Origin of the sequence: Enterobacter soli, from assembly GCF_964208575.1 — a bacterium.
Lineage (GTDB): Bacteria > Pseudomonadota > Gammaproteobacteria > Enterobacterales > Enterobacteriaceae > Enterobacter > Enterobacter soli_A.
The window spans coordinates 1-55,799 of the sequence record NZ_CAXOFU010000021.1 but is presented as its reverse complement, the minus strand read 5'-3'; the positions used below and the strand labels follow the sequence as shown (position 1 = coordinate 55,799).

Sequence of the window (55,799 nt, the reverse complement as noted above, 5' to 3'; positions counted from 1 at the left end):
CGGTGTCCAGGGTGGCGACGATGCCGGTGAATCCGCCTTCGAACGCGCTCAGCCATTTTTCAGGCGCGCCCTGCGCACGGGCGCGGGCGAACGCACTGGCCAGCGTGGCGTCGTCCGGCAGCCCCATCCGGCTTTCGGCATCAACCACATCGCGGCCCATCGCCAGCGCGTAGCCCAGGCCGTCCAGGATCTCCGCGACTTTCGCCGCGGTGCGAAACTCTACCCAGCCAGATTCAGCAAACTGATGAAAATCGCGACGCCAGGCGGTCAGCTGCGGGGTTAAGGTTTGGATGTCTTGCGCCAGTAAATCCATATCGTGTCCTGTCATTATTAAAATATGTGAACTGCTTCACGCTGTGATAGTTTTTACTTATCACTAACCGATTTTTCACAGTTTTAACCGTTCAGGAATTACCCTCGCACATCCCTTTCCATTAAAGTAGATGCCAATTTCTTTACTCTGATAAACAACGGTTATCGTTCGGGCTATGTCATTTCAGGTTAAATTTCATCAAATCCGGGCGTTTGTCGAAGTGGCGCGTCAGGGGAGCATTCGCGGCGCCAGCAGAGCGCTCAATCTTTCGCAGCCCGCGCTGACGAAGTCGATCAAAGAGCTGGAGGAGGGCGTGGCGGCACAGCTTTTTGTGCGCCGCAGCAAGGGCGTGGCGCTGACCGAGTGCGGTGAAAGCTTCTATCAGCATGCGAACCTGATCCTGGAAGAGCTGCGCGCGGCGCAGGACGACATCCGTCAGCGGCAGGGGCAGCTGGCGGGGCAGATCAATATCGGGATGGGGGCGAGCATTTCGCGCACCTTAATGCCCGCGGTCATCACCCGTTTTCACGCGCAGCACCCGCTGGTTAAAGTCCGCATTATGGAAGGTCAGCTGGTGTCGATGATTAATGAGCTACGCCAGGGCGAGCTGGACTTCACCATTAACACCTATTTTCAGGGGCCTTACGATCATGAATTTACGTTCGAAAAGCTGTTTGAAAAACCCTTTGCGATATTTTGCCGGGAAGGGCATCCGGCAATAGGGGCAAAGTCCATTAACGATCTTCTGAATTATAACTGGACAATGCCAACGCCGCGGGGGAGTTATTATAAGCAATTACAGGATATATTTAATCATCGCTCGCAAATACCGCAGATTGGCATTGTTTGCGAAACGTTCTCCTCCTGTATTAGCCTGGTGGCGCAAAGCGATTTTCTCAGCATCCTCCCGCAGGAGCTGGGCTGCGACCCGCTTCTGGCGCACAGGCTGGTGATGCTGCCGGTTGCCGAATCTTTACCTAAAGCTGCTTATTATTTAATTCAGCGCCGGGATTCTCGCCAGACGCCCCTTACCGAATCGTTAATTACGCAGTTCAGAAGGGAAGCGCGGAAAATAATTTCCGAATAAAAGAGGATAATAAAAAAACAGAGTCTGCCGACATCAGACAGACCCTATAGTACACACAGCAGTGCATCCCGTTGCGAATCCCGCATGTTTTATCCGTAAGGCGGGTTTAATTAGTTATAACACCTTTCCCTTAAAAAGATAGTATTCCCGATGATTGTTTTTACGAATTTTTAACTTAAATTTTTCATTTAATCGATGCTGAAATTTTAGTTAAGTTGAGTTTAATGTTTTTCGTTAATATTATTTAATATATTCACCCGGTAATTATTCGGGCGCCACCCGCAGTCGGGGAGCGTTGAGAGAGCAGGCGGGCAGAGGTATAGTACAGCCTCGGATGTAGCCGGAGAATTCCCATGAACCCTGACGACAAATCACTCTTTCTTGACGCCATGGAGGATGTCCAGCCCCTGAAGCGCTGCGCGGATATTCACTGGCAGCCGAGCCGCAACGCCCGCGCCCGGCAGGCGATCGACACGGAGCAGCTCGACAATTTCCTCACCCTGGGTTTTCTTGAGCTACTCCCGCTGGCAGAGCCGCTGGCTTTCCAGCGCGAAGGTCTGCAGCAGGGGGTTATTGATAAGCTCCGCTCAGGTAAATATACCCGCCAGGCCAGCCTGAATTTGTTACGCCAGCCTGCCGAACAGTGTCGTCAGATGCTGTTTTCGTTTATTCGCCAGGCCGAGCGCGACGGGCTACGCAATCTGATTATCATCCACGGCAAGGGGCGCGAAGAGAAGTCGCACGCCAACGTTGTGCGAAGCTATCTGGCGCGCTGGCTCACCGAGTTCGATTCGGTACAGGCCTTTTGCGTGGCGCTGCCGCACCACGGCGGCAGCGGGGCCTGCTACGTTGCCCTGCGAAAATCGGACGAAGCCCGACAGGAAAACTGGGAGCGGCACGCCAAGCGCAGCCGCTAGAAGGATGCGCAGCGTCCGAAAACGCTGCGCGCTTCTCAGAAGGTTTCCCAGTTCCCGTCCGCCGCGGTTGCCGACGCGGCCGCCGGGCGTAACAGCTGCGGCGTTTTGAGGTGGGTCGCACGCGGCGCCTGCGTCTGGTCCTGGCTGTTCAGGCGAAACGCCGCCACGGCCTGACGAAGCTGTTCGGACTGATCCTCCAGCGCCGCCGCCGCGGTGGCGGACTCCTGCACCAGCGCGGCGTTTTGCTGCGTCACGCTGTCCATCTGCGATACCGCCAGGCTGACCTGCTCAATGCCCCGGCTTTGCTCATCCGAAGCCGACGATATCTCGCCCATAATGTCGGTCACCCGGGTGACGGCGGCGACGATCTCTTTCATCGTATCACCCGCTTCGCTCACCTGACCGGAGCCGGTATTCACCCGGCTGACCGAATTTTCGATCAGCCCTTTGATCTCTTTTGCAGCCTGCGCGCTGCGGCTCGCCAGGGTACGCACTTCCCCGGCCACCACCGCAAATCCGCGGCCCTGCTCGCCGGCGCGGGCGGCTTCAACGGCGGCGTTCAGCGCCAGAATGTTGGTCTGGAAGGCGATGCTGTCGATAACGCTGGTAATGTGGGCAATTTGCTGCGAACTGTCGGCAATTTCACTCATGGTGCGGACAACGTTATCCACCACGCGACCGCCGCGGGCTGCGGTTTCGGAGGCGTTTTTCGCCAGCAGCGTCGCCTGGCGGGCGTTATCGGAGTTCTGCTTCACCGTTGCCGTGAGCTCTTCCATGCTGGCGGCGGTCTCTTCCAGGGACGAGGCCTGCTGTTCGGTGCGGGCAGACAGGTCGTTGCTCCCGGCGGCGATTTCCCCCGCGCCGGTGTAGATAGAGTCGGTGCTGCCGCGCACGGCGCTCACCGTTCTCACCAGCGACTGCTGCATTTCGTGCAGGCCCGCGGCGAGTTGCCCCATCTCGTTGCGGCTGCCCAGCGTAATGCTGTGGGTCAGATCGCCGCCTGCGATGGTGCGAATATGGTTCATAATGGTTTTAAGCGGTTTTAACAGCAGGTGCTGCAAGCCCTGCCAGATCACCACCAGCACCGCAATCACGGCGAGGAAAATGCCCGCCAGCGTCCACTGCATATGGGTAAAGCTGCTCTGGTTCTCTTCGGTGGCGGCCTTCAGCAGGGCGTTGTTTTCGCTGCGCCAGTGGGTGTAAACCGCTTCCATATCGTCCTGCGCCTGCTGTGCGTCCAGGTCGCCGTAGGCCTGATAGTTATCCGCACGCAGATACTCAATCGACAGGCGCAGCACCTCATGCATCTGGCTCCAGGACTTCTGCATCTCTTCGGTGAGCGCGGCATTTTGCCCCTTAACCTGCGGCATTTTCTGCCAGGCGCTGTTATAGGCTTCCGCTTTGCCGAGGGAGTCTGCGGCGGTGCCCAGAAGTTTATTAATGGCGGCCAGAGAAGCGGGGTCGCGCTGATTTTTCAGGTAGCGGATCGCCACGCGGGTGACGGTCACGCGCGTTTTCACCAGCGTATTCACGCTGTCGCTCAGGCTCTCCTGCTGGGCGTTGAGCACCCCGGAGTTCTGGAAGTTATGACGATCGTTGCTCACGGCTGAGTAGAACAGGCCTCCCGTGACAACTTGCAGCAGACAGAATATGGTGAGGGCAAAGATAATACCGGTAATCACGTGCAGATTTTTCAGCATGGCGGTCGTCCGTTATAGGTGCAGGGTTACTCAAATACTATCGACGTAGCGAAATTAAACTTTAATTTAACTATTGCTTAACTAATTGTTCCATCCCGGAACCTGTTGTAAATCCGGATCATTTTTATGAGGAAGGTCGACATGAGCAGCATTGAGAAAAGCGGCAATTTTGCTTTAGGCACGCGTACCGTTAAGCGCCTCGGCTATGGGGCGATGCAGCTGGCCGGGCCGGGCGTTTTTGGCCCGCCAAAGGACAAAGAGGCTGCGCTGGCGGTGCTGCGCGAAGCCGTGGCGTCCGGTGTGGATCACATTGATACCAGTGATTTTTACGGCCCCCACGTCACCAACCAGCTGATTAGCGAGGCGCTGCATCCGTACCGGGACAACCTCACCATCGTGACCAAAATCGGCGCGCGGCGCGGCAGTGATGCCTCCTGGCTTCCGGCGTTTTCCGCCCAGGAGCTGACGCAGGCGGTGCACGATAACCTGCGTAACCTGAAGCTGGACGTGCTCGACGTGGTAAACCTGCGCGCGATGTTCAGCACCCACGGCCCGGCGGAAGGGGATCTCACCGGGCCGCTGACCACGCTGGCGGAATTACAGCAGCAGGGGCTGGTGCGCCATATCGGGCTGAGCAACGTGACGGCGAAGCAGGTCGCCGACGCGCAGAAAATCGTGCCCGTGGTCTGCGTGCAGAACATGTACAACATTGTGAATCGCGGTGATGACGCGATGATCGACGCGCTTGCCGCGCAGGGGATTGCCTACGTGCCGTTCTTCCCGCTGGGCGGCTTTACGCCGCTGCAGTCTTCCGGGTTACAGACGGTGGCGGATTCGCTCGGGGCAACGGCGATGCAGGTGGCGCTGGCCTGGCTGCTGCAGCGTTCGCCGAATATTCTGCTGATCCCCGGCACCTCTTCCGTGGCGCATTTGCAGCAAAACCTGGCGGCAGGGGATCTGGCGTTGCCCGCCGAAGCGCTGGAGAAGCTCAATTCGCTGGTGGATTAAGCGCAAGCACCCAGGCCCGGATGTCTCTCATTCGGGCCGTTAGCGTTTTACCGGGCCTCGTCGCCTGCGGCCTCTGCCCGACGGTTTTTTCGGTGAAGTGCCAGCGCTTCCGCCACGATCTCCTGCTTGCTTTTGCGTGTTTCATACGCGGTCGCTCTGACATACTCCATTAAGTCTTCGTCTACTCTGGCGCTTAACATCTTCAGGTCAGCCTCCTTTGCTAAACCGCGAGCAGCACGCTTGTCAGGATAATCACGGGATGGCATAGAAAACACTCTCCAAAAATTGTCTTGTTATTTCGTGCTGTGAAATATGCGCCTGCGCCATTTTTAAGTCAATACGTAGTGTGTTGAGAGTGAATTTTTTAGTTTCATTTCTTTTGATTTAAGTCATTAATAAGTGACTCGCATAATAACTTGCCAATGACTACTTTCACCTGAAACCGTTAGCCTCCTTTCAACGTATCCTTTAAGGTGACAGAAACTTAAAACGTGAGGTTAACGACATGGATTTTCGCACGCTTCAGCTTCAGCCCACGGCCGCGCCGCCGCAGTTTACGGATGTGGCCCCCGTTCCTCTCAGCGACGCGACGCTTCGGGCGCGTAAAGAAAAGATCCTCGAGCGCATGGCTGCCGAAGGATTTGACGCCCTGATCGTTTACGCCGACAAGGAGCACGGCAGTAACTTTGAGTATCTGACCGGGTTTATTCCCCGCTTTGAAGAGGGGCTGCTGGTGCTGGAGAAAAGCGGGGCCGCCAGCGTTATTCTCGGCAATGAAAACCTGAAGATAGCCGCGCATTCCCGCATTCCGGTCACGCTTAAGCACTGCCCGTATTTCTCGCTGCCCAATCAGCCGATGGATAACGATAAGCCGCTGGAGGCGCTATTCGCTGAGATCGGCCTCGGCAACCTGCGCCGCGTCGGGCTGGTGGGCTGGAAGATGTTTACCTCCGCGCGGACGGACAGCCGTCAGCTCTTCGATTTACCCTGGTTTATCGTGGAGGCCGTCAAAAACAGCCTTTCTGACGATGCGGTTCTGGAAAACGCGGCGCACCTGTTTATCGGCGGGGATAACGGCGCGCGCGTTACCAACAATGCGAATGAAATCGCGCACTACGAGTACGGCGCGAATCTGGCGTCAAACTGCATCCTGAACGCCATGAATGCGGTGGAGCCGGGTATCCGTGAGGTCGACCTGGGCCAGTATCTGACGGCGGAAGGGCAGTACAACACGGTGGTGACCATTGCGGCGTCCGGCCAGCGTTTTGAAAAAGCGAATCTCTATCCTACCCACAGGCCGGTGCAGCGCGGTCAGCCGCTTTCGATGACCACCGGCTTTAAAGGCGGCCTCTCGAGCCGAACCGGATTTGTGATTGCCGACGAAAGCGAGCTGCCGGAAAACCAGAAAGCGTATCTTGAGCGCGTGGCGAAACCCTATTTTGGCGCGGTGGTCACCTGGCTTGAAAATATAAAAATCGGCATGCAGGGCGGGGAGCTCTATGCCCTGATTGAATCCGTTTTGCCGAAAGAGAAATATGGCTGGCATCTGAATCCGGGGCATCTCAGCGCCGATGAAGAGTGGATGTCTTCCCCCATTTATCCTGACTCCACGGAAACCCTGAAAAGCGGGATGATTTTGCAGATTGATATTATTCCGTCCGTACCGGGCTATACCGGCGCCAGCGCGGAAGAGAGCATTGCGCTGGCCGGGCGGGCGCTGCGGGAGGAGATCGAACGCACCTGTCCGGCGCTGTGGGCGCGCATCGACGCCCGTAAGCGCTATCTCACGGAGGTGCTCAACATTAAGCTCAGTGAGGACGTCATTCCGCTCTCCAGCGCGGTCGCCTATTTGCGTCCTTTCTTCCTCGCGAAGGATAACGCCTTCACCTGCTAAACCGCTCTTGCAGAACTTGTTGCAGGGAGCATGGTTATTTTCGCTTTTGTCGACCATGCTCTTTGTAACTACAACACCAGGCGCCGTAAATGCCGTCAGCGTAATCGTACTTACTCATGCTCAGGATACGTTATGCGCAATGCACTTATTCCTGTTATCGCAGCCGTGGCTCTCCTTATTGCAGGCGTTTTTATTCTGAATATTCAGCTCTGGTATTCCGCGCGCGCCGACAGCCTCGCGGGAGCCCGATATGCCGTGAAAAATATGGATACGATCCTTGCCGAGGCGCGCCATGCGACCCGGGTTGCAAAGGCGATTGCGGATAAAGGATGTGGCCTGGAAGGGCAGTATCAGCTGGCGACCGAAGCGGCCCTGCAGCCGCACCTCAGAACCATCCTCATCACCAGACAGGGTAAAATCGACTGCTCGTCCCTGCCGGGCAACCGAATGCTGCTCCTGGACGTGGCGACCTTACCGGACGATCCGCTGCTGCTGCTGCCGGCAAAAAGCACGGTGAACGGGCTGCCGGTGCTGATTTATCAGATTCACTTTGCGCAAAGCCGGGTGGTGGTGACCATGAGCGACCGCCACATTCGGGACGCGCTGGGCATTCCGCTTAAGGGCGTGACCTATTCATTAAGGGTCGGGAATAGCGTGCTTGCGACCGCCGGGGACGTCACGGCCCCCGCGCGGGAGCGCCTCGGGCGGGTTCGCGCCGGCGATTATCCCTACAGCATTGAATACCGCTACCCGCCGCTGTTTAGCCTGACCAGGCTGGTGGAGCAGGGCGGCGGTATGCTGCTGTTTTTACTGTTTATTGCCTGCCTTGCCGCCTACGCGCTGTACAAGTACCTTAACAAAAGCACGCTGCCGGAAGAGTCCCTGCGCGGCGCCATCGCGAAGGGGGAGATTGTGCCGTTTTACCAGCCGGTGGTTAACGGCCGGGAAGGCACGCTGCGCGGCGTCGAAGTGCTGGCCAGGTGGAAACACCCCGGCGGCGGGTATATCTCTCCGGCCTCGTTTATCCCGATTGCGGAAAAATCCGGGCTGATTGTTCCCCTGACGCGCAGCCTGATGGCGCAGGTCGCGAAGCAGATGAACGACATATCCAGCAAGCTGCCGGAAGGCTTTCACATCGGCATTAACTTCAGCGCCTCCCACATCGCCATGCCCACCTTTGTGGAGGAGTGCCTGAAATATAAGGGCAGCTTTACCCGCAGGGATTTGAACCTGGTGCTGGAGGTGACCGAGCGGGAGCCGCTGGACGTCGACGAACGCCTGGTGCAGACCCTGAACGTGCTGCATGAAAACGGGTTTGCGATTGCGCTGGACGACTTCGGCACCGGCTATTCCGGGCTGTCCTACCTTCAGGATCTGCATATCGACTACATCAAGATTGACCAGAGCTTCGTCAGCCGGGTGGATGAGCATCCCGACTCCACCCGGCTCCTCGACTGCGTGCTGGATCTGGCGCGCAGGCTGTCGATAAGCATCGTCGCGGAAGGCGTCGAAACGAAGGCGCAGCTTGATTACCTCAACCGCAACGACATCACCTTCCAGCAGGGATATTATTTCTTTAAGCCCGTACCCTTTATCGAGCTGATTAAAATCCTGCTGTCGAAGCCGAAAGTAAAGGTGAGGGTGGAGTAAAGCCGGCTGAAATAAATCCTCTTGCATCAAGGCGTTTCGACGATCCTCCGTAAAGCGCCTTGATCCTTGCCCGCAATCCGTAATACTGTATTTATATACAGTAGATGGCAGGCAAAACAATTATGAGCACTCTTTTTTCTTACGATCCACGGCAATGCATTGAATTACCCTTGTTTCTGGAGCGGGTCGCCTGTGGCTTTCCAAGCCCCGCGCAGGATTACGTCGAAGATCGTATCGATCTGAACAAGCTGGCGATAAAACACCCCAGCGCCACCTACTTTGTTAAGGTCAGCGGAGATTCCATGAAGGGCGCCGGGATCGGCGACGGCGATTTGCTGGTGGTTGACCGCTCCCTCACCGCCGGACACGGGGATATCGTTGTTGCCGCCGTGGCCGGGGAGTTTACGGTGAAAGAGCTCCAGACCCATCCGGTGCTCAGGCTGCTTCCCCACAACCCCCGCTATCAGCCTATTACCTTTGAGTCCGAAGAGGAGCTGCAAATCTTCGGCGTCGTCACCCATACGCTGAAAACGCATAAACATGTTCGCACTGGTTGATGTAAACAGCTTTTACGCCTCCTGCGAGACCGTTTTCCGCCCGGATTTGCGGGGGAAGCCCATCGTGGTGGTGTCGAACAACGACGGCTGCATTATTTCCCTTTCGCGAGAGGCCAAACGGTTCGGCATCAAAATGGGCGAGCCCTACTTCAAGTTCAAGGAGAAGGGCTACCCGTCGCGGGTGTACGTGTTTAGCTCGAACTATGCGCTGTATGCCGATCTCAGCAGCCGGGTGATGCAAACCCTGACCGATCTCGCCCCGGCGATAGAGATCTACTCCATTGATGAGGCGTTCGTGAACGTGTCGGGCATTGACGGCTGCATGTCGCTGGAAAGCTTCGGTCACCAGATGCGCGACCAGGTGTTTAAAAACACCGGGCTGACGGTGGGCGTGGGGATCGCGCAGACCAAAACGCTGGCAAAGCTGGCGAACTACGCGGCGAAAAAATGGCCCGGCACCGGCGGCGTGGTGGATTTATCGAACGCGGAACGGCAGCGCAAGTTGCTCGCCGTTGTCCCCGTGGACGAGGTGTGGGGCGTGGGGCGGCGCATCACCAAAAAGCTCAACGCGATGGGCGTGACCACGGCGCTGGATCTGGCCAACAGCTCATCCTGGGTAATCAGAAAGCACTTTAACGTGGTGCTGGAGCGCACGGTGCGCGAGCTGCGCGGCGAGCGCTGTCTCGATCTCGAAGAATTTACCCCGACCAAACAGCAGATTATCTGCAGCCGCTCGTTCGGTCACCGCATTACGGAGTACGTCGAGATGCACCAGGCGATTTGCGCCTACGCGGAGCGCGCCGCCGAAAAGCTGCGCGGCGAGCATCAGTACTGCCGCTTTATCAGCGTATTTGTCCGCACCAGCCCTCATGCGGACAACGAGGTTTACTACGGCAATCAGGCCTCTGTCACCCTGAGCACCCCGACCAACGATTCCCGCGATATCATCCGCGCCGCCACGGAGGCGCTGGGGCGAATATGGCTGGACGGACACCGCTACATGAAAGCGGGGGTGATGCTGGCGGACTTTTTCAGCAGCGGCGTGGCGCAGCTGAATTTGTTCGATGAAAACCGCCCGCAGGCCAACAGCACGGCGCTGATGGAGGCGATAGATAGCCTGAATCACTCGGGCACGGGCAAGGTGTGGTTTGCCGGGCAGGGGATCGAAAAGGCGTGGTCGATGAAGCGCGAAATGCTGTCGCCGTCCTATACGACAAAGTATGCGGATTTGCCGGTGGCGCGGTAATGAGAGATAAAACCAACGCAGCCGCCCGGCACGTATGCCGGGCAGCAAAACTCAAGCCGCCAGCCAGCGCCGTGCATCCGCCTTCATGTTGCTTTCCAGCTCGCTGCCGCGCGTAGCAAACACCCGTCCGAGCGGGAACCCGCTCTGCTCCAGCAAATACGCCAGCGCGGCATATTCCCGGGGATATCTGGCCACGATGCTTCGGTCAATCTCAACCGGGCCCAGCGGGAACGTAAACGTCCCCATGTCATAAACGCTCTGGCGGTGGAACAGCTTCCAGACGCCCTCTCGCTTCTCTGCCAGATCGTAAAAACGGTTGTGGCATTCGCAGCCGATATTCAGTTTGACGTTTTCAGCAATGATGATGGCATTGGTTTCAAGAATGGCCTTGTCGCCGCGCGCGTTGAACGCGACGGCGGGCGAAGCGATAAGGTGTTTGGTGCGTAAATCTGATGCTCCCATCCGCATGGAGCCGTCCACGAAATCGCTGGCCAGCCCTTCGAACCAGGTAATTTCAATCGTGCCGTCGGGGTGAAACAGCTCGCGCAGCCGATCCCATTCACTGAGATCCCGGTGCATCCAGCCGTTCATAAGGTCGTTAAGCTGCTGTCGATCGTTCTGTTGAGTAGGCATGGTCATCGCTCCTGTTGTTTGACGGGGTTCAGTTTGCCGCGCGGAGAAGCTAAAATGAAATATATAGATTTTACAGATCAATCAATTTTAATTATCAGTAAGGGTCGGTATGGAGCTGCGCCACCTGCGCTATTTTCTCGCGGTCGCCGAAGAGGGGCATTTCGGGCGCGCCGCTGAAAAACTGAATATCGTCCAGCCAGCCTTAAGTATGCAGATAAAAGCGCTGGAGGCCGAGCTGGGCGGCGCGCTTTTTATCCGTACCAGCCGTCGGGTTGAGCTGACGGAGGCAGGCGTATTGCTGCTGACCGAAGCGCGGCGGACGCTTGAGCAGGCTGAACATACCCGGCAGACCGTGGAGCGCGCGATGCGGGGCGAAACGGGGCGCGTCAGAGTCGGGTTTGCCGGAAACGCGATCTTTAGCGGGAAGCTGATAGCGGATCTGCGCCTTTTCCGTCAACGCTTTCCGGATGCCGAGCTAATGATTCAGGAAGTCGGCCCGCAGGAGCAGGTCGAGGCTATCCTTGCCGGTCAGATGGACATTGGCTACACCCCGGCGCACAGCAACCTTTCCGCGCCGGATATTTCCGTCAGGCGCATTGGCGACTGGGATATTCTGGTTGCGATGACCGACGATCACCCCCTTGCGCAGCACGAAGACTTAACGATGGACATGCTCGCCGGACAGCCGCTGGTGCTGTACGACGCCCACGACGTGCATGAACATCTCTACATCACGCTGATGCAAAAGCTGGGCGAGCGGTGTCATATCGCGTATCGCTCCGGCAGCACGCTGAGTATTCTGGCGATGGCGGCGACGGGTCTGGGGCTGGCGCCGATCCCGGCACCGCTACAGCAGGTCGCTATTCCGGGGCTGGTTTATCGCCGCCTGAATGAGCCTGATTTGACCGCGAATCTGGTGATCGTGAGCCGAAAACACGAACCCAGCGAAGCGGTAAAAGCGTACCTAAGCCTGGCGGATAACCCTTGTTCAGTGAGAACCTCATGAATAACCTCGCGCTCTGGTATCGCCGCTTTGGCGAGCCCGCTGCCGTTTTGCAGCCTGAAAACGCGCCGCTTGCCCCGCTCGGACCGGGCGACCTGCGGGTGAGAATGCTGTACGCCCCGGTGAATGCCTCCGATCTTATCCCCCTTACCGGCGCGTACCGCCACCGCACGCCGCTGCCTGCCGTGGCGGGCTACGAAGGCGTCGGCGTGGTGACGCAGGCCTCCGAGGCGTTCGCGCATTTGATCGGCAGGCGCGTGCTGCCGCTACGCGGGCACGGCACCTGGCAGCAGTACGTGGACTGCCCGGCGGAATACGCGATCCCCGTGCCGGACGGTATCGACTCACTGCTTGCGGCGCGGGCCTACATTAACCCGTTGGCGGCGCAGATGATGCTCGAGCGCTATTCGCCGCGCGGAAAGCGGGTGCTGTTAACGGCGGCGGGATCGGATTGCGCCATTTTGCTCGGGCAGTGGGCGCGCGGCGCGGGGGCGGAGGCGGTCTACGGCATTCACCGCTCGCCGGTTCACGCCGGGCGGCTATCGTCGATGGGGATTATCCCTGTCGATCAGCAGGATACCGCCGCGATAAGCGCCATCGCGGCGGGCGCGGACGTGGTTTACGACGCCACGGGCGGCGGCCTGGCGGAGGCGATTCTGGCCGCGATGCCGCAAACGGGCATTTTTGTCTGCTACGGGCTGCTCTCCGGACAAACGTTCCGCCAGCAGCGCGCCTTGCCGCGCGTCGAATGGTTCCATATCCGCAACTATCTGGATGCGCTAAGCGTCGAGATGTGGCAGGCGCAGTTCCGGCAGATCTGGCAGACGCTATCTGCGAGTCAGTACAGCAGCGCCACGCTCTACCCGCTGACGGAGTGGCAGGTGGCGCTGCGGAACTACCAGCAGGCCGGAAGGCTGAGCAAGCCCGTGCTGGCGATGGAGGAATAAGCCCGCATTACTTATGACTCATGTCCCCCAGCAAAATGGCGATGCTTTGCCCGCCTGCGGTTTGCTCAAGGCCAATTTTCACGATGATGGTCAGCGGAACCGAGAGCAGCATCCCGACGGGGCCGAGCAGCCAGCCCCAGAATATCAGGGATAGAAACACCACCAGCGTCGACAGACCCAGCCCGCGCCCCATCATCCTCGGCTCCAGAATGTTGCCGAACACCAGGTTAATGATCAGATAACCCGCCAGCAGGATCAGCGCATCGTAGAAGCCGCTGAACACCAGCACCTGAAGAATAGGGGGGATCGCCGCCAGCACCGAGCCGATGTTGGGAATATAGTTAAGCGCGAAGGCCAGCAGCCCCCACACAAACGCGAAGCGAACGTCCAGCGCGGCGAGCATCCCCCAGACCACGAGCCCCGTCACCAGGCTGATGGCCGTTTTCAGCACCAGATAGCGCGAAACGCTGTCGAGCGCGCGCTGAATGGCGCCCATACCTTCCACCGGGCGGGACATGATCTGCTCCAGCTTCGCCGGAAGCTGCGGCACCTCAAGGAGCATAAACACCACCGTCAGGAACAGCAGGAAGATAGAGGTCATGGCGTTGGAAAGCTGCGTCAGCAGGCTGGTGACCAGCGTCATCGCGGCGTTGGGATCGATATAGCGCAGCAGCTCCTCGACGGAAACCTCAATGCCCGCGCGCTGCAGCCAGGGCTCGATTTGCAGCAGCGGAACCGCCAGCGACGAGCGGTATTTGGGCAGCGTGCGCGCCAGCTCGTTCAGGGAAGTGCCCAGATACGCCACCAGCAGCACCATCGCCACAATGATAATGCCGATCAGCAGGGAGATGGCCAGCACCCGGGGCACGCGCAGACGCACCATGCGCTGAACCAGCGGGTTGAGGATCACGGCGATGAACAGCGCGAGAATAAAAGGCACGATGATATCGGCCGCAAAACGCACGCCGGTCAGAATGATCACCAACATGCCCAGCATGATGACGATTTTAAGCCCGTTCAGGGTAATGATGGGTTTAGCCATGAAGAGTCCTGGAATAATGCTTTTATTTATAATAAAGGCGAATGCCGATCCAATAAACTAACCAAGGTCAAACGAGATGGGTAAAGAATTGAAAAGACTTTGAGTAAATTCCTGGCTTATGGTACAAATCAGGCGTGTTCAACTACCGAGGACAATTTTCATCCGCAAAGACGAGAAGCAACACCGCGGATAATTGTAATTTTATGGACAATTTGTTCAGGACGTATTTTTCAAAAAACACCGCTGTATATTCAACCTCCCTCTGCCTTCTGTCTGGTGAGCAACACTGGCGTTCCGCGCTATAGTCACGTCTTCTGCCTGAGCTGGCGCCATGCGCTTAGCTGTCTGATTTAATTTCATATTTTTTGGTTTGCTGCCCGCAGCGAGCCTCGATGGATTATATTCTCAAGCAGGAGAAAAAAGATGTTCTACTGGATTTTATTAGCTCTGGCTATCGTCGCTGAAATTACCGGCACGTTGTCTATGAAATGGGCAAGTGTCAGTGATGGCAACACTGGCTTTATTTTAATGCTGGTGATGATTTCACTTTCCTATATTTTCCTGTCCTTTGCGGTGAAGAAAATCGCACTGGGTGTGGCGTACGCTTTATGGGAAGGTATTGGTATTTTGTTGATCACGCTGTTTAGCGTCATGATATTTGACGAAGTGCTTTCAACAATGAAAATTGCCGGTCTGACGACGCTGGTAGCAGGTATTGTGCTGATTAAATCGGGTACCCGTAAACCGACAAAACAGCCGAAGGAGCAGACCCATGCAGCAGTTTGAATGGATCCACGCGGCCTGGCTGGCGTTCGCAATCGTTCTGGAAATTATTGCTAACGTCTTTCTGAAGTTTTCCGATGGTTTTCGCCGTAAGTTTTACGGCCTGATGTCCATCGCCGCCGTGCTCGGGGCGTTTAGCGCCCTGTCGCAGGCGGTAAAAGGCATCGATTTATCCGTGGCCTACGCGCTGTGGGGCGGTTTTGGTATCGCCGCCACGCTTGCCGCCGGATGGGTTCTGTTCGGCCAGCGCTTAAATAAAAAGGGCTGGGCAGGGCTGGTGCTGTTATTGCTGGGCATGGTGATGATAAAACTGGCCTGACGGTGACATAGCCATTTACAGGCAGCGAAATTCGCTGCCTGTATTACTCTTAGAAAAGCAGGACTTTTGAAGAGGATGGCGGATGTCTCACACCTTAAGCTGGCGAAATATTCCCACCGCAAAAACGCTGTTCGTGATGATCTTCATGGCGGGGATCGGCTTAATCATTTCCGTTATCGCGCTGCTCTACCTCTCTTTGCACCTCATCAGCACCAAAACCAATGAAATTGACGAACACCGCACCGCGCTCTCGGTTCAGGGGGCGATCCAGACCTCCGTTAACCGCGTTTCCTCGCTGGTGATTGATAACTCCGTCTGGGACGACGCGGTGCGAGAAGTGTACAGCCCGACGCTCGATACCACCTGGCTGTACAACACCTGGGGCGCGGGGTTCAAAATCAATAACCTCTACGACGGCACCTTCGTGCTGGACGAAGGGTTCAACGTGCTGTGGGGCTCTTTTCAGAGCAAACCCTTCACGGAACATAGCCTCGACTTTTTTGGTAACGGCCTGAAGGCGCTGATTGAACAACACCGCAGCGCGCTGCCCGGCGGCAAAAATATCTACGCCGGGATCACCCGCACGCGCGACGGCGTGGCGTTTATCGGTATTGGCCTGATCCGCCCGATGGTTGGTCGGCTTCAGGCCACCGGCGACACCCGGCGCTATCTGGTGATCACCCGCCACCTTAACCCGCAGATTTTGTCCGATCTGGGGGCCACCTTTCAGATAGACCGCCTCAGCTTTAGCCCCGAGAAAGTCAGCGATGCGAGTATGCCGCTCAACAGCTCGGCGGGGGAGCCGCTGGGCTATCTCAGCTGGCAGGCGCGCCTGCCCGGGGCGCAGGCGGCCCATGCCGCCTCGTCCGATATCACCCAGATCGTGGTGCTTGCCGCCGCCCTGATCCTGCTGTTTATCCTGGTGAGCAGCGTGGGGCTGTATAAGCTCGCCAGAGGCGAAAGCCAGGCGCGGCGGGTGGCGAGAACCGACTGGCTGAGCCATCTGCCAAACCGGCGTGCGCTGATCGAGGCGCTGGATCAGGTCAGCCTGCGCGGGGATATCGACGTCAAAAGCGTGGTGTTTATCGACCTGGACGGCTTTAAGGACGTGAATGATATCTACGGCCACAGCGTGGGCGATGATTTGATTATCGCGATTGCCAGAGCGCTGCGCGAAAGGGTGCCGCCGGGCGGGATGCTGGCGCGGATGGGAGGCGATGAGTTTGCCATGACCATCGGCGGCGATCGCTCGGAAGCGCTGGCGGCGGCATTTGCCGGATCGGTCATCGACTTCCTGAATGCGCCCATTCGGCTGGGCGAGCGGACGATCCACATCGGCGCCAGCATCGGTATTGCCAGCGGCACCCTGATCGAATGCACCAGCTCGGAGCTGTTTCGCCGCGCCGATATCGCCATGTATCACTCCAAAATTACCGGAAAAGGGCGGATAACCCACTACGACGCCGAGCTAAACAGCGCCCGCGAGCGCCAGCTGGCGATTGAAAATCAAATTCGCGGCGGGCTTGAGCGCGATGAGTTTGAGGTGTGGTATCAGCCGATTATCGACGCCCGCAGCCAGCAAATGACCAGCGTGGAAGCGCTGGTGCGCTGGCCGCGTCGCCCCGGCGGGGAGCTTGGCCCGGACGCCTTTATAGCCATCGCCGAAACCAGCGGCCTGATCTACAGGCTCGGGCAGTTCGTTCTGCATCGCGCCTGTGAAGATCTGGAGCCGTTTGGCGATCTAAAGCTGTCCGTGAACATCTCGCCCGCCCAGTTTCGCGATCCGGAGTTTGAAGACAAGGTCGCCCACGTGCTCGACGTTACCCGTTTTCCGGCCAATCGGCTTCAGCTTGAGGTGACGGAAACCTACGTGCTGGAAAACCCGGAGCGGGCGCGCTCGGCGATAATGAACCTGAAAGCGCTCGGTACGGCGGTGGCGCTGGACGACTTCGGCACCGGGTATTCGAGTATCGGCTATCTGCGGCGCTTTAATTTCGACACCATCAAGATAGACAAGTCTCTGGCCGGGCTGGTGGATAACGACGAGCAGGCCGCCGCGCTGGTGAGCGGAACGGTGCGGATCGCCAACGCGCTGGGGATGGCGGTGGTGGCGGAGGGTGTGGAAAACGAAAAGCAGATGAAGCTCTTGCGGCTGGCTGGCTGCGATCAGTTGCAGGGCTTTTGGTTCAGCCAGCCGATGCCGATTGAGGCGATTATCGAACTGCGTCAGCGCAGGCAGGGGTGACTATTGCTGCGCCAGCGCTTCGAGCCGATCGCGAAAACCGGTGACGGAGAGCGCGCGGTTGTCGGCGCGCCATCTGTCTTTGGCCGCCGGGGCGGAGCTTTGCACGCCAATCAGCTGCCAGCCAGCGTCGGTTTTCAGCATCAGCGGCGATCCGCTGTCGCCCGGCAAGGTGTCGCACTGGTGTGACAACACGCTGTTTTGCGCCCAGCCGGTGACGACGCAGTCCGTGTGGGTGTAAAGCGAATCCAGATGATCCACCGGATAGCCCGACTGCGTGACCTTGCGGTCGGCGGCTTTCAGAGCGGCGGTCAGCGCGGCTTTATCGCCGTCGAACAGCGGCAGCGGGGTGATCCCGGAAGGCGGATAGCGTAGCACCACCAGACCAAAGTCCCAGGACGCCGCACCTGGCGGCACAATCCAGCCATCGCCGTCCGGCTTCAGGCGTTTACCCAGCGAAGGGTCGACGCGGCCCTCAATTCCGTGGATCTCATAGCGCCATACCCCTTTTTGCGACACGAAGCGCAGCGCAACGGCTTTGTCCGGCTTGCCGTCCGGCGGCGTCAGCAGACAGTGGCCTGCGGTGAGGGCAAGCTGCGGGGTGATCAACGTGGCGGTACACAGGTTACCGCTGGCGGTTTCAAGCTGCCCGATGGCATCCCAGGGGGCCTGGGTAGGATTGGTGACACGCGTGCGATCGTCATGACCAAAAAACAGCGTCTTTACTTCTTTGGCGTTGATCGCGTCGTCATCGCCATCGTCCGCATGAGTAAAGCCAGAAATAAGACTACACGTTCCCAATAACAACAAAACATATTTACGCATATCACACTCTGGTGGGGTAATTATGATTATTAAAAGTGAACCCTGAGAAAATACTATAGACGGGACCGCGCTAAAGTGGGAGTAAAATCAGCGTGCTACATTCAGGAAAGATAGAAATGGCTTGCGATGAGCGCGCATAAAATAAGTAAGATAAGGATCAACTCAAACCGATAGCGCCGCAGCATACGCCCTCCGGATAAAAAAACGGCGCGGAACTGCACGGTTCAGCGCCGGTTTACCAACGTGCCCCGAAGGGCACGGTTAAGCTTGTACTCTTACGCAGCTGGCTGAGCAGCTGGTTTAGCAGCTTCGTGTTTTACTGCTTTTTTGTGATGCTTTTTAGCGGCCTGAGCTTTCTGCTCTACGGCTGGCTTGGTCGCTTTTTTGTGGTGCTTTTTAGCGGCCTGAGCTTTCTGCTCTGCGGCTGGTTTGGTCGCTTTTTTGTGGTGCTTTTTAGCGGCCTGGGCTTTCTGCTCTACAGCCGGTTTAGCGGCTTTTTTGTGGTGCTTTTTAGCAGCCTGCGCTTTCTGCTCGGTTGGCGCGGCGGTTGCCGGAGCAGCGGTCTCTTTTTTCGCTGCGGCTTTGTGATGTTTCTTGTGGTGCGTCGCTTTTGCTGGCGCAGCGGTGGTGGTGGCAGCTGGCGCAGCAGCAGGTGTTGCGGTAGCGGTAGTTTCAGCAGCGAATGCAGCAGAAGACAGACCCATAGCAGCGGCAACAACCAGAGCTAATACTTTATTCATTCTCATACCCTCGAATTTGGCTTTTCATTTAACCCCACTGCGGGGCCGTTGAAAGAACTATATCCCTGTAAATCCGAGGTTTCCGTGAGTCATTGGTATCGGCGTGTAACCATATGTACAACGCCGGGGATGGCCCCCGGCGCTGTCAGTTACAGATAGCGAGACGTGAGGTGTTCGCGGAAGTAGCGGATGTTGAGATCTTCCCCCGTTGCCTGGGTAATCAGCTGCGAAGTGGTGAAGCGGCTGCCGTGCTGCCAGACGTTCTGGCGCAGCCAGTCGAACAGCGCGGAGAAATCCCCCTGTGCAATGGACGCCTGCAGGCCCGGCAGCGCCGTTTTCGCCGCGTGGAACAGCTGTGCGGCATACATCGCGCCCAGGGTGTAGGACGGGAAGTAGCCAAAGCCGCCGTCGGTCCAGTGGATATCCTGCATACAGCCGTTGCGGTAGTTGTCTTTGGTCGACAGCCCAAGCCACGCCTGCATTTTCTCATCCCACAGCGCCGGGATATCCTCGACCTCGATGTCACCGTTGATCAGCGAACGTTCGATTTCGTAACGCAGCACCACGTGCGCCGGGTAGCTCACCTCGTCAGCATCGACGCGAATGTAGCCCGGCTTCACGCGCTGGTTCCAGGCAATAAAATTCTCCTCGCTAAAGGCGGCCTGGCTGCCAAAGCGGGCGTGAACGGCAGGGAGCAGATGTTTCAGGAACGCCTCGCTGCGCCCAAGCTGCATCTCAAAGAACAGGCTTTGGGATTCGTGGATGGCGGTAGAGCGCGCCAGGGCAACGGGCTGGCCGGCCCACGCGCGCGGCAGGTTCTGTTCGTAGCGGGCGTGGCCGGTTTCGTGAACCACGCCAAACAGGGCGCTGAGCAATTCGTCTTCGTCGTAGCGCGTGGTGATGCGCACGTCCTCCGGCACGCCGCCGCAGAACGGATGCGCGCTCACGTCCAGGCGACCGCCGTTGAAGTCAAAGCCGAGCATGTTCATGGCTTCCAGCCCCAGCTCGCGTTGAACGGCGGTCGGGAACGGCCCCTGTGGCGGTACAAAGGCGTGCTGGGACTGCTTTTCAACCACGTTCGCGAGCAGATCCGGCAGCCAGGATTTCATGTCGCCAAACAGCACGTCCAGGCGGGCGCTGGTCATGTCCGGCTCAAAAATATCCAGCAGCGAATCGTACGGAGAGCAGCCTTTGGCTTCGGCACGCAGGCACGCCTCTTCGCGGCTGTACTTCACCACCTCTTTCAGGTTGGCGGAGAAGCCCTGCCAGTCGTTGGCCGGACGCTGGGTGCGCCAGGCGTGTTCGCATCTGCTGCCCGCCAGGGATTTGGCCTCCACAAGCGATTCCGGCAGCAGCGAGGCCTGCTGATAGAGGCGGGTCATTTCGCGCAGGTTGGCCTGCTCAACGTCATTCAACTCTTCGCTCTGCGCCGCCGCCAGCCAGTCACCCACCTTTTTGTCCGTCAGGATCTGGTGCTGCAAAACGCTCATTTCTGCCAGCGCTTCACCCCGCGCGGCGCTGCCGCCCGGCGGCATCATGGTAAACATGTCCCAGCTGGCGATGGCGGTGAGGTGGGAGAAGCGGGAGAGGCGCTGGAAGGTGCGGGTGAGTTCCTGATAAGCAACATTTTTTGACATAGTTATTGTTCTCGTTCGGTTGGATGTGTTCAGGGGAGTTTAACGTGATTCCGGCGAGTTATGCGAGGGTGGGGGGACAGGTTAATTAAGAAAGGGGCGGGTTGCCCCCCAGGTTAGTCGTAGAGCCATTTTCCGGCTTTTGCTGATTCGGCAAGCATTCTTAGGGTGAGGGGCTGCGGTTGATCGTCATCCTTTCCGCAGGTGAATAGTGAGTAAAGAATGAACGTCTCTTCAGGCCAGTATCGATAAAAGTCGAAGTGAGCGGGATCAACATTAAAGCGACTGAAATATTCATCCATGATATCCGCACCTGTCTCGCTGGCCCAGACGTAATCTCCCGTGCTCAGACTGGTATCGAGAGTGGCAGGCCATCGCCTGTTCGTGAGCAAGGCCGGTTTATTAAACCGCTCGCTGTACCACGAGATCACGTCCTCATCGGTTACCATAACTTATCGTTTCCTCTGGCTATGGTGTTGTATTTCGTCGTTGCTTTATAAGCGATGGCAGAAATATCTCCGGCAACAAAAGCTTTGAAGAGGTAAGGGGAGGCGCTATCAAACTCTTTTTCAAACATCAGAGCACCGTGTACGCGTGTTCCTGTCAGTTTGCCGGTATTACCATCAGTTGGGATGTAGAGGTTGTGACTAAATGAGGTGACTTCGATAGAGCTCTCACGGTTTTGTACATCCACAGAACCCTTGATAAGAGAGCCACCATCGTCCTTGAGCCAGAGATAAGCGGGGATTGCCATGCGTCATTTTCCTTATATTTATTGTGGGTAATTAACGCAAAGTCTACTCTCTCACTCCTGCTGCGTAAATAAACAATAAATCATAACCTATTGTTTATATTCATAATAATTATAATCCGTGGAGATAATATAAACAAAAACCCCGTCCCGGCTCAGCACCGGAACGGGGTTGTTTTGATCGCTAAATTAACGCAGGCGTTTATGCAGCCCGGTGCCTACCAGCAGCGCGGCGCACAGCATCAGCGCGATAAACCCGCCCACGCCGTTCCAGCCGTAGTTGTGCCAGAACACGCCGCCGAGCGTCCCGGCGATGCTGGAGCCGAGGTAATAGCTGAACAGGTACAGCGATGACGCCTGGCCTTTGGCGCGACGCGCGCGCGGGCCGATCCAGCTGCTGGCGACCGAGTGCGCGGCGAAGAAGCCTGCGGAGAAGAGCAGCATTCCGGCAAAAATCAGCCACAGCGAGGAGAAGAGGGTCATCAGCAGGCCGAGGAGCATCACCGCGGTTGACACCAGCATCACCGGGCCGCGCCCGAAGCGGGCGGTCATCGCCCCTGCCTTTGGGGAGCTCCAGGTGCCGGTGAGATAGGCCACGGAAAGCAGGCCCACCACCGCCTGGCTTAGGTGCCACGGCGAGAGCATCAGGCGATAGCCAATGTAGTTAAACAGCGTCACAAACGAGCCCATCAGCAGGAAGCCGGTCAGGAACAGCAGCGGCAGCCCTTTGTCGCGCCAGTGCAGGCGGAAGTTGATAAACAGGGTTTTGGGACGCAGGGACGTCGGGCGGAAATGCCGCGACTCGGGCAAGATTCGCCAGAACATCAGCGCCGAGGCGAGGGCGAAGCAGCCAATCACCGCCAGGGCGATGCGCCAGTTGAAGAAGTCGGTGAAAACGCCGCTCAGCAGGCGTCCGCTCATCCCGCCGATGGAGTTCCCGCTGATGTAAAGCCCCATCGAGAAGGCGACAAAGCTGGGGTGGATCTCTTCGCTGAGATAGGTCATACCGACCGCCGCCACGCCGCTTAGCGATAAACCAATCAGCGCGCGCATGATCAGAATGCCGTGCCAGCTGGTCATCATGGTGGACAGCAGCGTACAGATGGAGGCAAGCATCAGCGCCGTCACCATGACCTGCTTGCGGCCGATGGCGTCGGAGAGCGGCCCGGTGAAGAGCAGGCCGACCGCCAGCATCCCGGTCGAAATCGAGAGCGAGATACTGCTGCTGGCCGGCGACACGCCAAACTCATGGGAGAGCACGGGCAGGATCGGCTGAACGCAATAGAGCAGGGCAAAGGTTGCCAGGCCTGCTGAGAAGAGCGCCAGCGTGACGCGCATAAATTGAGGGGTACCACGTTTTATAAACTGAACCGGCTGCGGTGCTGCGGGTAAATCATCAATATCGCTTGCCGGATCGATATCAACGGTAGTTGTACGACTCACAAAGTTTCCTTGCTTAAACATCCCCGTGATTGGCTGGTGACGGGTATGACCACCTCTTCAGGGTAGGAAATTGTAAATATTCTGTCTAATATATTAATAATCTCAAATAAGACGTTAAACATATGAATATCGAGCTGCGCCATCTGCGCTACTTTATCGCCGTGGCGGAAGAGCTGCATTTTGGTCGCGCCGCCGCCCGGCTGAACATCTCTCAGCCGCCGCTGAGCCAGCAAATTCAGATTCTCGAACAGCAGATTGGCGCACGCCTGCTGGCGCGTACCAACCGTAGCGTCAGCCTGACGGCGGCCGGGAAGCAGTTTCTTACGGACAGCCGCCAGATCCTCAGCATGGTGGATGACGCGGCCGCAAGGGCGGAGCGCCTCTACCAGGGGGAGACCGGCGAGCTGCGCATCGGCTTTACCTCGTCAGCGCCGTTTATCAGCGCGGTGTCGGCAACGCTGTCGTCGTTTCGCCGTCACTTCCCGGACGTGCATATCCAGACCCGCGAGATCAATACCCGCGAGCAGATTGCCCCGCTAAACGAAGGCACGCTCGATCTGGGGCTGATGCGAAATACGCAGCTACCCGACACCCTGGCGTGGCAGGTAATCCTGCGCGAGCCGCTGATGGCGATGATCCCGCACGATCATCCGCTAGCCGCCCGGCCTTCGGTTACGCTGGCGGAGCTGGCGCAGGAGCCGTTCGTCTTTTTCGACCCGCAGGTGGGCACCGGGCTGTACGATGATATTCTTGGGCTGATGCGCCGCTACGGGCTGACGCCCACCATCACTCAGGAGGTGGGCGAGGCGATGACCATTATCGGCCTGGTCGCGGCGGGGCTCGGGGTGTCGATTCTTCCGGCCTCTTTTAAGCGCGTTCAGCTGCGGGAAATGCGCTGGGTCAGCATCGCGGAAGAGGATGCCGTGTCGGAAATGTGGCTGGTATGGTCTAAACACTGGGAACAGAGCCATGCGGCACAGCGTTTTAAAACGCAGCTGATCGAGGCCTCGCGCGGGCGCTTTTTATAGGGAAATGTGGGCAAAAATGTGCGGTAAATCACATGGCTAAGTAAATATTTGACGAGCGCCATCGAAGTGTTTCACCATAGCCCACAGTTTATTTCGAAGCTCGAAAATAAGGGAGTTCCAGGTGGTCGCGGATAGTCAGCCAGGGCATATTGATCAGATTAAGCAGACCAACGCCGGCGCGGTTTACCGCCTGATTGATCAGCTTGGTCCGGTTTCGCGTATCGATCTCTCGCGCCTGGCACAGCTGGCCCCCGCCAGTATCACCAAGATTGTCCGCGAAATGCTGGAAGCCCATCTGGTACAAGAGACGGAAATTCAGGAGCCGGGCAGCCGCGGGCGCCCGGCGGTCGGGCTGGTGGTAGAAACCGAAGCCTGGCACTACCTGTCCCTGCGCATCAGCCGTGGCGAAATCTTTCTGGCCCTGCGCGACCTCAGCAGCAAGCTGGTGGTTGAAGATCGCATGTCCCTGCCGCTTGACGCGGAACAGTCCCTTCTGGACGCCATTCTTAGCCATATCGACCAGTTCTTCATTCGCCACCAGCAGCGCCTGGAGCGTCTGACGGCGATTGCCATCACCATGCCGGGGATCATCGATACCGAAAACGGCATCGTCCATCGGATGCCGTTCTACGAGGGCGTGAAAGAGATGCCGCTGGGCGACGTGCTGGAAAACCACACCGGCGTGCCGGTCTACATCCAGCACGACATCAGCGCCTGGACAATGGCGGAGGCGCTGTTTGGCGCATCCCGCGGCGCGCGCGACGTGATTCAGGTGGTGATCGACCACAACGTTGGCGCGGGGGTCATTACCGACGGGCGTCTGCTCCATGCCGGCAGCAGCAGCCTGGTGGAAATCGGCCATACGCAGGTCGATCCTTACGGCAAGCGCTGCTACTGCGGAAACCACGGCTGCCTTGAAACCATCGCCAGCGTGGAGAGCGTGCTGGAGCTGGCGCAGGTGCGCCTCAGCCAGTCGATGAGCTCCTCGCTGCACGGCCAGCCCTTAACGGTCGATTCGCTGTGCGAGGCGGCGAGGCAGGGGGATCTGCTCGCGAAAGACATTATTACCGGCGTGGGGAACAACGTCGGGCGCATTCTCGCCATCATGGTGAATTTGTTTAATCCGCAAAAAATATTGATTGGCTCACCGCTAAGCCAGGCCGCCGAGATCCTCTTCCCGGCGATCTCCGCCTGCATTCATCAGCAGGCGCTTCCCGCCTACAGCAAAAATATCGTGGTGGAAAGTACGCAGTTCTCGAATCAGGGAACCATGGCCGGCGCGGCGCTGGTCAAAGATGCCATGTACAACGGCTCCTTACTGATTCGCCTGCTGCAGGGCTAACTCATTTCCACAGATGTAAGAAAAATTGCGCTATCTCAAGCCGGATAGCGTATGCATCCCGTAGACTTCCCCCCACTAAATTATTTACCTGGTTTATATTTTTTGAAGCATACCCAAGAGGTGGAATGAGTCATGCTTAAGCGTTTCTTTGTAACGGGTACTGATACCTCTGTCGGAAAGACCGTTGTGTCCCGCGCTTTGCTGCAAGCCCTGGCGGCAAACGGTAAACGTGTAGCAGGGTACAAGCCGGTCGCAAAAGGCAGTAAAGATACGCCTGAAGGACTGCGCAATAAAGACGCTCTGGTTCTGCAAAGCGTCTCCAGCCTGGAATTACCGTATCACGCCGTCAACCCGATTGCCCTTAGCGAAGACGAGAGCAGCGTGGCGCACAGCGGCCTGATCAACTACACGCTGCTGTCAGACGGGCTGGCTAGCCTGAGCGAGCAGGTCGATCACGTTGTGGTTGAAGGCACCGGCGGCTGGCGCAGCCTGATGAACGATTTGCGTCCGCTGTCTGAGTGGGTGGTACAGGAACAGCTTCCGGTCATTATGGTGGTGGGCATTCAGGAAGGGTGCATCAACCATGCGCTGCTGACGGCGCAGGCCATTGCCAACGACGGCCTGCCGCTGGTGGGCTGGGTGGCAAACCGCATTAACCCGGGCCTTGCCCATTACGCCGAAATCATCGACGTGCTGAGCAAAAAGCTGCCGGGGCCGCTGGTGGGCGAGCTGCCTTATCTGCCGCGCGCCGAGCAGCGCGAGCTATCGCAGTACATCGACCTCTCCGCGTTCGGGAGCGTGCTGTCCGTAGATAGAGTCGTGGCGTAACGTCCGCGACAGCACCGACGCCACCACGCAGGCGATCAGCAGGCCGGGCAGCAGCGAATACTGCCCGGTCATTTCACAGACCATCAGTGCCGACATAATTGGCGCATGGGTGGTCGCCGCAAGCAGCGTCGCCATTCCCGCCAGCCCCAGTAAAATCGCGGTGTCTGAGCCGGGTAGCCACAGCATAACAATCTGCGCAAACAGCATTCCCGTCGCCATTCCCACAAACAGCGTTGGCGTAAACACGCCTCCCGGCGCGCCGGAGCCGCTGCTCGCCAGCACCGCCAGCAGCTTGCAGATAAAGACTCCGGCAATCACCGACAGCAGCGGCGGCGCGAGTAAAAACGCCTGCACCACGCTGTAGCCGTTGCCCCAGACTTTGGGCGTCAGAAGCGACAGCAGGCCGACAATCAGCCCGCCGAGGGCAAGCTGAAGCGGCGGCGAAAGCCGAAGGCGCAGGAAAAGCGCGTGGCTGGCGTCCATCAGCCACATCAGCAGCGGGCCGCACGCCCCCGCCAGCAGCCCCATCCCGACCATCAGGGAATAATCGACGCCCGTCAGGGCTTCACTCAGATGAACCTCATACAGCTGGCTGGCGCCGGGGCTGAGCAGGCGCGTGGTCAGCAGCGCGACGACCGCGGCAATCACCACCGGGCCAAGGGAGGCCAGCATCAGCGTGCCGAAGAGGATCTCGGCGATAAACAGGCTTCCCGCCAGCGGGGCGTCATAGGCGCTGGCCATCCCGGCCGCCGCGCCGCAGGCGATCCACAGCTTCCACTCCGACTTCGGGGTGAAGCGCCGGGCGAAGAACGAGGCGGCGAGGGCGGCAAGCAGGATCATCGCCCCTTCGCGGCCGATGGCGCTGCCGCTCGACACCACCAGCAGCGAGGCGAGGGATTTCACCAGGCTGGCGCCGTAGTCGAACTGCCCGTCGCCGGTCTCCAGCGCCTCCATATAATCCGTCGGCGCGTGGGGGCGCTGGGCGGTCAGGCGTTGCCATCCCCAGAGCAGCAGCCCTGCCGCCAGCCCGCCCAGCGCCGGAGTCAGCGCCCGTCGCCATGGGGAAAGCGCGCCCGCGGCATTGACCAGGCTTCCGCTTTCGTTGCTGAGAAACAGCCATTCGAGCAGAAACATGGCGTGGCGAAAGAGGGCAACGGCCAGCGCTGCCAGCACGCCGGTCAGGGTGGCAATCAGGAGCCTGCGGAACATCGCGCGGATGTCGGGATAAGCATGAAGACGTTGCATGGGTCACGCGTAAACGGGAAAGATACAATATTGTGCGGTGAAAACGCGGGGTTAGCAAAAGCTATGCGTGGGAAAATGCGCCGGGCGGAAAAGATCCCGCCCGGCGTTCGGTCAGCTGTCGCTGTGAATATTCAGCGCCCGGCGGGTACGGCCCGAGCTGAGATATTCAGCAATATAATCCTGTGAAATTTCGCCGTTGTAGCGCCCGTCTTCGTCGACGATCGGCATCCAGCTGGTATTGCTTTCGTACAGACGGGACAGCACCACCCGCAGGTTGTCCTCGGCTTTGCCGGTCATGCGGAACGGATGCAGGATGTCGGCGCAGCTGCCGCTGGCGTTGCGCGCCTCGCGGCGTTTGACGAAGCCGAGCGGTTTGCCGTGGGCGTCCACCACGGTAATGGCGCGAATGTCGTTGTCATCCATCGTGGCAAAAGCCTCCGGCAGCGGGGTGGACTCGCGCACCGTAATCGTCGGCTGCTGGTCGGTGACATCGCCCGCGGACACCAGCAGCAGGCGCTTCAGGGTACGGTCCTGGCCGACGAAAGAGCCGACAAACTCGTTGGCCGGCTTCGCCAGCAGCTCGTCCGGGCTGGCACACTGGACAATTTTCCCCTGACGGAAGACGGCGATACGGTCGCCGAGCTTCAGCGCCTCGTCGATATCGTGGCTCACCAGCATCACGGTCTTTTTCAGCTTGCGCTGCATCTCGAGGAACTGGTTCTGGATCACCTCGCGGTTGATCGGGTCGACCGCGCCGAACGGCTCATCCATCAGCAGAACCGGAGGATCCGCCGCCAGGGCGCGGATCACGCCGATACGCTGCTGCTGGCCGCCGGACATTTCGCGAGGATAGCGGTTCAGGAACTTGTGCGGATCCATCGCCACCATATCCATTAGCTCTTCCGCGCGGGTTTTGCAGCGCGCTTTGTCCCAGCCCAGCATCCGCGGCACCACGGTAATGTTCTCTTCGATGGTCATGTTCGGGAACAGGCCAATCTGCTGGATAACGTAGCCGATGTTGCGGCGCAGGGTGACGGTATCCATGCCGCTGGTGTCTTCGCCGTTGATCAGGATGTTGCCGCTGCTCGGGGTAATCAGGCGGTTGATCATCTTCAGGGTGGTGGTTTTCCCGCAGCCGGACGGGCCGAGCAGGACGCACATTTCCCCTTCGGGCACGTTCAGGTTGACGTTGTCTACGGCCTTAAAGGTCTGGCCGTGCTTCTGTGAAAATTGTTTGGTGAGATTTTCCAGTTTTATCATTATCGAATCCCCTTCGGAGTCAGCGCGATCTGCAAACGGTGCAGTAGCCAGTCGAGCACAATCGCTAAAAGACAAATCATCAGTGCGCCAGCAATCAACATACGAATGTCGCTGCCGCCAATACCGTTAAGCAGGAGCAGGCCCAGACCGCCCGCGCCGATGACGGCGGCAATCGCCATCACGCCGATGTTCATCACCACGGCGGTACGGATCCCGCCGAAAATCACCGGCAGCGCCATCGGGATTTCAACCCAGCGCAGACGCTGCCAAAAGGTCATGCCGATGCCGCGTCCCGCTTCGCGCAGGCCGGGCGGCAGGCTGTCGAGGGCGGTGTGGGTGTTACGCACAATCGGCAGCAGCGAGTAGAGAAACACGGCGGTGATGGCGGGCAGGGCGCCGATGCCCTGGCCAATCATTGAGAAGAGCGGGATCATCAGGCCGAACAGCGCAATAGACGGAATGGTCAACACGATGGTCGCAATGCCCAGGACCGGCGTCGCCAGCCACTTGTGGCGCACGATCAAAATCCCCAGCGGTACGCCGATAATAATCGCCAGACCCACCGCGAGGGCGACCAGCCACAGGTGCTGGAGAGTCAGGGTTAACAGATAGTCCCAGTTATCAATGATGTAGTGAACGGTATCCATAGCGCCTCCTACAGCAGCTGTTTGCTACGCAGGAAATCACGGGCGACCTGCTGCGGTGACTGATGATCGATATCCACCTTCTTATTAAGCTCGGTGATAACGTCGTTATTGAGCTGGCCTGACAGGGTATTCAGCGCCTCTTCCAGCCCGGGGTGGGACTCCAGCGTGTCTTTACGCACCACCGGCGTTACCGCGTAGCTCGGGAAGAAGCCTTTGTCATCTTCCAGCACCTTCAAATCAAAGCCTTTCACGCGCCCGTCGGTGGTGTAGATAAGCCCGGCGTCGACAAAGCCGTCGCGCACCGCGTTATACACCAGCCCCGGATCCATCTGGCGAATCTGCGGGCGGTCGAGTTCCATGCCGTAGGCTGCCTGGAGCGGCTTCATGCCGTCGCTGCGCCCGGCGAACTCAAGGTCAAGGCCCAGCAGCCAGTTGTTGTCCGGGTCGGTTTGGCGGATCTGCTCAATTTTCGCCACCATCTCCGACATGGTGTTGATATGTTCCGCCTCGGCGCGCTTGCGCTGCATGGCAAAGGCGTAGGTGTTGTTCATGTCGGCAGGCTTAAGCCACACCAGACCGTGCTTCGCGTCGAGGCGTTTTACCGTGTCGTAAGACTCCTGCGGCGACATGCGTTTGTTGATGTGGTTAAAGATGATGAGGGAGGTGCCGGTATATTCCCAGGTCATATCAATCTGCTTGTTGATCATCGCGTTACGGGAAATCACCGTGGCAATATTGGTTTGCGGCTGCACCTGGAAACCTTTCTTTTGCAGATACTGCACGGTCATCGCCGACAGGATGTGCTGCTCGGTAAAGCTTTTGGTTGCCAGAATCAGCGGGGCCGCGAGCGTCTGGCTGCTGAAGAGCGCCGCGGCGAACAGGGCCGTCAGGCCGGAGGTCAGTCTCATAAAAGCTCCTTGTTATTGTTATTTTGCGAGATGCGGGCTCATCAGGCGGCCCAGCGCGGCCAGCAGGGTATCCAGGATCAGCGCGAACAGGGCGGTGGCGGCCGCACCCAGGATCAGCGTCGGGAAATCGTTGAGATAAATGCCCGGGAAAATCAGCTCGCCGTAGCTGCTGGCGCCAATCAGGAAGGCCAGCGGCGCCGTACCGACGTTGATCGCGGTGGCGATGCGGATGCCTGAGAGCATCACCGGCCAGGCGTTAGGAATTTCAACCTGACGCAGGCGCTGCCATTTGGTCATCCCGATGCCGTTTGCCGCTTCCAGTAACGACGCCGGCACCGAGCACAGCCCGGCATAGGTGTTGCGTACAATCGGCAGCAGAGAGGCGAGGAACAGGGCGATAATCGCCGGTTTGTCACCGATGCCAATCACCACCATCGCCAGCGCCAGCACCGCCAGCGGGGGCAGCGTGTTGCCGACGTTAAAGATTTGCATCACGTATTCAGCAACCCCGCGCGCGGCGGGACGGCTGAGCAAAATCCCGCTCGGGATCCCGACCAGCAGGGCAAAGAACATTGAAGAGAAGACCAGAATCAGGTGCTGTTGCCCGAGATAAACCAGGTCGACCTGACGCGCCCTGATGGTTTCAGGCCCAATTCCCCAGACGAGGAGGGCGAGCACCGCGATTATCGCGATGACAAAAAGCGCAGAACGTTTAAGTAATGGGTGCATTGCGGTGTGTCTCCCTGTACGCATGCGTTATAGCAACCGCCGGTTGCCTGTTGTTATGCCATGTTCCGGCAGGGGTATTTCAGCTATAGCAAGCGATCGGGAAGGGTTCCAGCGAAGGGGCAAAATCAGTAACCCTATGAAATTCGGGGAAACCTTGTCTAAGCCTTATGGAGTAAGGCCTGATAAGGAGCAGGCAGATAAGTCTTAAAAAGGCGGGTTTAAAGTGACGTTGTCACGATGAAGTGCCGCTGCCACATAAAAATTGGGATCGCGAGGGGCCGATCCCGTCCATCAGCACGCGCATTGCGCAGACGGACGCGATGCAGGGGCAGCGGCAACCCTCAGGCGGAAGCCCGAACACGCCGCACCCGCGTGGAAACGGTGATTATCGACACGCTGGCGACCAAGACGAGCATCAGTCCGATCGCCAGCATGGCGTTAAAGCCAATCCATCGGAAGAGCAGTAGCCCTGCGATACCGCCCGTGATAAACGAGAACAGGGTGGTGAGATGGGTGAGCAGCTGGCTTTTTTGCGCTGCCGTATTTTTGGAGTAGTCCCTGCGGAGCATCGCCACCGCGACGGAGGCGAGGGATATTCCCGCGTCCGTCAGCGTGCCGGTAATATGCGTCGATCTCACCCGTCCGCCGGAAAGCTGCGTGGACGTTGAATTATGAATGCCCATCAGGCCGCACAGAAAAAGAACGATCTCGCGGTTGCTGGACATGGCGTGAAAATACATTTCGTAAAAAGAGACGCCGCTCAGCAATAATCCCTCGACGAAAAGGATCTGGCAAAAAACCAGCCTGATATTATGGATAATGCCCCATAAAACGATAAGCCGCGCGGCGATCGCCCCCGTTACAAAAGAGAGAATTATCGCGCTGAAGAAAATAATATCGCTGAGATCGGTGGAAGAGACTTCGCTGGATAATTGTGAGGTGTTGCCGGTCATGTGCGAGGGGAAAAAGCCAAATGCCCCGAGGGCGATAGCGTTCAGCAAACCCGCAGAAGTCGCCAGCCAGAGGGCAAGCCGGCGATCCTCCCGGTGCGTGCGTTCTTTCTTGAGTTTAATCAGCAAGAATACCTCCGGTATAAGCGTTGCCTGAATATTCAGGCTAGCAAAGCGGTTAAGCGGGCTGTCCAGGATATGGCTTAATTATTATTCCCTCTGACGATCGTCAGGGTTTCGTAATTAAATAAAACAGCCTTGCCTCGGGTATTCTTTCTCAGGGTAATTTTTACACCATGCCGTTATTGCCGTGGCGCAAAAATGCCGGGCGCTGATTAAGCCGCTCGAACCAGGCGTCAATGGCGGGAACGTCTGGCTTATCAAAGGGCGTCATTTTCCAGCGATTCACCGACAGCCCGAGCACCACATCGGCCAGGGTAAAGGTTTCGCCCGCCGTGAAGGCCCCGGTGCGCTGGAGCTGCTGTTCAAGAATGCCGATACAGTGGTTCCACTCCTTAATGCCTGCGGCAATGCGTGCGGGATCGTTAAAGTCCGGGTTTTTACGCCCCAGCGCCGGGAAGACGTAGCGCCAGGCGTTATTGAATTCGCTGGCCTGCCAGTCCATCCAGCGTTCGACATTCGCGCAGGCCTTGGGCTCCTGCGGCAACAGGTCGTCGCGTCCGGCCCTGCGCGCCAGATAGCGGCAAATGGCGTTGGACTCCCACAGCACAAAATCATCGTCAATCAGTACCGGCACCATCGCGTTGGGGTTCAGGGCCAGGAATGTCGCGGTGTGGGTGGAGGCAAATCCGCTGCCGTAATCTTCCTGCTGGTAGTCCAGACCGATTTCTTCGCAGGTCCAGAGCACTTTTCGCACGTTAATGGAGGTGGTTTTGCCGAGGATGTTGATCATGGTGAGTGTCCAGTGAAGGGGGTATTTAAACAATAGATGACTTGTGGCAGGGAGGTTGAGGGAGATTCTGGTGGGGATCGGCAAGGCCGGGCATGCGAAGCCCGACCGCAGATAGCGCGGTCATCTCCGCTGCAATCGCGAAATAAACAGCGTTAGCCCGCCCGCCGCCAGCAGCAGTATGCCGCTCAAGGCAAAGGTGCTCTGCCAGCCGAGATGGTCGAATGCCCGGCCGCCCGACGTTGAACCCAGCGCGATGGAGAGCTGGATCACCGTGACCATCATCCCTCCGCCTGCCTCGGCATCGTCAGGAAGGGTTTGGGCGAGCCACATCCACCATCCAACCGGGGCTGACGTTGCCAGCAGCCCCCAGCAACCCAGGAGCAGAATCACCATCCACAGGCTGTTTCCTGCAAGCATGAGCGTTCCGGCAATGGCTGCCATCAGTAACGGAATGGCGATTAACGTCGGATAAAACGCGGCGTTGAGAACCTTCGCAACGATAAGCGTGCCTGCAAACCCCGCGAGGCCGATAACGAGAAGGATCGACGAGAGTTCGGACGCGCTGACCCGCGTAACGCTTTCCAGAAACGGGCGTACATAGGTAAACAGCGCAAATTGCCCCATGAAGAACACGCCGCAGGCCATCAATCCCACCAGCACGTACGGCTGGCGAAAGAGGCATCTTCGTGTGGCCCGACGGTTAGTTGGGGCCATCCGGGGCAGGCTGACGCATTGCCAGATAAAGGCGACGATGGCCAGTGGAACCAGACAAAGAAAGGCGCCGCGCCAGCCGATGGTCGCCCCAAGATAGCTGCCAAGCGGAGCCGCGACGACCGTTGCCAGCGCGTTACCGCCGTTAAATATCGCCAGCGCCCGCGAAACCTGCGGCGCGGGCACCAGGCGAATGGCCGTTGCCGCAGACATTGACCAAAATCCACCGATCGCGATGCCAATCAATGCTCGGCCCACCATATACGTCAGATAGCCTGAAGCGAAGGCGATAATCACCCCGGATACAGCCATCAGTAAGGTCATTCCCAGCAGCAGGGTTTTGCGAGCCATAGTCCCGGCCAGTCGCGAAAGCGTCAGGCTGGTGATGACCGCCAGCGCGCCGGAGAGGGCGATGCCCTGGCCTGCCAGTCCTTCAGTAATGCCTAAATCCCGTGCGATGGGGGTGAGCAGGCTGACGGGCATAAATTCAGAAGCAATCAGAACGAAGACGCACAGGGTCATGGCGAAAATCGCGCTCCAGTGTGCCCGATCGGCGTTATGGGTTGTGGTTTGGTTCAGCGTGGACATAGACGACGTTCTTGACAGTAAAAAATGAAGCCCCCCGTTGTTGCAGGGGGCCGGAGAGTTATTTCAGGCTGGTTTTGAAGAACTGTTCAAACTTCACGAAAGGAATTTTCCCCGCGGCGTTGTCGTACAGGTCAACGTGATTTGCGCCCGGGACAACGATCAGCTCTTTTTCTTTGCTGCCGACGGCGTTAAAGGCGTCTTCTGCAAAATAGCGGGAGTGCGCTTTTTCACCGGTTACGATGAGGGTCGGGATGCTTATCTCTTTGGCATAGCTCAGCAGCGGCATATTCATGAACGATAACGGCGTGGTTGCCGTCCAGGCACCGGTTGAGTTGACGGAGCGTGCATGGAAGCCGCGTGGCATCCTGTAGTAATCGAAGAACTCCTTCAGCACCGGGTTCGGGTTCGCCGGGAGGGTTTCCGGCAGAATACGTTCGGATGCTGACGCCTTGCCGTTTTCATCGACATAAATATCGTGAGCGGCATGGGCGAAGGTGCCGCTCTCGGCATCCTTCCAGCGCTGTGCGTTCAGGTATTCCAGCACGGCATGGCGGTCGGCTGCAGAATAGCGATCTTTCCCGTCGCCTACGCCATGCCCCATCGCACGGCTCATGTCATACATCACGCTGGTGGCAACGGCTTTCACGCGTGTGTCCATGGAGGCGGCGTTTAGTGCCATGCCGCCCCAGCCGCAGATGCCGAGGATGCCGATGCGGTTACGATCGACCTCTTTTTGTAGGCCGAGGAAATCGACCGCCGCGCTGAAGTCCTCGGTGTTGATATCCGGAGAGGCGACGTTGCGAGGCTGCCCGCCGCTTTCGCCGGTATAGGAAGGGTCGAAGGCGAGGGTGACAAAGCCCTGCTCAGCCAGCGTTTGCGCGTATAAACCGCTGGACTGCTCTTTGACCGCGCCAAAGGGCCCGCTAACGGCGATCGCTGCCAGCCTGCTGTCACCCCGGTTTTTAGGGAGATACAAATCGCCCACCAGCGTGATCCCGTAGCGGTTCTGGAATGACACTTTACGGTGATCGACTTTGTCACTTTCAGCGAAGGTTTTATCCCAGGTCGTGACCATCGAAACGGGGGCGTTAGGATTATTTGTTTCTGCATAGCTCATTGTTGTCACTCCACTTAATGATGCACATAGCAGCATCGCAACGGATAGTTTTTGGGTGAGTGTTTTCATTAAAGAGACCCAGTGTTGTGGTGTTGCGGTCATTATAGTTAGCAGAAATAGTGCTGATTAGAGGGAAAAAGCTGCTAGGATTCATACCAAATTGTGATTAATTGGGGGCAGGATGGCAAAGCGGGAAAACTACAACGAGCTGTATCTGTTTATGCAGGTCGTGCGGGAAGGGAGCTTTACCGCCGCCGCGCACCGGCTTGGGCTGGCGCAGTCGGGGATCAGCCGCTCAGTTCGTGAGCTGGAGGAGCGCCTGGGCGTGCAGCTTCTGGTGCGCACAACGCGAAAACTGTCGCTGACCCAGGCCGGAGAGCAGCTTTACCGCACCGCTGAATCGGGATTTGACGCGCTGGATAACGGCCTCGCTACCCTGGCGCATTTTCGTGAAACCCCTTCCGGTACGGTACGTATAAACGCCAGCCAGCACGCCATCGATAAATGCCTGCTGCCTAAACTCGCCGTGTTTAAGCAGCGCTACCCGGACATTCGTCTGGAATTGATGAACGAGAGTCGGTTTGTCGACATCATCGCCGAGCGCTTTGACGCGGGCGTCCGGCTGGGGCCGGAAGTCGGGAAGGGGATGATTGCGGTGCGCATCACGTCCGACATGGAGATGGCCGTGGTGGGCACGCCGGAACATTTGCGCCGCTACGGTTTCCCTCAGATGCCCGCCGATTTGTCGGCTCACCCCTGCATCGCTTACCAGTTTGCTGACGGCAGCCTTTACGACTGGGAACTGGTGCAGGACGATAAAACCGTAACCCACCGACCCGATGGGCAGTGGGCGTTATCCGATAGCTATATGGAGGCCGAGGCCGCACGGCTAGGGCTGGGGCTGGCCTATGTGCCGGTAGAGTTGGTGGCCGACGATCTTGAGCGCGGAACGCTTATCCGGGTGTTGCAGCGCTTTAGCCTGCGCATGGAAGGGCTGTTCCTTTACTATCCGCACCGCAACGTATCGCCCGCGCTGAGAGCGGTGATCGATACGCTGAGAATATAGGCGGGGCAAGCGCCGCGCCCCGGTGAACCGTAATTAATTCCCGGTATCCAGAAGCGACGTACCGTAGGAATTGTCGATAGTGCAAAGCCAGCGACCGTCGCTCTCCTGTCTAAAAACATAGGTCGCGCGGCGCGACGTTTCCGCAGTTCCTCCCTGGCCATCGGGAAAGCGCAGAACGGTTTCCATGATAACGAGGGCATTCACCCCCTTCGATCACCTGCATTTCCCCTTGTTCAACGACCAGCCGATCCTGAAAATAATTGGCGATGGCAATAAACGCGCTGCGGATATTCTCTTTACCCTTAACAGTCATGCCGGGCTTGACCACCAGCGCCGCGTCTTCGGCGTAGTGCTCCATCAGCGCATCATAATTTTTGGCGGTAATGGCGCGATCGCAGGCTTCAACAATCTGGCGTAGCGGGTGTGAGGTCATGCGCATTTCTCTTTGAAGGAAGATGACGTATTAACGTAACAGCCCGGCGCATTTGTATAGCTACCAGGTTTTATAGCGGGGTGGGGGGTTGCTATGAGAGAGGGGCGGACTACCTAAAACATTAGCTACAATAATAATCTTACAACGGTTACATTGTATTTTTAGGCAAAGGAAATGCACATGAACAGCTATGTAATCTTCATTAAAGGCGATGAGTCCAAAGTAATAATAAAGAGTCAAGTGACGCGTCAGATGTCTAAAAGCCTGAAAGCGAATGGCTTTACCCGATATCCTCATACAATAGATGCAGATAACGAAAACAACGCCCTGAAGATACTCAATAAACAAGGTCAGGAGCACCTGAACGCGCTTTCTGAATTCACAGAAAATATCTTTTTCTACTGTGCTGTTTTAGTTATTAGTTTGGTTGTCGCACTCATTTTATCTCGGTGAACGCTTTAATACGTTACGCTGTCAGTGTTCCTGCAAACGAACCATCATTTTAGAGATTCTCTTGTACGCCAACGTCCGCTTCTGGTACATAGCAGATAGCTATATGCTGCGGAAGGTCCGCTATGGGCGAAAAGCGAACCTTTAGTTGCAAAAACCTTCGAAAGGCACAAGAACTAAGCCCTCAGCCAGAACATACGTTTCTGGCTAAATGGGACAATCAGATCATCAAATGTTGCTTCTCTCATGATCAATGAGCCATTCTTTACGAGAAATGCCACCACCATAACCGGTCATCTTTCCATCTTTTCCAATTATTCTATGACAAGGGATCACAATCGCAATTCGATTTGCGCCATTAGCTGCAGCGACGGCGCGCACAGCATTTGGCTTTTTAATCCGTAGTGAAATGGCCTGATAGTGTGAGGTCTGTCCATATGGAACTGCACGCAACGCATGCCATACGGATTGTTGAAAATCACTACCCGGGGCATCGACAGAGAGATCAAACTGTCGGCGAGTTCCGGCAAAATACTCGCTGATTTCTTTTACTGTCTGCCGGGTATGGCTGTTTTCGCCGGTGACAATTCTGGCGTTAAATAAACGCTGGATATCGCGAAATTCTGTTTCTAACATCCGGCGATCGGTAAATTCCAGCAGACAGACTCCCCGCTCTGTCGCACAGACAAACATAGGCCCCAGCGTCGTGGTAAACCGGTGAATGACAATCACCTGGGTTGCCTGAGTCGGAGCGGCGCCAGTAAGCCGCTTGTAGGTATAACCAAACCCGCTCAGGGATTCATAGCCATTGTCCAGCGCAACGTCAGTCGCCGCTCGTCCGCTTTTCAGCTCCTGCAGCGCAATGTTCACCCGCTGCATTCGCTGGAAAGTCTGAAAAGTGATGCCGTGATGTTGCAGGAACCAGCGTCTTACCCTCTCCGGACTGATTCCATGCTGACGAAGCTGCGCGTCTGCTACACGGGACTTCATATCGCGCCTGACAAGCGCAAGCGCCTGTTCAACAAATAATGGCGCGCTGTGCGCATTTTCAGCAGGTCTGCAGACCTTACATGGACGGAAGCCGGCCGCCAGAGCAGATTTGGCATCTTTATAAAATTCAACGTTTTCGCGTTTGGGCTTTCGTGCCCGGCATACTGAAATGCAGAATACGCCAGTGGTTTTGACGCCAACAAAAAACACGCCGGTATATTCTGAAGCACGTTCAAGCAATGCCTGATACCAGGTATCACACAAATTCTTATCGGTTATTTTCATCACCAAATAGTCCTTCAAACGTTTGACGCGACCGGATCGTATGCATTACATCAGTCAGCGTTGACTGAATGGACGAATGAACAAAATTACCCATTGAAATGCGGCTTACCCCGGCCAGTTTCAGCCTGTCGAACGACGGAAGATCGGGCATACACATGACATTCAGAGGCAGGCCCGTTGCCTCTGCAATGAGGCTGATGTCTTTCTCTGATGTCAGACTGGGAACAAAAAGGCCGTCAGCACCTGCAGCTTTATAGCTCTGACCCCGTAATATCGTCTCCTGCAACGCGTCTTCATGCCCCAGCAGGTAAGTGTCAGTCCGGATGTTCAGAAACAGGCGATACTTTTCGCTTCTCAACGCATCGCATACTACTCTCAGATTACGGGAAAAATCAGAGGCATCGTCAAGCTGACGCGCCCCATTAATGACTCTGCTGTCTTCAAGGTTAACGCCTGATACGCCTGTCTGAGCAAGGCGCCTGAGATTGGTTGTTATCTCTTCGGCTGAAACACCATATCCTGCTTCCATATCAACGCTCAATGGCAGGCTGCTGACGGACTGGATACGGGTGACCATATAAAATAACTCATCAAACGGCATGCCCTGTCCGTCTTCATATCCTAGTGTGGACGCTATTGCTGCGCTGGATGTTCCCAGTACCTGATAACCGGCTTCTTGCGCTGCGACAGCACTGGCGGCGTCCCAAACGTTAGCGATAAGAAGAGGTTGGTGCTGGTTGTGGAGTTCTGCAAAATTCATATTTATTTCCTCTCAATAGATTGAAAATGAATCTAAGCATTCAGTAAGAACCTCACAACCGAAATTCAGACGACCATTTTTAAGAAAGCGTAGTCCGAGTTCGGGTCGGACCGAACTCGGACTACGTCCGCTTCTGGCACCTAGCGGACACCGGGGTTGCGGGATGTGAACAACCTAACGGGCAGATTTCGATACTATGCCGGACCCGCTAAACAACATGCGGATACCCAGGCCAATCATGACAACGCCTGTAAATCGTTCCTGCCATTTGATAACGCCCGGGTGTTTACCTAGCCAGTTTCCAAATGTTCCTGATGCCATCGCGACTGACCCCAGGGAAACAATTCCTGCCAGCTTTTGGATACTGCCCAGGACAAGTAATTGCAGCCAGACTGGACCCGCAGCAGGGTCGACAAACTGAGGAAGAAAAGCAAACATGAACAGCAGGGATTTTGGGTTAGTCAGGCTGTTCAGAGCGCCTTCCTTAACGGCATTCCAGTCAGAAATTTTTGCCGTTTTTCGCAGCCGCGTATCAGTGCCTGAAGTCGCAATCATTTTTATGCCCAACCACATCAGATAAGCCGCACCAGCCCACCTAAGAAGATCCAGCGCAACCGGCCAGGCATGAACAACGGTTACCAGCCCCAGGACAAGAAAAGAAACTTGCACAAAACCCGCTACAAATACATTACCCAGTACCGTAAGCAGTGCAATACGTCTTCCCTGGCCGACGCCTCGGGCGATGGTCAGCATCATGTCTGGCCCCGGAGAAATCTCAAGCAGCGTCAGCGCGAGAAGGAAAGTTACAAACGTTTCGATGGAAGGCATTTTGGTCGAGTCCGGGATTATATTTCCGCTACGTTATCTCAATCCGATTCGCGTCGAAAGCGGAATGTACTCCAGCGTCCGCTCCCGGCACGAAGCGGACTGTTAATACGCAGATGATGAACCAGGCGGCTGGTCATTAAGGTCGTCACAGAACGCTAATTCTCACCCCGTTGCCACGCGTAAACATCGTCATTACCGCTTTTCTGGCAGAGTGACTATTTATGCCTGAACAACCTTAACGTACCCTAATATCGATACCCTGACTGACCTCTTATTCATTCCGGCGCGTGGCAGACCGCCTCAATATTATGGCCATCAGGCGCAATGACAAATGCGGCATAGTAGTTTTCGCCGTAGGAACGTAAGCCAGGCGCGCCGTTGTCCCGTGCGCCCGTGCGCAAAGCGGCGTGGTAAAATTCATCAACCTGCTGCCGGGTGGTGGCGACAAACGCCAGATGCAGCGGAGCCGGTTTGTCATTCGTCTGGAACAGGCAAAGTGAAACATCGCCGGAACTCATTTCCACACCGTAGTCTGGCGTGCCTTCGTCAATAAGCGTTACGCCGAGCGGCTCAAGCGCGGAGAGGAAGAACATTTTACTTTTTTCATAATCACTCACGCCGAATTTCACATGATCGAACATGATTTATTCCTTAAAAAATATGAACAAATAAAGAGTATAGAAAGAGATTGCGGTCGAATTGATACCGGAGCGCGTCAATGTGATGAGCATCAAATCTCACTATTTAGAATATCTGCCCAGACATATTTTAAGGTTCGTTTTCTTGCCGGGATCCCACTCACCGTTCCAGTTCATTCAACGCCAGTTCGGCGATTGTTAATGTTGTTGAAGTACTCTCAAAGCCTGAAAGGGACCAGGCGGTTGAAAGACCGCACCATGCGATTATCCATTTAAGCAGGCGTTCTCTGTCGAGGTTAGCCGTGCGGGCGACGATACTCAGACGCCGTTTAAACGTCTGCGGGACAATCGCAACAGGCGGCAGGGGATTATCCAAATCCGGATTAGTGAAAATATTAGCAAAGTCGAATCCCCGTTCACCCTTGAGCCCTTTGGGGTCAATGGCCAGCCAACCCGACTGTTCAAAATCAAGCACGTTGCCGTGGTGTAGGTCACCGTGCAGTGCCACCACGTCTCGAGGTGAAGCAAGCAGCTCGTCTGCAATTTCAGCGCAGCGCGTCAGGATGCCGCCATACTTCAGGGCTGCAGGTTTTAGAGGAAAGAACCATTCGTTCAGGGGCGTTAGCTGGGGTAACGGTCTTTTGCCGAATGCATGAAGCCGGTTCGCAGTCGTACACAAAATCCGGCAGGCGACATCATCCCGATCGCCGCGGGACATTGCCGATAAAGACGCGGAGCCGGTGGCTCTTGCGAGAAGAAGTGCTCCATTTTCATGCGCAATCACCGGCGCCGCACCGTTTCCTTCCCACCATGCCATGAGCGCGTTACCGGCTTGTTCGTCGGCATCCTCGGTGACTTTTAGCATGGCTTTAAAACCCTGTGCTGTTTTAACCGGATACAGCTGTGACGTATGGGTTGTAAACGGGGTGCCGTCCGGAACGAGATCCCAGCGGTCCAGCCAGGGTTCTAACGTGAACATATCCTTAAACATTCCTGAATCCGAAAGGTTAACTCGCGCGCATTTTAACCCGCGGTGAGGCGCTTTTCTGCACTTTGCGACGGAGCGATATCAGCCCGGCCCCTCGCTTCCTGCCGCCAGCAGCGGCACCACGACGTCGCTGATGGGGGTGGGGATCTGATGCACCCGACCGTAGCGCTGTATCACGCCGTTGCGGATATCCCACTCCATCGGGCGATTGGCCTGGCGGTCAGCGAGAATAGAGGTGCTTAAATCCGCGGGCGCACGGCGAAAACCGTCCACGATCTCCTGCACAACGCTATCGGGCAGCGCGGCGCCCTCGGCGCGGGCAACCGTCAGACATTCGCGCAGGTAGGCCAGCGCCAGCCCGGTGATATCCTCGCGTGCGAACATCCCGGCACGGCGGTTCGCCAGCACCATCAGGCCCGCGACGGCGTTCTGCAACAGTTTGCGCCAGGCGATGGAGATAAAATCAGCTGACAGATCAACGGTGCAGCGTGTGCCGCTGAGCGCATCCACGACCCGTTGTGCCTGGGGCTCGTCCGGCAGCGTCAGGCGCGGTCTGGCGCGCAGCCATACCGACGCGTCCGGCTGGCGCTGTGCCGGGAACCACACCACGGAAGGCAGCACCTTCGCGCCATTCACATAGGGTTCGAGCTGCGTGGTCTGCTCGACGCCGTTTTGCAGCGCGCACACAACGGTATTTTCATCGCACAGGGCGGCCAGCCACCCGGCGCTGTCAGCGACCTGCGTCGTTTTCAGCGCGACAAACACCAGATCGAACGGGTGGTCTATCGTCGTCGGATCGCTCAGCACCGGGCCCGGCACAGTAATTTCACCCTCATCATGGCGTAAAACTAACTGCGGATGTGGCGTGCGCCCGCAAAGAACGGGGGTACGATCAACGTCATGAAGCACCGCGGCGATGGTCGTACCGATAGCCCCCGGGCCAACGAGCGCAATCGTGGCATGGTCAGACATCATGCATTCTCCTGATTTGATTAACCCAACAGAACGGTAAATAACGTGAGCAAACAATCCGTAACGGCATCAACTGATGCTATACGCCAGGCGTCAGAATGAAAAGTGAAGTGTCGTCATGGGATCACGAGCCGCATGCGGCCCTGATTTACGGGAGAGAGCGGGGCCGTTTACGTCGCGGCAACGTTAACGACCAGCCCGCTTGATAGAAAAGCATTTATAGAAGGTTTCACCGCGTGCCAACGCGCATTGGCACGCTGTTTACCGGCAATCAGGCCGCTTTCACCGCTCTGATTTTTTTACTGCCCACTTCATCTGACTCGGTGTTCTCGGCAGCCGCCGGCGCGTCGAGGGCAGGGAGCTTGCTGGTACGCAGAATATGCTGCACGGTCTCTTTCTGCTCGGCGAAATAGAGCCCAAGATCCTCAGCCTGCTTTTCATCCATCTGCATTTCGCTTTGCAACAGCCAGTCGGTGAACGCGTCTGCCATATCGAGCAGCTTGTCGTAGGCGTCAGCCTCTTTCTTACTGGCAAATGTCATTTTCTCTTCACCTTTTCTTACGACAACAAATTTTGTTTCAACAGCCATCACACACCTCGCTTCACTGTATTTATATACAGTATAACAGCTCCGGATGGAGGTTGCAGCAAAATGTGTTACTGGCGCAGCGGCAGCGTGTCCGGCCCGCCCATGCTGCGTCGCCACGCGCCGGGCGCCTGACCATACTGGCGCTTAAAGCTGCGGTTGAACGACTGCTGGGAGTCAAAGCCCAGCGCAATCGCCACGTTCAAAATAGGCTCATCGCTGTGGCTCAAGCGTTCGACCGATTTTTGCAGCTTTTTCGCGCGAATATACCCGGCGAGGGGATAGCCCGTATGTTCTTTGAACAGCCGCTGGAGGTGCCATTTTGAGTAGCCGGATCGCTTCGCGACGGACTCAATGTCCAGACGGCTGTCCAGGTTATTGTCTATCCAGTCCAGTAAATCATGCATAAATGCGCCAGTGTTCATCAGGTTATCTCCACGCCGCGTATCAAAAGGTATCTTTGTCAGTTGCATTTAAAGGTGGCGCGTTTTTGCGGTAATTGCAAGTTTTATTGTTGCATTTAAATCCCTGTCCAAAACGGGTCTTTTAACATCTGCTCAAATAGCACATAAAGTGCAACAATTATTCTTGCACTTAATTAAGCGCCTTCCTACAATCGCCGCGATAGTGTATTCGCAACTGTTACAGTTTTGTGGCGATGAACGACACAAATGGCCTTAAGCCAGCCACCGGACAAAGGAAGTGGCGCAGCGCCTCCCGCTGCGTCTTGCCCGGCGGCTACAATAACCGGAATAAAAATAATGAGCCTGCAAAAAACCTGGGGTAACTTTCATCTGAGCGCGCTGGGGACGATGCTGATCGCCGTGCTGCTCGTCGGATGTGATGACAGTGTCGCGCAAAATGCCGCGCCACCCGCGCCCGCCGTCAGCGCCGCTGACGTGGTCGTGAAATCGATAAGCCAGTGGGACAGCTTTAACGGCCGGATTGAAGCGGTGGAAAGCGTTCAGCTTCGACCGCGCGTTTCCGGATACATTGATAAAGTGAATTACACCGACGGCCAGGAAGTGAAAAAGGGCGAGGTGCTGTTCACCATTGATGACCGAACCTATCGCGCCGCGCTGGAACAGGCCCAGGCAAACCTGGCGAGAGCCAGAACCCAGGCCAGCCTGGCGCAAAGTGAGGCTAACCGCACCGATAAGCTGATCAATACTCACCTGGTTTCCCGGGAAGAGTGGGAGCAGCGTCGTTCGGCGGCCACGCAGGCCCAGGCCGATATTCGCGCCGCCCAGGCGGCGGTTGACGCGGCGCAGCTCAACCTGGACTTCACCAAAGTCACCGCGCCTATCGACGGCCGCGCCAGCCGGGCGCTGATCACCAGCGGCAATCTGGTCACCGCAGGCGATACCGCCAGCGTGCTGACCACGCTGGTCTCGCAAAAGACAGTTTACGTCTATTTTGACGTGGACGAGTCAACCTACCTTCACTATCAAAATCTTGCCCGCAGCGGGCAGGGGGCGTCCAGCAATCATACGGCGCTGCCGGTCGAGATCGGCCTGACGGGGGAAGAGGGCTACCCGCATCAGGGCAAGGTTGATTTCCTGGATAACCAGCTTACGCCGAGCACCGGGACGATCCGCATGCGCGCGCTGCTGGATAACGCGCAGCGTCAGTTCACGCCGGGGCTGTTTGCCCGCGTGCGCCTGCCGGGCAGCGCGGAGTTCAAAGCCACGCTTATCGACGACAAAGCGGTGCTGACCGATCAGGATCGCAAGTACGTCTATGTCGTGGATAAAGAGGGGAAAGCGCAGCGTCGCGACATTAAGCCAGGGCGTCTGGCAGACGGTTTACGCATCGTGCGGCAGGGGCTGAACCCTGGCGATAAAGTCATTGTCGAGGGTTTACAAAAAGTGTTTATGCCGGGGATGCCGGTTAACGCCAAAACCGTTGCCATGACCGCCAGCACCGCCCTTAACTGATCCCTTGACCTGAGAATCCAACCCATGGACTTTTCCCGTTTTTTCATCGACAGGCCGATTTTTGCCGCCGTTCTGTCGATCCTGATTTTTATCACCGGGCTGATCGCCATCCCGCTGCTGCCGGTGAGCGAATACCCTGACGTCGTGCCGCCAAGCGTGCAGGTGCGCGCCGAGTACCCGGGCGCCAACCCAAAAGTGATTGCTGAAACGGTGGCGACGCCGCTGGAAGAGGCGATCAACGGCGTTGAGAACATGATGTACATGAAATCCGTCGCGGGATCGGACGGCGTGCTGGTCACCACCGTCACCTTCCGTCCGGGAACCGACCCGGATCAGGCGCAGGTGCAGGTGCAAAACCGCGTCGCCCAGGCCGAGGCGCGCCTGCCGGAAGACGTGCGGCGTCTGGGCATTACCACTCAGAAACAGTCGCCGACGCTGACGCTGGTGGTGCATCTGTTCTCCCCGGGCGGGAAATACGACTCCCTGTACATGCGTAACTACGCCACGCTGAAGGTGAAGGACGAGCTGGCGCGTCTGCCCGGCGTCGGCCAGATTCAGATCTTCGGCTCCGGCGAATACGCGATGCGCATCTGGCTCGATCCGAACAAGGTGGCGTCGCGCGGGCTGACCGCCTCGGACGTGGTCACCGCGATGCAGGAGCAGAACGTCCAGGTGTCTGCCGGACAGCTTGGCGCCGAGCCGCTGCCGAAGGAGAGCGACTTCCTGATCTCCATTAACGCCCAGGGCCGTCTGCACACCGAAGAGGAGTTCGGCAATATTGTGCTGAAGACGGCGCAGGACGGCTCGGTCGTTCGCCTGCGCGACGTGGCGCGTATTGAAATGGGCTCCGGCAGCTATGCGCTGCGTTCCCAGCTCAACAATAAGGACGCGGTCGGGATTGGTATCTTCCAGTCTCCAGGGGCGAACGCCATCGATCTGTCTAACGCGGTGCGCGCCAAAATGGACGAACTGTCCACGCGTTTCCCGGAGGACATGAAGTGGGCGGCACCTTACGATCCGACGGTCTTCGTGCGCGACTCCATCCGTGCGGTGGTGCAAACCCTGCTGGAAGCGGTGGTGCTGGTTGTGCTGGTGGTGATCCTGTTCCTGCAAACCTGGCGCGCGTCGATCATTCCGCTGATTGCCGTGCCGGTTTCGGTGGTGGGTACCTTCAGCATTCTTTACCTGCTGGGCTTCTCGCTGAACACCCTGAGCCTGTTCGGGCTGGTGCTGGCCATCGGTATCGTGGTGGATGACGCCATCGTGGTGGTGGAAAACGTCGAGCGAAATATCGAAGAGGGGCTGGCGCCGCTGGCGGCGGCGCATCAGGCGATGCGTGAGGTGTCCGGCCCGATTATCGCGATTGCGCTGGTGCTGTGCGCGGTGTTCGTCCCGATGGCGTTTCTCTCGGGCGTGACCGGGCAGTTCTACAAGCAGTTTGCGGTGACGATTGCGATCTCGACGGTGATCTCCGCCATTAACTCGCTGACGCTCTCCCCGGCGCTGGCGGCCCTGCTGTTAAAGCCGCACGGCGCGCCGAAAGATTTTCCGACCCGACTTATCGATCGTCTGTTCGGCTGGATTTTCCGTCCGTTTAACCGCTTTTTCCACCGCAGCTCGAACGGCTATCAGGGGCTGGTGGGTAAAACCCTCGGACGCCGCGGCGCGGTGTTTGCGGTTTATCTCCTGCTGCTCTGCGCGGCGGGCGTGATGTTTAAGGCGGTGCCGGGCGGATTTATTCCGACACAGGACAAGCTGTACCTGATTGGCGGCGTGAAAATGCCGGAAGGCTCGTCGCTGGCGCGCACCGACGCGGTGATCCGTAAAATGAGCGAAATCGGCATGAACACCGAAGGCGTGGATTATGCGGTCGCGTTTCCGGGGCTGAATGCGCTGCAGTTCACCAATACGCCGAACACCGGGACGGTCTTCTTTGGCCTGAAGCCGTTCGACCAGCGTAAGCACTCTGCTGCGGAGATTAACGCCGAGATCAACGCGAAAATCGCGCAAATCCAGGAGGGCTTTGGCTTCTCCATCCTGCCGCCGCCGATTTTGGGGCTGGGCCAGGGGTCGGGCTATTCCCTGTACATTCAGGATCGCGCAGGTCTGGGCTATGGCGCGCTGCAAAACGCGGTGAACACCATGTCTGGCGCGATTATGCAGGCGCCGGGAATGCATTTCCCGATCTCCACCTACCAGGCGAACGTGCCGCAGCTGGACGTGCAGGTTGACCGCGATAAGGCGAAAGCGCAGGGCGTGTCGCTCACCGATCTCTTCGGCACGCTGCAAACCTATCTGGGCTCGTCGTACGTGAATGACTTTAACCAGTTCGGGCGCACCTGGCGCGTGATGGCGCAGGCGGACGGCCCGTTCCGCGACAGCGTGGAGGATATCGCTAACTTACGCACCCGCAACAGCCAGGGTGAAATGGTGCCGATCGGCAGCATGGTGAATATCAGCACTACCTACGGGCCGGATCCGGTGATCCGCTATAACGGCTACCCGGCGGCTGATCTGATTGGCGATGCCGACCCGCGCGTGCTGTCGTCCACGCAGGCGATGACCCAGCTGGAGGGGATGTCTAAGCAGATCCTGCCCAACGGGATGAACATCGAATGGACTGACCTGAGCTTCCAGCAGGCCACGCAGGGCAATACGGCGCTGATCGTCTTCCCGGTCGCGGTGCTGCTGGCTTTCCTGGTGCTGGCGGCGCTGTACGAGAGCTGGACGCTGCCGCTGGCGGTGATCCTCATCGTGCCAATGACGATGCTCTCGGCGCTGTTTGGCGTCTGGCTGACCGGCGGCGATAACAACGTTTTCGTGCAGGTGGGGCTGGTTGTGCTGATGGGGCTGGCCTGTAAAAACGCCATTCTTATCGTTGAGTTTGCCCGCGAGCTGGAAATGCAGGGGAAAGGCATCATGGAGGCCGCGCTGGAGGCGTGTCGCCTGCGTTTACGCCCGATCGTGATGACCTCCATCGCCTTTATTGCCGGCACCATTCCGCTGATCCTCGGTCACGGGGCGGGCGCAGAGGTGCGCGGCGTTACCGGGATCACCGTGTTCTCCGGGATGCTGGGCGTGACCCTGTTTGGCCTGTTCCTGACCCCGGTGTTTTACGTGACGCTGCGTAAATTAGTCACCCGCGGCAAAGAGGAAAGGGACGTTCTGCCCGCGTAGAAACGATGCAGAAAATAAAAAACCGCCTTCACTGTGAAGGCGGTTTTTTTGTATCAGATAAACACGCAGGCCGGGTAAGCGCAGCGCCACCCGGCAAGAGGGCCGCTACTTTATGTAAAAGATAAGGCGTTAAGAGGTTTTTTGATACTTAGCGATAAGGTCGGGAAGCGGATCGCATCCGCTGCTGTCGGCTTTTTTCACCTCTTCCAGCGCGCTTGCCACCGTATGACGCGCCAGAACCGCCAGCGACGCCTGCTCCGCCTCTTCGGCAATCGATTTAAAGTACCAGCAGGCGTTAGCGCTGACCACGCAGCGGGCCGGTACGTCAGGGCGCGACGCCCACAGCTTTTTGTCTTCGATAACCGAAAGGTAGATGTCGCGCAGGGTGATCTGCTCCGGCGGGCGGCCAAGATGGATTGAGCCATTGCGGCCAAGCGTTGAAACGATAATGCCGTCACGCGTGAGCGGAACCATCAGTTTGCGGATGAAGCTCGGGTTCGCTTCCAAGCCGTAGGCCAGAATCGCACTCGTTGAACGTTCACCTACTTGCTCCGCCATCGCTACGCTGAGAACCATCTGCAAAGCTGTCGGGAAGCGGTAATCTAGCATTTTTATGTCCTGGGTCGCGGTGAATCTTGTTCTTTTTGGCACCGCAGAGGTGAGTAAGCAATAAACAACAATATAACAAATACGGTAATTTTTTTGAAGCAATCTGCGGCATTTGCGATCGCGCTCAGCCTATCAATGGGCGACATCGGGGGCTGATGAGGTCACCCGATAGTGCGACTGAACCAGGCCCGAAGGGAAACTGCGGCTCGATAGGAGCGTTAAGTCGATATCCTGAGTCAGGGAGCCGAACAGCGGTTTTCCCGCGCCGAGCAGGACGGGAACGGTCGTGATAACGATATCGGCGACCAGCCCTTCGCGCAGGAACGACTGTATCACCTGTCCGCCGTCAAGATAGACGCGATGCACGTTTTGCTCCGCCAGGTCAGCCAATACCTCGCCGGGCGCGCGGCATGAGAACTGCACTTTGCCGTTCAGCTTTTCGGGCAGCGAGCCAGCGTTCAGCTGGCGGGAGAGCACCAGCACCGGGCGATCGTACGGCCACGCGTCAAAGGTCAGCGCCTTCTCAAAGGTGCCTCGCCCCATAACAATCCACTCTTTGTCCGCGATGAACGCAGCATAGCCGTGATCTTCCGTCGGGTCATCGCGCTGCAGCAGCCAGTCGATATCGCCATCCTGCCGGGCGATATAGCCATCAAGACTGACCGCGATAAAAACGTGTGTGGTGACCATCAGGTGTTCCGTATTAAGGTTGTAACTCTCTCAGTATATCCTTTTCTTATGCCACAGAAGTTCCCTGGCGTCATATAACAAATATGGAATAACAAGTTGAAAAAGAAGCTATTTATTTACTGGGGTAAGGATCTGCTGTGAGCGAGGCGCGGACAATGCGTAAAACTCCCTTCAAATGACACACAGTTAATTGAGGGGAGTTAAGCGGGATACTCAGAACGCCACAGGCTACTCTGTCTTGTCAGGTACAAACCGAGTCAGAAGCAGCGTAAACACACAGATAACCGCGCCTGCAATAAAAGTAGAGGCAGAGCCCCAGATATCCCATAGTAGTCCTGCCCCGAGACTTGCTATGAGTAATCCCATGCCACTTAACAGACTGAAAAAGCCAAACGCGGTTCCGCGCAGATCGGCGGGTGCGGTGCGAGCAATCATGGCGTTCAGCAGGCCCTGAGTCATTCCCATATGGACACCCCACAACGCTACGCCAATGATAATCCCTACCCAGGAATCACTCAGGGCAAGCACTAAATCTGCCGCAATGAGCACGACGAGACCCGCCTGCAGCAATCGCCTGTGACTGATGCTGTCTGACAAACGTCCGAACGGATAGGCTGTAAATGAAAAGACAATATTCATAGCGACCATAACGAGAGGGATTAAAGCAAGTGGGATATTGACCTCTTGCGCTCTGAGAACCAGAAAAGCCTCGCTAAACCGTGCGAGAGTAAATACGCCGCCCAGTCCAATGACCCACCAACACGCTACGCCCAGCCTTTTCAGATTTTCTTTTTTAATCGGATTACTTCTGACTGTTACGACAGGCGTGCGGGGTTCATGTAATCCGAAGAACAACAGGGCAACGGCCATAAATGCCGGCACGACCGCCACCCAGTAAACAGCGCGGAAATCGTTACTCCATAACAGCATCAGTCCCACGGCCAGCAGCGGTCCGAGGAACGCGCCCATCGTATCAAGCGTCTGGCGCAGGCCATAAGCAGCCCCTCTGATCTCGGGCGGCGTAACGTCGGCAACGAGAGCGTCTCGGGGTGCCCCTCTTATTCCTTTTCCTACACGGTCGATCATGCGCGCGCTGAATATCATTCCAGATGTAGAGGCCAGTGCAAACAGTGGCTTGCTGAGTGCGCCGAGGCCGTACCCGAGGACAGCGAGCCCTTTACGCTTGCCTATGTAATCGCTGATAACGCCCGAAAAAACTTTGACACACAGTGCGGTTGCTTCAGCCAGGCCCTCAATAAGTCCAATGATGACTACCGGAGTGCCTAAAGCCGTTGCCATGAAAAGCGGAAGAAGGCTGTGGATCATTTCCGATGAAACGTCCATCAAAAGACTGACAAAACCAATAATCCAGACGCCACCGGGAATGCGCCGCAATGTCGAAAATCGAGTGCTCATTTCACATCCTTGAAAATGGAAAACGCTATTAAACAGTAGAACGCGTTACATGTTAATGAGAATCATTTTTCTTAACTGCGGTTTTTGTCAGGAGAAACTCAGGTTGTGTCTTTTGCCCACGCCTGGCGTCCGCTCTTGATACGAAGCGGACAAGCGCCTGCAATAAAAGCTCCGCTTTGAGCGAAAAGCCGACCTTTGTTATTCTGTCGTGTAACTCACCACATGGTCAGGATATAACAATACCTCTCGCCCTCAGGCTACGTCTGCTTGAATTGATAGCGTCGAGAAGGCGGATTCGGCTTTCCCTGAGATGAGCGGCAAGTAACTCTGCTGCTTTCTCAATGTCCTGCGAGCGAAGCGCAGCAACTATTTCGCGATGATCTTCCCAGGCGGGATTCGACGGCGCTTTATCCAGCCATCTTGCCCGTGAAAGCCGACGCAGTGCATCACTTATCCCTTCGATGAGAAACGCATTCTGGCAAAAACGGGCCAGATGCAAATGGAATCGTGTTCCTGCATCGTCCAACATCCCTTCAGACGCATCAGCAGTCTTCTCTTTAAGCAGGGTTTCCAGACCGTTTAGTTGTTCCTCAGTCATGTGGCTGGCTGACAGTTTTAATGCCGACACTTCAAGTATTTCGCGGTAAATACACAGCTGTTCAACTTCAGCGACATCGATCGGTGCCACCAACCAGCGCAAGCCGTCACGACATACCAGCCCCTCCGACTCCAGCTTTTGTAATGCGGCTCGAACAGGCGTCCGGGAGGCGTTAAACGTTGCTTCAGCCCACCGCTCGGTCAGTCGTTCTCCTGGACCCAGCTCCATGCTGAGTATCAATTTTCTTAATTGGTTTTCAACCTCTGATGCCTGGCTCATGACGGCAATGTTCTCCCGCAAATTGACAGTTAAATGCATAATCGATATGGTATACCAAATTGGTATACCAAGAAAGAGCGTTTTTATGACCCAATTTTATAACAGCTTTTGGCAGCGAAACCTGATTGTTTGCTTCATAGGCTCGTTCTCGACCGTCTTTGCAATGACCCTGATGTTGCCGTTTCTGCCTTTGTATGTCGAAGAGCTTGGTGTTCATGGGCATGCAGCAGTTGTTCAATGGTCTGGTGTGGCATTCAGCGCAACGTTTATTACTGCCGGGTTGATTGCCCCCGTCTGGGGACGACTTGGTGACAGATATGGACGCAAGTCGATGCTCGTGAGAGCCAGCCTTGGCATGGCTATTACTGTTTCGCTTATGGGGCTGGTGACAAATATCTGGCAACTTGTCGGTCTGCGGTTGTTAGTCGGCCTGGCGGGAGGCTACTCATCCGGCGCGACAATTCTTATCGCCGTCCAGGCCCCCAGAGAACGTGCAGCCTGGGCGCTGGGGATTGTTTCATCCGGTGTCATGGCTGGCAATCTTGTCGGTCCACTTGCCGGGGGATGGCTGCCGGGGCTGATTGGTATCCGGTCCACATTTTTCGGTGCAGGCGCACTGATTTTTCTGGCCTTTATCATGACCTTCACTCTCATCCGCGAAGCGGTACAAAAGCCCGAGGATGCTGCGGCAAAAACGCGGGTGAGCTGGTCCCAATTGCCTTCCCGCCCTGTGATTGTCTGTATGCTTTGTACCGGTCTGCTGCTGATGCTGGCCAATATGTCGATAGAACCCATTATCACGGTCTATGTGCGTACTCTCGTCAGCGACGCTTCACAGATAACGAAAGTGGCGGGATATGTGATGGCAGCCGCGGCCCTGGGCAGCATTATTTCAGCTTCCTGGCTTGGAAAACTGGCAGACAAGATAGGACATTTACGCATTATCACGCTGGCGCTGACTACGGCTGGTTTCCTGCTGATCCCGCAGGCATTTGTCACCTCCGGTTGGCAATTGATTGCCCTGCGTTTCCTCATGGGATTGGCGCTTGGCGGCTTATTGCCTTGTATTGCGGCAGTCATACGGCACCGCCTACCAGAAGGCATGGTGGGTAGCATCCTTGGCTATTCCGTCGCCGCACAGTTCGCCGGCCAGTTCATCGGGCCGCTGATTGGCGGCTTTGTCGGCGGGCATATAGGTATGCAAGCTGTCTTTCTGGCAACCAGCTGCATCCTGCTAGCCGGAGCGGCCTGGAACTTTAAAATACATCGCCAGTCAGCAACGCCCTGACTTTATTACTCTTCATCTACAAATTTCGGAAATTTATGTTAAATCAACTCAGTAACATCAGTAAAAACAGCGCTCTGCTGGTTATGGATTTTCAGACGATCATTCTTAACAATTTCCTCCCACAAGAAATCGCTGGAAATGTTATCCGCAATACCGCATCACTGATAGCCGCTGCGCGTACGGCAGCCGTACCGGTCATTTATGTCAGTGTCGGATTCCGCAAGGGGTATCCAGAGGTCAGCAAAAACAACGCTATCTTCTCTTCGATTAAAGAGAATGGAATTTTTATGGCTGACAACGAGAGCACGGCTATTCATCCTGATATCGCTCCCGCAGAAAATGAGACTGTCATCGTTAAACGCAGAGTGGGTGCATTCTCATTTACCGAACTTGAGATGATTCTTCGCGCGCAAGGCATTGAAACGTTGATCCTTGCCGGCGTGACCACCAGCGGCGTGGTGCTTTCTACAGTCGGGCAAGCTTTTGACCTGGATTACCGACTGGTGGTTGCGGGTGATTGTTGCGCCGATCCAGATCACGACACCAATTTGTTTTTACTTAACAAAATCCTGCCTCAACATGCCATTGTTACCCTTTCAACTGAAATATCAGAAGCATGGGCCTAAAAATAAGAATATCTGACGTCAAGATAACCGCAATGTAGAGGGAGTAGATGACCGGGCATTTGTGGTTGCTTGGTCATATAAACGTCTGCTCCTGGCACAGGGCGGGCCAGGGCAGGCAGATTTGACGAGATAAGGGTATGGATGAATCATCCACACCCTGAATGATTACTTCCCAGTTGATTTGCCTGGCTTCAGTCCTGGGGTATTGCCGGGTGCATCCTTATTATCACGTCTGCGTTGATCGGGTTTTCCTGTTGATTTTGCGATTGGTTTTGGACCAGGTTTAAGACCCATAATCGTGTTCCTTTTCCGTTTCAGAGGTTATTCCTCAGTATGGATATAAGGGGGGATGATAAGAATTATCAAGCTCGGATGGGAGGTAGATAGTGATTACTAAACTATTATGTGAACAATGTCTGCTTTTGGCACAAACCCGACCTGTAACAATCCCAAACCCCCATCACTCTACCGGCCATCAATCAGACAAAACAATCAAAAAAAGCCAGCTTTCACTGGCTCTCTTCTGTCACCGATAAAGCGTTTTATCCGCCATCGGAATCAGCAAGTTCGACCGCCATTCGGCCAGCGTCGCCTGAGCCAGCTTGCCCAGAGCCACGTAGAATGGGTGTCCGGCGTTGTCGATAAACACCTCCAGGAAGCGCTGACTCCACGGCAGGAGATGCCAGGCCAGAAGCTGGTCGCGCTCTGCGTCGCGGCCATTCTCCGCAAGCCATGCCGCCAGCATCAGCAGGGTGCCGATGTGATCTTCCGGCTCGTTTTGCTGCATCTCGAAGGCAATCGCGTTTTCACGCATCCACTGGCGCAGCGCGAGGGTGGAGTCGCCGAACAGCACGGATTCCCTATCCAGCCAGACGGATCCCCACGGCGGGGCGGGCAGGGCGTAGGGGCCGATGAACAGGCGCTGCCAGGCGTCGGTGAGCGGTTCTTCTGCCGGAGTACGGAAGGTTTCCGCGATAGAGTGCAGCGGCTCGGACGCCATCGGCCAGTCGTGAGTCCAGTCGCTGGCGGTCAGCGCGCTTACCAGCGGCGCGACCTGTTCGTTTTCAGGCGAATAATAAAACAGCGCGCCCAGAACACGGGCGCTGAAGGCGAACGACTCGCGTGGTGATACATCATTCATAACAACATTCCTTTCTCGCGCGCGGGTTGCCCCGCACGCGTGTGTTAACCGGCAACAGCCATACCTGCGGTCATATGCAGACCATAAAACAGCCCGCGGCCAATCAGCTCGCCGAGGACGACCAGAATAACGCCTGCAAACAGGCCGAGCGTGTTGGGCTCACGGCGACGAACAAGCGGGCACAGCCAGCAGCCCAAACCCGCAGCGAGCAACAGGATACGCCAGATTTGCAGCGTGCCATAGTCCGGCAGCAGGGCGCTTGCCTGCTGAACGGAGCTATGAATGCTCGCCAGCCCGTTGCTTTGCAGTACCACAACCGCAACGCTTGCCAGTAATGCCAGCACGCTCACCGCCGCGGCAAAATGACCCGTAAATTTCGCATTCGCCGCGCGCAGCAGCAGCGCCGCAAACAGCGGGCCGCCCAGCGCCATCGTCAGGAAAAAGCCCCAGGTGGTATAAGCAGTATACCAGGTCGGGACGGTGTCGATTTGGTAAACGCGGGTCATCGCGAAGACAAACACGACGCCGAGGATCTGGCTAACCGCCAGCCAGATTTTGCCGAGCGCAGGCGGCATTTTGTTGATAACGGAAACCAGCCACCAGAAGCCGCCCACGGCAAAGAAGACCGAGCCCGCGGCGATTTCGTTGCTGAGGGCAGAGGCGCCCACGCGGTTCAGCGAATTAAAGGCGCGCATCGGCGAGCCGAGATGCAGCACCGAGGCGATAAAGCCAATTCCCATCACCACCCACAGAAAGAACATGCTGCGCACGATCCGCGTTTTGGCGGCGCTATCCTCTTCTCTGAACCACGCGCACCCGGCAACGATTAACGCCCCCGCCACGCACTGCCCGAAGACGGTGAAGATCACCAGCGGCCATTCATGCCATCCACTTCCCATCTCACACCTCCTTCGGGTTTGCCAGGTAGCCGGTGGTGTCACCCGTCGGACGGCTGTTGGCGTTAGGTTTAATCACAATGCTCGGCTTCGTGAAGTGCGCGGACGGCAATGGTGCCACCGCCGCAAGCTGGCCGTGCTTTTTG

General features: G+C 56.9%; 55 protein-coding genes and 3 pseudogenes (1 of these 58 running past the window's edge). 22 read left to right on the top strand and 36 right to left on the bottom strand.

What is annotated here, in order from left to right:
• On the bottom strand, positions 1-313 hold the beginning of the coding sequence (locus AB6V08_RS18820; RefSeq protein WP_368544335.1) for a M20 family metallo-hydrolase. 998 nt of this gene lie to the left of the window's left edge; 313 of the gene's 1,311 nt are visible here — the first part of the coding sequence; it begins with the start codon at positions 311-313; its stop codon lies beyond the left edge, outside the window.
• Positions 314-488: 175 nt separating this feature from the next.
• On the opposite strand from AB6V08_RS18820, the gene AB6V08_RS18815 reads away from it, so the two are divergent.
• Positions 489-1,400 carry a LysR family transcriptional regulator gene (locus tag AB6V08_RS18815; protein ID WP_368544334.1) on the top strand — a complete coding sequence of 304 codons (912 nt, stop codon included), beginning with the start codon at positions 489-491 and terminating at the stop codon, positions 1,398-1,400.
• A 353-nt stretch (positions 1,401-1,753) separates the two neighbouring features.
• Positions 1,754-2,317 (top strand): DNA endonuclease SmrA, encoded by a 564-nt coding sequence (gene smrA / locus AB6V08_RS18810; protein WP_368544333.1) that lies wholly within the window; start codon positions 1,754-1,756, stop codon positions 2,315-2,317.
• Between the two features lie 35 nt (positions 2,318-2,352).
• Here the strand turns inward: smrA and tcp are convergent, their stop codons facing one another.
• Positions 2,353-4,017 carry a methyl-accepting chemotaxis citrate transducer gene (tcp, locus tag AB6V08_RS18805; protein WP_368544332.1) on the bottom strand — a complete coding sequence of 555 codons (1,665 nt, stop codon included), beginning with the start codon at positions 4,015-4,017 and terminating at the stop codon, positions 2,353-2,355.
• A gap of 141 nt (positions 4,018-4,158) precedes the next feature.
• On the opposite strand from tcp, the gene AB6V08_RS18800 reads away from it, so the two are divergent.
• A complete protein-coding gene (locus tag AB6V08_RS18800) occupies positions 4,159-5,025 on the top strand; it encodes an aldo/keto reductase family oxidoreductase (protein WP_368544331.1) in 867 nt (288 codons plus the stop codon).
• A 47-nt stretch (positions 5,026-5,072) separates the two neighbouring features.
• Here the strand turns inward: AB6V08_RS18800 and AB6V08_RS18795 are convergent, their stop codons facing one another.
• Positions 5,073-5,225 (bottom strand): hypothetical protein, encoded by a 153-nt coding sequence (locus AB6V08_RS18795; protein ID WP_439649899.1) that lies wholly within the window; start codon positions 5,223-5,225, stop codon positions 5,073-5,075.
• 305 nt (positions 5,226-5,530) lie between these two features.
• Between AB6V08_RS18795 and AB6V08_RS18790 the strand changes: the two genes are divergently transcribed.
• The 4 genes from AB6V08_RS18790 to umuC all read left to right on the top strand — a co-directional run bounded on the left by AB6V08_RS18790 (position 5,531) and on the right by umuC (position 10,372).
• Positions 5,531-6,919: a M24 family metallopeptidase gene (locus tag AB6V08_RS18790; RefSeq protein WP_368544329.1), complete on the top strand. Its 1,389-nt coding sequence runs from the start codon at positions 5,531-5,533 to the stop codon at positions 6,917-6,919.
• A 132-nt stretch (positions 6,920-7,051) separates the two neighbouring features.
• Entirely contained in the window at positions 7,052-8,569 is a 1,518-nt protein-coding gene (locus AB6V08_RS18785; RefSeq protein WP_368544328.1) for an EAL domain-containing protein, read from the top strand.
• A gap of 122 nt (positions 8,570-8,691) precedes the next feature.
• On the top strand, positions 8,692-9,126 hold the full coding sequence (gene umuD / locus AB6V08_RS18780) for a translesion error-prone DNA polymerase V autoproteolytic subunit (RefSeq protein ID WP_368544327.1): 435 nt from the start codon (positions 8,692-8,694) through the stop codon (positions 9,124-9,126).
• Positions 9,110-10,372 (top strand): translesion error-prone DNA polymerase V subunit UmuC, encoded by a 1,263-nt coding sequence (gene umuC / locus AB6V08_RS18775; protein WP_368544326.1) that lies wholly within the window; start codon positions 9,110-9,112, stop codon positions 10,370-10,372. The genes umuD and umuC overlap by 17 nt, the downstream gene beginning before the upstream one ends.
• Positions 10,373-10,423: 51 nt before the next feature.
• On the opposite strand, the gene AB6V08_RS18770 is transcribed toward umuC, so the two are convergent.
• A complete protein-coding gene (locus AB6V08_RS18770; RefSeq protein WP_368544325.1) occupies positions 10,424-11,005 on the bottom strand; it encodes a nuclear transport factor 2 family protein in 582 nt (193 codons plus the stop codon).
• 109 nt (positions 11,006-11,114) lie between these two features.
• On the opposite strand from AB6V08_RS18770, the gene AB6V08_RS18765 reads away from it, so the two are divergent.
• Positions 11,115-12,011, top strand: a complete 897-nt coding sequence (locus AB6V08_RS18765) for a LysR substrate-binding domain-containing protein (RefSeq protein WP_368544324.1) — start codon at positions 11,115-11,117, stop codon at positions 12,009-12,011.
• Positions 12,008-12,955, top strand: a complete 948-nt coding sequence (locus AB6V08_RS18760; protein WP_368544323.1) for a zinc-dependent alcohol dehydrogenase family protein — start codon at positions 12,008-12,010, stop codon at positions 12,953-12,955. Before AB6V08_RS18765 ends, AB6V08_RS18760 begins: the two co-directional genes overlap by 4 nt.
• 7 nt (positions 12,956-12,962) lie before the next feature.
• Here AB6V08_RS18760 and AB6V08_RS18755 read toward each other — a convergent pair whose 3' ends face one another.
• Complete coding sequence (locus AB6V08_RS18755) at positions 12,963-13,997, bottom strand: AI-2E family transporter (RefSeq protein ID WP_368544322.1); 1,035 nt, start codon at positions 13,995-13,997, stop codon at positions 12,963-12,965.
• A 134-nt stretch (positions 13,998-14,131) separates the two neighbouring features.
• Between AB6V08_RS18755 and AB6V08_RS23270 the strand changes: the two genes are divergently transcribed.
• The 4 genes from AB6V08_RS23270 to AB6V08_RS18740 all read left to right on the top strand — a co-directional run bounded on the left by AB6V08_RS23270 (position 14,132) and on the right by AB6V08_RS18740 (position 17,344).
• A complete protein-coding gene (locus AB6V08_RS23270) occupies positions 14,132-14,302 on the top strand; it encodes a protein YdgV (protein WP_439649898.1) in 171 nt (56 codons plus the stop codon).
• A 118-nt stretch (positions 14,303-14,420) separates the two neighbouring features.
• A complete protein-coding gene (gene mdtJ, locus AB6V08_RS18750) occupies positions 14,421-14,783 on the top strand; it encodes a multidrug/spermidine efflux SMR transporter subunit MdtJ (protein WP_368544321.1) in 363 nt (120 codons plus the stop codon).
• The gene (mdtI, locus tag AB6V08_RS18745) at positions 14,770-15,099 is read left to right on the top strand and encodes a multidrug/spermidine efflux SMR transporter subunit MdtI (protein WP_368544320.1); all 330 of its coding nucleotides are present in this window, start codon (positions 14,770-14,772) and stop codon (positions 15,097-15,099) included. The genes mdtJ and mdtI overlap by 14 nt, the downstream gene beginning before the upstream one ends.
• An 82-nt stretch (positions 15,100-15,181) precedes the next feature.
• On the top strand, positions 15,182-17,344 hold the full coding sequence (locus tag AB6V08_RS18740; RefSeq protein WP_368544318.1) for a bifunctional diguanylate cyclase/phosphodiesterase: 2,163 nt from the start codon (positions 15,182-15,184) through the stop codon (positions 17,342-17,344).
• Here the strand turns inward: AB6V08_RS18740 and AB6V08_RS18735 are convergent, their stop codons facing one another.
• The 6 genes and pseudogenes from AB6V08_RS18735 to AB6V08_RS18710 all read right to left on the bottom strand — a co-directional run bounded on the left by AB6V08_RS18735 (position 17,345) and on the right by AB6V08_RS18710 (position 22,734).
• Positions 17,345-18,166, bottom strand: coding sequence for a serine protease (locus AB6V08_RS18735; protein ID WP_368544317.1), 822 nt, complete (start codon positions 18,164-18,166; stop codon positions 17,345-17,347).
• Between the two features lie 275 nt (positions 18,167-18,441).
• Positions 18,442-18,906: an acid resistance repetitive basic protein Asr gene (gene asr / locus AB6V08_RS18730; protein WP_368544316.1), complete on the bottom strand. Its 465-nt coding sequence runs from the start codon at positions 18,904-18,906 to the stop codon at positions 18,442-18,444.
• 149 nt (positions 18,907-19,055) lie between these two features.
• Complete coding sequence (locus AB6V08_RS18725; RefSeq protein WP_368544315.1) at positions 19,056-20,543, bottom strand: carboxypeptidase M32; 1,488 nt, start codon at positions 20,541-20,543, stop codon at positions 19,056-19,058.
• 113 nt (positions 20,544-20,656) lie between these two features.
• Positions 20,657-20,989 carry a DUF1493 family protein gene (locus AB6V08_RS18720; protein WP_368544314.1) on the bottom strand — a complete coding sequence of 111 codons (333 nt, stop codon included), beginning with the start codon at positions 20,987-20,989 and terminating at the stop codon, positions 20,657-20,659.
• Between the two features lie 68 nt (positions 20,990-21,057).
• A pseudogene (locus AB6V08_RS18715) lies at positions 21,058-21,294 on the bottom strand (Hcp family type VI secretion system effector); the annotation flags it as partial.
• 186 nt (positions 21,295-21,480) lie between these two features.
• Positions 21,481-22,734, bottom strand: a complete 1,254-nt coding sequence (locus AB6V08_RS18710; protein WP_368544313.1) for an MFS transporter — start codon at positions 22,732-22,734, stop codon at positions 21,481-21,483.
• A gap of 122 nt (positions 22,735-22,856) precedes the next feature.
• Between AB6V08_RS18710 and AB6V08_RS18705 the strand changes: the two genes are divergently transcribed.
• The 3 genes from AB6V08_RS18705 to bioD all read left to right on the top strand — a co-directional run bounded on the left by AB6V08_RS18705 (position 22,857) and on the right by bioD (position 25,932).
• Positions 22,857-23,762 (top strand): LysR family transcriptional regulator, encoded by a 906-nt coding sequence (locus AB6V08_RS18705; RefSeq protein WP_368544312.1) that lies wholly within the window; start codon positions 22,857-22,859, stop codon positions 23,760-23,762.
• Between the two features lie 121 nt (positions 23,763-23,883).
• A complete protein-coding gene (gene mlc, locus AB6V08_RS18700; RefSeq protein ID WP_368544311.1) occupies positions 23,884-25,104 on the top strand; it encodes a sugar metabolism global transcriptional regulator Mlc in 1,221 nt (406 codons plus the stop codon).
• Between the two features lie 132 nt (positions 25,105-25,236).
• On the top strand, positions 25,237-25,932 hold the full coding sequence (gene bioD, locus AB6V08_RS18695; protein WP_368544310.1) for a dethiobiotin synthase: 696 nt from the start codon (positions 25,237-25,239) through the stop codon (positions 25,930-25,932).
• Here bioD and clcB read toward each other — a convergent pair.
• From clcB to AB6V08_RS18650, 9 genes are all read right to left on the bottom strand, one after another.
• Positions 25,867-27,177 (bottom strand): voltage-gated ClC-type chloride channel ClcB, encoded by a 1,311-nt coding sequence (gene clcB, locus AB6V08_RS18690; protein WP_368544309.1) that lies wholly within the window; start codon positions 27,175-27,177, stop codon positions 25,867-25,869. The two genes, bioD and clcB, sit on opposite strands and share 66 nt — an antisense overlap.
• A 111-nt stretch (positions 27,178-27,288) precedes the next feature.
• A complete protein-coding gene (gene osmV, locus AB6V08_RS18685) occupies positions 27,289-28,437 on the bottom strand; it encodes an osmoprotectant ABC transporter ATP-binding protein OsmV (protein WP_368544308.1) in 1,149 nt (382 codons plus the stop codon).
• Positions 28,437-29,084, bottom strand: coding sequence for an osmoprotectant ABC transporter permease OsmW (osmW, locus tag AB6V08_RS18680; protein WP_368544307.1), 648 nt, complete (start codon positions 29,082-29,084; stop codon positions 28,437-28,439). Before osmW ends, osmV begins: the two co-directional genes overlap by 1 nt.
• Positions 29,085-29,092: 8 nt before the next feature.
• Positions 29,093-29,992 carry an osmoprotectant ABC transporter substrate-binding protein OsmX gene (gene osmX / locus AB6V08_RS18675; protein ID WP_368544306.1) on the bottom strand — a complete coding sequence of 300 codons (900 nt, stop codon included), beginning with the start codon at positions 29,990-29,992 and terminating at the stop codon, positions 29,093-29,095.
• Positions 29,993-30,010: 18 nt separating this feature from the next.
• A complete protein-coding gene (osmY, locus tag AB6V08_RS18670) occupies positions 30,011-30,721 on the bottom strand; it encodes an osmoprotectant ABC transporter permease OsmY (RefSeq protein ID WP_368544305.1) in 711 nt (236 codons plus the stop codon).
• Positions 30,722-31,062: 341 nt separating this feature from the next.
• Positions 31,063-31,800 carry a YoaK family protein gene (locus tag AB6V08_RS18665; RefSeq protein ID WP_368544304.1) on the bottom strand — a complete coding sequence of 246 codons (738 nt, stop codon included), beginning with the start codon at positions 31,798-31,800 and terminating at the stop codon, positions 31,063-31,065.
• 160 nt (positions 31,801-31,960) lie between these two features.
• Positions 31,961-32,584, bottom strand: coding sequence for a glutathione S-transferase family protein (locus AB6V08_RS18660; RefSeq protein ID WP_368544303.1), 624 nt, complete (start codon positions 32,582-32,584; stop codon positions 31,961-31,963).
• 120 nt (positions 32,585-32,704) lie between these two features.
• Positions 32,705-33,883, bottom strand: a complete 1,179-nt coding sequence (locus AB6V08_RS18655; RefSeq protein WP_368544302.1) for an MFS transporter — start codon at positions 33,881-33,883, stop codon at positions 32,705-32,707.
• A gap of 58 nt (positions 33,884-33,941) precedes the next feature.
• Positions 33,942-35,069, bottom strand: coding sequence for an alpha/beta hydrolase (locus AB6V08_RS18650; RefSeq protein WP_368544301.1), 1,128 nt, complete (start codon positions 35,067-35,069; stop codon positions 33,942-33,944).
• Between the two features lie 112 nt (positions 35,070-35,181).
• Between AB6V08_RS18650 and AB6V08_RS18645 the strand changes: the two genes are divergently transcribed.
• Entirely contained in the window at positions 35,182-36,066 is an 885-nt protein-coding gene (locus tag AB6V08_RS18645) for a LysR family transcriptional regulator (RefSeq protein WP_368544300.1), read from the top strand.
• 33 nt (positions 36,067-36,099) lie between these two features.
• Here the strand turns inward: AB6V08_RS18645 and AB6V08_RS18640 are convergent.
• Positions 36,100-36,499: pseudogene (locus tag AB6V08_RS18640) on the bottom strand (YybH family protein).
• Positions 36,500-36,679: 180 nt separating this feature from the next.
• On the opposite strand from AB6V08_RS18640, the gene AB6V08_RS18635 reads away from it, so the two are divergent.
• The gene (locus AB6V08_RS18635; RefSeq protein WP_368544299.1) at positions 36,680-36,952 is read left to right on the top strand and encodes a hypothetical protein; all 273 of its coding nucleotides are present in this window, start codon (positions 36,680-36,682) and stop codon (positions 36,950-36,952) included.
• Positions 36,953-37,177: 225 nt separating this feature from the next.
• Here AB6V08_RS18635 and AB6V08_RS18630 read toward each other — a convergent pair whose 3' ends face one another.
• The 8 genes from AB6V08_RS18630 to AB6V08_RS18595 all read right to left on the bottom strand — a co-directional run bounded on the left by AB6V08_RS18630 (position 37,178) and on the right by AB6V08_RS18595 (position 43,421).
• Positions 37,178-38,224, bottom strand: coding sequence for a bifunctional transcriptional activator/DNA repair enzyme AdaA (locus tag AB6V08_RS18630; protein ID WP_368544298.1), 1,047 nt, complete (start codon positions 38,222-38,224; stop codon positions 37,178-37,180).
• Positions 38,208-38,984, bottom strand: coding sequence for an isocitrate lyase/phosphoenolpyruvate mutase family protein (locus AB6V08_RS18625; protein ID WP_368544297.1), 777 nt, complete (start codon positions 38,982-38,984; stop codon positions 38,208-38,210). The genes AB6V08_RS18630 and AB6V08_RS18625 overlap by 17 nt, the downstream gene beginning before the upstream one ends.
• 174 nt (positions 38,985-39,158) lie before the next feature.
• On the bottom strand, positions 39,159-39,812 hold the full coding sequence (locus tag AB6V08_RS18620; protein ID WP_368544296.1) for a LysE family translocator: 654 nt from the start codon (positions 39,810-39,812) through the stop codon (positions 39,159-39,161).
• A 275-nt stretch (positions 39,813-40,087) separates the two neighbouring features.
• On the bottom strand, positions 40,088-40,453 hold the full coding sequence (locus AB6V08_RS18615; RefSeq protein ID WP_368544295.1) for a VOC family protein: 366 nt from the start codon (positions 40,451-40,453) through the stop codon (positions 40,088-40,090).
• 157 nt (positions 40,454-40,610) lie between these two features.
• On the bottom strand, positions 40,611-41,441 hold the full coding sequence (locus AB6V08_RS18610; protein ID WP_368544294.1) for an aminoglycoside phosphotransferase family protein: 831 nt from the start codon (positions 41,439-41,441) through the stop codon (positions 40,611-40,613).
• A gap of 78 nt (positions 41,442-41,519) precedes the next feature.
• Positions 41,520-42,410 carry an oxidoreductase gene (locus tag AB6V08_RS18605; RefSeq protein ID WP_368544373.1) on the bottom strand — a complete coding sequence of 297 codons (891 nt, stop codon included), beginning with the start codon at positions 42,408-42,410 and terminating at the stop codon, positions 41,520-41,522.
• Positions 42,411-42,681: 271 nt separating this feature from the next.
• Entirely contained in the window at positions 42,682-42,999 is a 318-nt protein-coding gene (locus AB6V08_RS18600; RefSeq protein WP_368544293.1) for a YebG family protein, read from the bottom strand.
• Between the two features lie 68 nt (positions 43,000-43,067).
• Positions 43,068-43,421, bottom strand: coding sequence for a helix-turn-helix domain-containing protein (locus AB6V08_RS18595; RefSeq protein ID WP_368544292.1), 354 nt, complete (start codon positions 43,419-43,421; stop codon positions 43,068-43,070).
• A gap of 336 nt (positions 43,422-43,757) precedes the next feature.
• On the opposite strand from AB6V08_RS18595, the gene AB6V08_RS18590 reads away from it, so the two are divergent.
• The gene (locus tag AB6V08_RS18590) at positions 43,758-44,933 is read left to right on the top strand and encodes an efflux RND transporter periplasmic adaptor subunit (RefSeq protein ID WP_368544291.1); all 1,176 of its coding nucleotides are present in this window, start codon (positions 43,758-43,760) and stop codon (positions 44,931-44,933) included.
• A 24-nt stretch (positions 44,934-44,957) separates the two neighbouring features.
• Positions 44,958-48,110, top strand: coding sequence for a multidrug efflux RND transporter permease subunit OqxB (gene oqxB / locus AB6V08_RS18585; RefSeq protein ID WP_368544290.1), 3,153 nt, complete (start codon positions 44,958-44,960; stop codon positions 48,108-48,110).
• Positions 48,111-48,239: 129 nt separating this feature from the next.
• Here oqxB and AB6V08_RS18580 read toward each other — a convergent pair whose 3' ends face one another.
• The 4 genes from AB6V08_RS18580 to AB6V08_RS18565 all read right to left on the bottom strand — a co-directional run bounded on the left by AB6V08_RS18580 (position 48,240) and on the right by AB6V08_RS18565 (position 51,702).
• Positions 48,240-48,719, bottom strand: a complete 480-nt coding sequence (locus AB6V08_RS18580) for an Rrf2 family transcriptional regulator (protein WP_368544289.1) — start codon at positions 48,717-48,719, stop codon at positions 48,240-48,242.
• A gap of 132 nt (positions 48,720-48,851) precedes the next feature.
• Positions 48,852-49,409 carry a dihydrofolate reductase family protein gene (locus AB6V08_RS18575; protein WP_368544287.1) on the bottom strand — a complete coding sequence of 186 codons (558 nt, stop codon included), beginning with the start codon at positions 49,407-49,409 and terminating at the stop codon, positions 48,852-48,854.
• 228 nt (positions 49,410-49,637) lie between these two features.
• On the bottom strand, positions 49,638-50,825 hold the full coding sequence (locus tag AB6V08_RS18570) for an MFS transporter (protein ID WP_368544286.1): 1,188 nt from the start codon (positions 50,823-50,825) through the stop codon (positions 49,638-49,640).
• Between the two features lie 226 nt (positions 50,826-51,051).
• Positions 51,052-51,702, bottom strand: a complete 651-nt coding sequence (locus AB6V08_RS18565) for a GntR family transcriptional regulator (RefSeq protein WP_368544285.1) — start codon at positions 51,700-51,702, stop codon at positions 51,052-51,054.
• An 85-nt stretch (positions 51,703-51,787) separates the two neighbouring features.
• On the opposite strand from AB6V08_RS18565, the gene AB6V08_RS18560 reads away from it, so the two are divergent.
• Positions 51,788-52,990 carry an MFS transporter gene (locus AB6V08_RS18560; protein WP_368544284.1) on the top strand — a complete coding sequence of 401 codons (1,203 nt, stop codon included), beginning with the start codon at positions 51,788-51,790 and terminating at the stop codon, positions 52,988-52,990.
• Between the two features lie 35 nt (positions 52,991-53,025).
• Positions 53,026-53,616 (top strand): isochorismatase family cysteine hydrolase, encoded by a 591-nt coding sequence (locus AB6V08_RS18555; RefSeq protein WP_368544283.1) that lies wholly within the window; start codon positions 53,026-53,028, stop codon positions 53,614-53,616.
• Positions 53,617-54,142: 526 nt separating this feature from the next.
• On the opposite strand, the gene dmsD is transcribed toward AB6V08_RS18555, so the two are convergent.
• The 3 genes and pseudogenes from dmsD to AB6V08_RS18540 form a co-directional block, all read right to left on the bottom strand.
• The gene (gene dmsD, locus AB6V08_RS18550) at positions 54,143-54,757 is read right to left on the bottom strand and encodes a Tat proofreading chaperone DmsD (protein ID WP_368544282.1); all 615 of its coding nucleotides are present in this window, start codon (positions 54,755-54,757) and stop codon (positions 54,143-54,145) included.
• A gap of 44 nt (positions 54,758-54,801) precedes the next feature.
• Positions 54,802-55,656, bottom strand: coding sequence for a dimethyl sulfoxide reductase anchor subunit family protein (locus AB6V08_RS18545; protein WP_368544281.1), 855 nt, complete (start codon positions 55,654-55,656; stop codon positions 54,802-54,804).
• 1 nt (position 55,657) lies between these two features.
• Positions 55,658-55,799, bottom strand: a pseudogene (locus tag AB6V08_RS18540) (dimethyl sulfoxide reductase subunit B); the annotation flags it as partial.

Excerpts from the sequence above, each read along its gene's own strand:
- mdtI (WP_368544320.1), top strand. The coding sequence starts at position 14,770 with ATGCAGCAGTTTGAATGGATCCACGCGGCCTGGCTGGCGTTCGCAATC.
- umuD (WP_368544327.1), top strand. The coding sequence starts at position 8,692 with ATGAGCACTCTTTTTTCTTACGATCCACGGCAATGCATTGAATTACCC.
- AB6V08_RS18645 (WP_368544300.1), top strand. The coding sequence starts at position 35,182 with ATGGCAAAGCGGGAAAACTACAACGAGCTGTATCTGTTTATGCAGGTC.
- AB6V08_RS18790 (WP_368544329.1), top strand. The coding sequence starts at position 5,531 with ATGGATTTTCGCACGCTTCAGCTTCAGCCCACGGCCGCGCCGCCGCAG.
- AB6V08_RS18705 (WP_368544312.1), top strand. The coding sequence starts at position 22,857 with ATGAATATCGAGCTGCGCCATCTGCGCTACTTTATCGCCGTGGCGGAA.
- AB6V08_RS18800 (WP_368544331.1), top strand. The coding sequence starts at position 4,159 with ATGAGCAGCATTGAGAAAAGCGGCAATTTTGCTTTAGGCACGCGTACC.
- dmsD (WP_368544282.1), bottom strand. The coding sequence starts at position 54,757 with ATGAATGATGTATCACCACGCGAGTCGTTCGCCTTCAGCGCCCGTGTT.
- AB6V08_RS18655 (WP_368544302.1), bottom strand. The coding sequence starts at position 33,883 with ATGTCCACGCTGAACCAAACCACAACCCATAACGCCGATCGGGCACAC.
- oqxB (WP_368544290.1), top strand. The coding sequence starts at position 44,958 with ATGGACTTTTCCCGTTTTTTCATCGACAGGCCGATTTTTGCCGCCGTT.
- osmY (WP_368544305.1), bottom strand. The coding sequence starts at position 30,721 with ATGCACCCATTACTTAAACGTTCTGCGCTTTTTGTCATCGCGATAATC.
- AB6V08_RS18575 (WP_368544287.1), bottom strand. The coding sequence starts at position 49,409 with ATGGTCACCACACACGTTTTTATCGCGGTCAGTCTTGATGGCTATATC.
- osmX (WP_368544306.1), bottom strand. The coding sequence starts at position 29,992 with ATGAGACTGACCTCCGGCCTGACGGCCCTGTTCGCCGCGGCGCTCTTC.
- AB6V08_RS18740 (WP_368544318.1), top strand. The coding sequence starts at position 15,182 with ATGTCTCACACCTTAAGCTGGCGAAATATTCCCACCGCAAAAACGCTG.
- AB6V08_RS18720 (WP_368544314.1), bottom strand. The coding sequence starts at position 20,989 with ATGGTAACCGATGAGGACGTGATCTCGTGGTACAGCGAGCGGTTTAAT.
- AB6V08_RS18615 (WP_368544295.1), bottom strand. The coding sequence starts at position 40,453 with ATGTTCGATCATGTGAAATTCGGCGTGAGTGATTATGAAAAAAGTAAA.
- AB6V08_RS18735 (WP_368544317.1), bottom strand. The coding sequence starts at position 18,166 with ATGCGTAAATATGTTTTGTTGTTATTGGGAACGTGTAGTCTTATTTCT.
- AB6V08_RS18545 (WP_368544281.1), bottom strand. The coding sequence starts at position 55,656 with ATGGGAAGTGGATGGCATGAATGGCCGCTGGTGATCTTCACCGTCTTC.
- AB6V08_RS18600 (WP_368544293.1), bottom strand. The coding sequence starts at position 42,999 with ATGGCTGTTGAAACAAAATTTGTTGTCGTAAGAAAAGGTGAAGAGAAA.
- AB6V08_RS18565 (WP_368544285.1), bottom strand. The coding sequence starts at position 51,702 with ATGAGCCAGGCATCAGAGGTTGAAAACCAATTAAGAAAATTGATACTC.
- clcB (WP_368544309.1), bottom strand. The coding sequence starts at position 27,177 with ATGCAACGTCTTCATGCTTATCCCGACATCCGCGCGATGTTCCGCAGG.
- AB6V08_RS18765 (WP_368544324.1), top strand. The coding sequence starts at position 11,115 with ATGGAGCTGCGCCACCTGCGCTATTTTCTCGCGGTCGCCGAAGAGGGG.
- AB6V08_RS18610 (WP_368544294.1), bottom strand. The coding sequence starts at position 41,441 with ATGTTTAAGGATATGTTCACGTTAGAACCCTGGCTGGACCGCTGGGAT.
- AB6V08_RS18625 (WP_368544297.1), bottom strand. The coding sequence starts at position 38,984 with ATGAATTTTGCAGAACTCCACAACCAGCACCAACCTCTTCTTATCGCT.
- AB6V08_RS18630 (WP_368544298.1), bottom strand. The coding sequence starts at position 38,224 with ATGAAAATAACCGATAAGAATTTGTGTGATACCTGGTATCAGGCATTG.
- AB6V08_RS18755 (WP_368544322.1), bottom strand. The coding sequence starts at position 13,997 with ATGGCTAAACCCATCATTACCCTGAACGGGCTTAAAATCGTCATCATG.
- AB6V08_RS18590 (WP_368544291.1), top strand. The coding sequence starts at position 43,758 with ATGAGCCTGCAAAAAACCTGGGGTAACTTTCATCTGAGCGCGCTGGGG.
- AB6V08_RS18815 (WP_368544334.1), top strand. The coding sequence starts at position 489 with ATGTCATTTCAGGTTAAATTTCATCAAATCCGGGCGTTTGTCGAAGTG.
- AB6V08_RS18760 (WP_368544323.1), top strand. The coding sequence starts at position 12,008 with ATGAATAACCTCGCGCTCTGGTATCGCCGCTTTGGCGAGCCCGCTGCC.
- osmV (WP_368544308.1), bottom strand. The coding sequence starts at position 28,437 with ATGATAAAACTGGAAAATCTCACCAAACAATTTTCACAGAAGCACGGC.
- AB6V08_RS18560 (WP_368544284.1), top strand. The coding sequence starts at position 51,788 with ATGACCCAATTTTATAACAGCTTTTGGCAGCGAAACCTGATTGTTTGC.
- AB6V08_RS18620 (WP_368544296.1), bottom strand. The coding sequence starts at position 39,812 with ATGCCTTCCATCGAAACGTTTGTAACTTTCCTTCTCGCGCTGACGCTG.
- umuC (WP_368544326.1), top strand. The coding sequence starts at position 9,110 with ATGTTCGCACTGGTTGATGTAAACAGCTTTTACGCCTCCTGCGAGACC.
- smrA (WP_368544333.1), top strand. The coding sequence starts at position 1,754 with ATGAACCCTGACGACAAATCACTCTTTCTTGACGCCATGGAGGATGTC.
- AB6V08_RS18555 (WP_368544283.1), top strand. The coding sequence starts at position 53,026 with ATGTTAAATCAACTCAGTAACATCAGTAAAAACAGCGCTCTGCTGGTT.
- tcp (WP_368544332.1), bottom strand. The coding sequence starts at position 4,017 with ATGCTGAAAAATCTGCACGTGATTACCGGTATTATCTTTGCCCTCACC.
- asr (WP_368544316.1), bottom strand. The coding sequence starts at position 18,906 with ATGAATAAAGTATTAGCTCTGGTTGTTGCCGCTGCTATGGGTCTGTCT.
- AB6V08_RS18595 (WP_368544292.1), bottom strand. The coding sequence starts at position 43,421 with ATGAACACTGGCGCATTTATGCATGATTTACTGGACTGGATAGACAAT.
- AB6V08_RS18635 (WP_368544299.1), top strand. The coding sequence starts at position 36,680 with ATGAACAGCTATGTAATCTTCATTAAAGGCGATGAGTCCAAAGTAATA.
- bioD (WP_368544310.1), top strand. The coding sequence starts at position 25,237 with ATGCTTAAGCGTTTCTTTGTAACGGGTACTGATACCTCTGTCGGAAAG.
- osmW (WP_368544307.1), bottom strand. The coding sequence starts at position 29,084 with ATGGATACCGTTCACTACATCATTGATAACTGGGACTATCTGTTAACC.
- AB6V08_RS18650 (WP_368544301.1), bottom strand. The coding sequence starts at position 35,069 with ATGAAAACACTCACCCAAAAACTATCCGTTGCGATGCTGCTATGTGCA.
- AB6V08_RS18580 (WP_368544289.1), bottom strand. The coding sequence starts at position 48,719 with ATGCTAGATTACCGCTTCCCGACAGCTTTGCAGATGGTTCTCAGCGTA.
- AB6V08_RS18725 (WP_368544315.1), bottom strand. The coding sequence starts at position 20,543 with ATGTCAAAAAATGTTGCTTATCAGGAACTCACCCGCACCTTCCAGCGC.
- AB6V08_RS18605 (WP_368544373.1), bottom strand. The coding sequence starts at position 42,410 with ATGTCTGACCATGCCACGATTGCGCTCGTTGGCCCGGGGGCTATCGGT.
- AB6V08_RS18785 (WP_368544328.1), top strand. The coding sequence starts at position 7,052 with ATGCGCAATGCACTTATTCCTGTTATCGCAGCCGTGGCTCTCCTTATT.
- AB6V08_RS18660 (WP_368544303.1), bottom strand. The coding sequence starts at position 32,584 with ATGATCAACATCCTCGGCAAAACCACCTCCATTAACGTGCGAAAAGTG.
- AB6V08_RS18770 (WP_368544325.1), bottom strand. The coding sequence starts at position 11,005 with ATGCCTACTCAACAGAACGATCGACAGCAGCTTAACGACCTTATGAAC.
- AB6V08_RS18570 (WP_368544286.1), bottom strand. The coding sequence starts at position 50,825 with ATGAGCACTCGATTTTCGACATTGCGGCGCATTCCCGGTGGCGTCTGG.
- mdtJ (WP_368544321.1), top strand. The coding sequence starts at position 14,421 with ATGTTCTACTGGATTTTATTAGCTCTGGCTATCGTCGCTGAAATTACC.
- AB6V08_RS18795 (WP_439649899.1), bottom strand. The coding sequence starts at position 5,225 with ATGTTAAGCGCCAGAGTAGACGAAGACTTAATGGAGTATGTCAGAGCG.